The organism is Microbispora siamensis (assembly GCF_016863095.1).
GTDB lineage: Bacteria > Actinomycetota > Actinomycetes > Streptosporangiales > Streptosporangiaceae > Microbispora > Microbispora siamensis.
Map to the genome: position 1 here is coordinate 1 of NZ_BOOF01000067.1, position 45,044 is coordinate 45,044.

Sequence of the window (45,044 nt, forward strand, 5' to 3'; positions counted from 1 at the left end):
GAGAGCAGGGACACGAAGCTGTGGCGGAGCTCGCGAGGCGTCCACTCTTCAGGGTTCAAGGTCGTGCCCTTGAGCACCAGGCGGAATGGGAAGCAGACCAGTGAGCAAGACGAGTGATCTGCCCCGCCACTCTGTGAGCGTCACCGGAGTGGTAGTCAACGACGCCGGATGCGTCCTGGCGATCAAGCGAGCTGATGACGGCCGATGGGTGCCGCCCGGGGGTGTCCTGGAGCTAGACGAGACGCCCTACGAAGGGGTCGTCCGCGAGGTATACGAAGAGACCGGCGTCAAGGTAGCCCCAGATCACCTAGTCGGCGTGTACAAGAACATGAAGCTAGGCGTCGTGACCCTGGCGATCCGATGCCGGGTAGTCGAGGGGACTGCCCACACGTCTGACGAAGCGTCATCGGTTCGCTGGCTCACTCTGCAGGAGGTCTCAGCGCTCATGCCCGAGGCCCGAGCTGTTCGAGTAACCGACGCCATGCGCCACGACGGGCCTTTCGTACGGGTGCATGACGGAACCTCAGTCATACCCGGATGATCTAGCCTCCCAGCGCTGTTACGGATTCGCTTACGTCTTCAAGCCGCCTTCGGCGGGGAGCGGTGGGAGGGGGAGGGAAGGAACCGCGGGGAGGGTGCGCGAGGGGGCGGCAGGCTCGACGATCCGAAACAGAAGGCGGGCCACCAAGAGGAGGACCCGCCGGGGAAGGGATCGGCAGAGGAGAGGGGCTGTTTCCCGAGCTGTCTTCCAGTGACACCGTGAGGGGGTCGAACGACGGTGGGAGGCACAGCGCAGCCAGAAGCCATCACGGCCCGCACTCTCGGAGGGGAAGGCACGCGGACACAGATTGTGTCTACCGCTGGGCCGCGCGCCCGCCCCGCCGGCGGGCTGCGGCTCTCCGGCCGGTCCCGCCGGCAGGCGGCGCGCACCCTGCGCCGACAAGCGGCGCGGGTGTTCAACCGATGGCGGCAAAGCGGCCATGTGCGAAAAGTGATCTCTCTCCCCAAGAGGTGAACGGGGTCGTTGGCCACGAGCGGCACCACCAGAGCCGAAGAACCCGGAACCCACGTGGGCGACGCTGGCAGGCGAGAAAGAGGAAGAGAGAGGCAGGGAGGGGACAGAGCGGAAGGTGTAGGAGACAGGACCTTGGGGCGCTGCCCCAAACCCCGGCCCTCCTCAGAGATGAGAGTTACGTGCACAGGGTGCACGTCCGACGGTGGTTCACCTCCTCGCCGGTCACCACAAGGGATGCCAGACAAGCCGCCCGTAGGCAAGCCGTCCCGTGCACGTAGGGCAACCAGTGCAGGAGGAAGGTCGCCGGGCACATGGAACACGCGAAGGACGACTTGCCTACGGGCGTCCGGTCCGGCATGGCTGCGCCTGCCCGACGAGGAGATGAACCACCTAGCTAGGCGATCGCCTAGGTTTCCACCTAGGTTCCCGCCTAGGTTCCCGCGTAGGTGCTCCCCACTACCCTCGCGAAGTTGGCGAGCTAATCTTCCGCGAAGTTCCCCGGGATGTTATCTACGAAGAGTCCTGCGATGTTTTCTACGAAGAGTCTTACGAAGAGTCCTGCGATGTTTTCTACGAAGAGTCCTACGAAGTTTTCGACGAGAAGTCTTACGAAGAGTCCTACGAAGTTTTCGACGAGGAGTCTCGTCTAATTTTTTGGTCGCAGTCTCTGGGATTAGCGCAGATAGCTAATTCTCTATCTAGTGCGACCGTGTTTCCGCAGGTCAGGGACTTGATTAAACTGCGGGACCGGCGATCCAGGTGTTCGTTTGCGCCGTGCTCGACTTTACCCCTAAAATGCGATCACCGCTCGGGTGTCCTCGAAAACAGTCCCAAGCGGTGATCCCATCCACGTCCCCCTTAGGAGACAGAGCCAAATGATACCACCCGAGAGTCAATCGCTCGTTGCCGCAGCGATCGTCGCGGCTATGGTCGTAGTCCTCGTCGTCGCAGGTCGGCAGGCAGACGAGATTCAACAGATGGTGAGTGCTCTTACGGCAGTACTCGCTGTCTACGTAGTCCGCCAGAGCTCCAGCGCTCGCAGGCCGGGCCAGAAGTAGCAAGGCCCGGCGTAAGCCTCATTCGGGCTGGATGATCAGCGGAAGCCCCGAAGATTGTCCAGCCCGCCTCTCTTCAGGTGATAGACAACTGGCGCAGTATGTCGAGCGATCGTGCGCGTGACTAACTGCGTGACAACCTCTGCGGACGTTCGTGGACGTCCCTGGACGTTGGTGGACAGTTCTCGCAGGTGAAGCGGCCCTTTGGCAAGCTTGACCGTGGGTGGCGATTACCTGATAAGGAAGAGGTCCCAGGTTCAAGTCCTGGTAGCCCCACCACGAAGTACCAGCTCAGAGGCCAGTTCCCAAGATCCGGGATCTGGCCTTTTGATCGTTTGACCGTCATCTGGCCGTCGCTGTCGCCGCCAGCGCTGGGCACTGGTGAGTTCAAGTGAGTTTCTGGGGTGCTGTGATCGCGGTTGAGCCCGGCGACGACCAGCGTAAACCCCGACAGTAACGACCGATGATCAAGAGCGCGGAGGAGTCCTTCGTCGGCTTGCGGCTGTTAGCCGTGGCCGTCCGGGCGGTCGGCGGCGTCGAACATATCGCAGTTGTGCTGGATCAGGGCCATGTGCTGCTCAGCCCAGGCTCGCAGACTTCGCAGCGGCGCGACGAGCGTGGTGCCCAGGCCGGTCAGACGGTAGTACACCCGTGGAGGCTTGCTCGCCTCGACACGACGAGCGACAAGTCCGTCTCGTTCCAGCGCCCTGAGGGTCTGCGCCAGCATCTTCTGTGACACGCCGGTCATCTCGCGCTTCAACTCGGTGAACCGCAGCTCGCCCTCGGCGGCGGCAAGCGACAGCACCGCCATGGTCGTCCATCGCGACCCCACCCGGTCGAGCAGGAGCCTTGTCGGGCACAGAGGATCGAACAAGTTCCCCTGCCGTGAGGCGGTTACCACGAGGTCACCTGGTGTCGGAAAAGTGCCTTCTTCCCTGTTCATTGAAGGTCTTCTACGGTTACCACGTTCCTAAGCGTAACCAAGGAGGGCACCTGTGCGCCAGATGACTCTTTCTCCCCACCTTCCCGGCGCGACCGTGCACCGGATATCGATCGACGGGGTCGAACTCGCCGTGGAGACTCTCGGGCAGGGGCCGGCTGTGCTGCTGCTGCACGGCTTCCCGCACACCCGCGCGATCTGGCGCGATGTCGCACCCCGGCTGGCCGCCGCAGGTTTCCGGGCCCTCGCGCCGGACCTGCACGGGCTGGGCGACAGCACACCCGCCGTCCGCGGCTACCAGGCATCCGCGATCGCCACGGACCTGCTCCGAATGTTGGACGTCCTCGGTGACCGCGAGGCACACGTCGTTGGCACCGATCTAGGTGTCACTCCGGCATTCGCCCTGGCAGCATCGTCGCCCGAGCGTGTAACCAGCCTGACCCTGTCCGAAGGGTTGATCGGACTTCTGCCCGGCGCCGAGGCCTTCCTACGGCAGGGGCCGCCGTGGTGGTTCGGCTTCCACCAGGCGCCCGGTGGTCTGGCCGAGGACGTCCTGGAGAACTCGGCGGAGCGCTACGTCCGCTTCTTCCTCTCCGCCGGCAGTCGCCGAGGTCTGCCAGCAGACCTTACACGGGTGATCGTCGAGGCATATCGCGGCAAAACGAGTCTCGGCAATGCCTTCGACCACTACCGCGCAATGCCGGCCACTGCGGAATGGATCGGGAATTGGGCGCAGGACCAGCGACTGACGACGCCGACCCTCGCCATCGGCGGTGGCGTGATCGGCGCGGCCACCGCCCGCCAGCTCGAACCGATCACCGGCCGCCTCACCCAGCACCTGCTTGAGGACTGCGGTCACATCACCCCGATCGACCAGCCGGACGCCTTCGCCGACCTTCTCATCGAGCACGCCCGGGCCGTCTGAGCGTATGTCCTCGGGTCGGCGCTCGGCCTGCTGGCGGCTCTTTCCGCCGCCGACGAGCCGATGCCCGCCGCGGCGTTGCTGTTCTCGCCGTGGGTTGACCTCACGCTCAGCGGCGATTCGATGACGGTCAGAGCCGAGGCGGACTTCATCGTGAACCGCACCGCCCTCGAACGCCGCGTGCGTGACTACCTCGGCGACGCAACCGCGGCAGAACAGCACAGCCCGCTGTTCGCGGGCCTGCACGGTCTGCCGCCCACGTTGATCCAGGTCGGCCGAATCACCAAGACGATCACGCAGAGAAGAAGCATGACGGTCGCGTCCTGAGCCGTTCACTGCGGAGCTGGACGACAGGCTCCGCCTCGTCCGTCCAGCTCCGCCGGCAGCGCGTATCAGATCACGACCTTTTCTTCGGTGACCATGACCACCACCGAATCCAAATCGATGAACTTGCTTTCGTCCGGGTTCAGCAGCTCTTTGTAATTCTTCGATCCGAAGAAGGCGTCATGGTCCGCCCAGGTTTCGAACCATATCTCAGTGAGGCCGTCGTAGCCGGGGCTCGGGTAGCCGTCGGCGGGAACCGGGTGAGAGACGGTGTACTTCTTCACGTACCGTCGCGCCTCGGGGATGGAGGCGAACAATGGGGCGTGGTGGTTTCGGTGATAATCAACGAATTCCTCGAGGGTCATCCCCCCGACACGGTTGATCATGTAAGCGAACTTGATCATGATTTGCTTCCTTCGTCCTCGCGGCACGGGGGAGGCGACCGCCTGCCCCGGCGTCGGGTTGCGAGCTACGGGGTTACGCTAAACGCTCACATCGATGTCATGGGCAAGGCATTGTGACCCAATGCACACGAGGAGTTGAGATGCGGATCGGTGAGCTGTCCGCCCGGACGGGAGCAAGCCGTCGATCGCTGCGCTATTACGAGCAGCAGGGCCTGCTGGTCAGCACGAGATCGCCCAGTGGCCAGCGGTGCTACAACGACGATCACGTCCAGCGGGTGGCGCTGATTCAGACATTCCTAGCCGCCGGCATGTCCAGCATGAGCATCGCTCAGATGGTCCCCTGCATGTCGGAGCCCACCAAGGCCAAGGCCCTGCAGGCCTTGGCCGTCATGAATCATGAGCGAACCCGCCTTACATCGACGATCGACAGCCTCACCGCCGCCAGGGAAGCGCTTGATCACCTGATCGAGGTCAACCGGTCCTTCCTGGCGAATGCGACGGATGCTGGTGAGTGACGGTGGGCGGTAGCGGTGACGTGGCCTTCAGGAAGCCGGTCGATCCGTCCCGTCGAGGATCAGGCACCCTTTCCGTGATCGGACCCGGCTGAGCTGATCACGGTTCAGACGTTCCAACCGTAGGTCACCTCCCGGCGGCGACGATCTGCGGCGTGTTGATCAGTGAGATGGTCGCGGTCTTGTTCCCCCACTTGGCCCGTGTGTGCATTGACCAGGTGTTCGGTGCGGGAACGATGGTGCGGATCCGGGCCGGAACCGGCACCATGGAGGCCGCGTGCCCGGACTGCGGAATTCGGTCGCGGCGCAGGCACAGTCACTATGAACGGCGGTTGTCCGACACCGCAGTTGGTGGCCAGGAACTGCTCATCCACCTGCGGGTAAACCGATTCTCCTGCCGCAATGCCACCTGTGCGAGGGCGACGTTCGCCGAGCAAATGCCGTCAGGCGCGTTCCTCGCGCCCATGCCGAACGAGCTTCCATCGAGGCGGGGGGCAGCAAGTCGGGTCGGCCAGTGCCCAGCGGTGGCGGGAGTAGGGGACGCGGCCCTTGAGCCGGCGGTCGACCGGAACGTCGAGCGCCGTTGTTGACTGCGGGGGCCGTCGCCGGCCTGTGGCGGTACTGCCTCGATCTGCTCGACGCCGCCGCGGTTACGGGAACCTCCGCTCGCGCAGCCGCTCAGGTTTCAGGGTTCGCGAGCGGTGGCCGGAGTGACGGGGTGACCGGCGCACCAGACGGCGCGGATGTCGCGGGTGGCCGTGATGTCCCGGGTCGGGTCGCCGTTGACCAGCAACAGGTCGGCCCGCATGCCCGGCCGGACGGCGCCCCGGTCGGCCAGGCCGAAGGCGCGGGCGGGCAGCACGGTCGCCGAGCGCAGGATCTCCACCGGCGTCATTCCGGCCCGCGCCATCAGCTCGAACTCGTGATGCAGGCTCTCGCCGTGGGGCACGGGCAGCGGCGCGGACGGCTCGGCGTTCGCGTCCGTCCCGGCGAGGATCTCAACACCGGCTCGGTGTAGACGGCCGACGTCGCCCAGCACCTCCCCCAGGTGGTCGGCCCGCCCAGGCGGCGGGCCGGAGGTCATGAAGGCGGTGAGCAACGCCTCCATCATGGTGATCGTCGGGATGGACCTCTGGCCGGCGCTCCTCATCGCGGCCACGTCGTGCGTCCGGACCCCGCCGGCGATCGGCGTGTGCGTGACGAACTCCGCTCCCGACTCTACGGCCATCGTGTAGGCGCCCTGAGTGGCGGCGTGCACGATCGTCTTGAGCCCGTACTCGCGCGCCGCCTCCACCAGCGCGCGCAGCGCGTCAGCGGGCGGCCCGCCCTCGCCGGGGGCCTCGGCGACGCCCTTGATGTAGTCGACGCCCTCCGCCGCCCGCGCCTCGACGTGCCGCCGGGCATCGGCTGCCGTCAGGATGACGGCTTCCGGCGGCATTCCCGGCATACGGGCATGGTGGCCGCCCGGCCCGATCGCGGGCAGTCCGGCAGTACGGAAGTCGGCCGCTCCCCCGGTCTCGCGCAGCGAGGCCACCCGCTCGGCCGGCCAGCAGGCCATGTCGAGTCCGGTCGTCACTCCCCAGGCGGCCAGGGCGGCCAGGTTTCCGGGGGCGTGCAGGTGGACATGTGCGTCGATCAGCCCGGGCAGCAGCGCCGCCCCCGCCGCGTCGATCTCCTCCGCGCCTGCGGGATCGTCGCCGATCAGCGCACCGTCGATGACGACGGTACGGGGCTCGCCGAGCCGTTTGCCGTCGAAGACCCGCACATTGCGTAAGGCTGTCCTGCCGTCAGTGGACATGGGCCACCCACCTCAAATAAGGAACAATTTTGTTCACTAATTGAGGCTAGCACGGCGAAGTGCGTGATATATCGGTCCTCATGAGTCCCACCCGCCGCCGCGGAGACGCCCTCACCACCGCGATCTTCCAGGCCGTCCTGAGCGAACTGGCCGTGAGCAGCTTCGAGGAGCTGACGTTCGACAAGATCGCCTCCGCGGCCGGGACAGGGAAAGCGGCCTTGTACCGGCGCTGGTCCACCCCGGCCGAACTCGTCCTCGCCGCGCTGAGCGACTCCGCCACCGGCTTCGGCGACCCGCCGGCGCCGCCCGGCACGGGCGCACTGCGCGATGACCTGATCGCCCTGCTCGAGCACTTCGTACGGGCGCTCGATCAGCCGCGCGGCCGCGCGCTGCTCCCGCTCATCGCCCACCGCCACCGCCATCCCGAGCTGTTCGAGCAGGTCCACCGGCTGGTGATCCGCCCGCACCAGGAAGTACTGCTGTCCGTCCTGCGCCAGGCGGTCGAACGCGGCGAAGCCGCACCCGGCAGCCTCACCCCGCGCATTGTCTCGGTCGGGCCACGCCTGATCCTCCTCCAAGCATGGGAGGGCGGTCTCGTGGACTCCGGCGAGATCGCCTCCATCGTCGATGAGGTGCTCATTCCGCTGACCAGGCCATGACCCCCTGGCCGACATCCCACAGGGCGGCAGTGCGAGACGAAAGGTGCACGTTGTGAGTGGATCACCGGTCTTCTTGAGTCCTTCCGGATGGAACAGGCAGGGACCCCGGATAGGAGGACGCGTCACCAAGGAGCAGTCGACTACGAAGGCGTGGGGACCTCTGTCCTGCCACCAGCGGCAACACGCACTCGGTTGTCGACAGCGAGGAAATCCTGATGGCCCCACCCCGCCATCTGCCTACGGTGCGTCTTATGACGTTGTCGGCGCCTGAATCCGCTGACGCCCCCTGCTGAGCTCCTTCCGGGAGAACACACCGAGCTTCGGGTAGGCCTTGTTCAGGTGGTAGCCCACGCTGCGGGGGCTGAGGAACAGCCGCGCCGCGATCTCCTTGTTGGACAGGCCCTGCGCGGCCAGCCCGGCGATCTGACAGCGGTGACCTGGGCCCGTCCGGGCCCGTCATCCCCCATGACGGAGCGGATTCGGGGAAGGTAACAACATGTTCGAGACTGGCTCGACGGACCCGGTGGCCAAGGCGTTCGAGTCCCAGCGCGACCGGCTGCGCGCGGTCGCCTACCGCGTGCTCGGGTCGCATGCCGACGCCGAGGACGTGGTCCAGGAAGCCTGGCTGCGACTCTCCCGCCAGGACACGGGAACCATCGAAAACCTCGCCGGCTGGCTCACCACAGTGGTCGGCAGGATCAGCCTTGACCTCTTGCGTTCGCGCCAGGCCCACCCCGAGGCGTCCTACGACCACCGTCTGCCCGACCTCGTGGTGACGCTCGACGACGCTCCCGCCCCGGACGACGACGCGGTGCTCGCCGACTCGGTCGGGCTCGCGCTCATCGTCGTCCTCGATTCGCTCCGGCCGAGCGAGCGACTGGCGTTCGTGCTGCACGACCTGTTCGCGGTGCCGTTCGACGAGATCGGCCGCATCCTCGGCAAGTCCACCGACGCCACCAAGATGCTCGCCAGCCGCGCCCGCAGGAAGGTCCAGGCGACCGAGCGGCCGACCGGCGCAGGCCGGGAACAGCGGACCCCGCTCTCGGTCCTCGCGTTCACCATCACCGATGGCCGGATCACCGCCATCACGGCCGTGGTCGCCCCGGCCAAGCTCGCGCAGTTGAACCTGCCGGACCCGGCGTGAGCGGCCCCGTCACGCCGCCTGCTCGTCACCTTCCCCGTGGGGCCCAGGCTCATGATCCCTATGGAGATGCAATTGAGCGCGGCCTGCTCATCGGGGAAGTGGCCGCGGGCCTTGGCCGCCCGGCGGATGCGGGCATGGACCGACTCGATCGGTTCGTCGAGCAGACCATCAAGATCAAACGCAGGTCGGGTCACACCATCTCGCGGTGAAAGCGGTCCAGCAAGGCGAGTTCCTCGGCCGACAGGCGCAGCGCGCCCGTGGCCACGTTCGCGGCCACGTGGTCGGGATCGCTGGTGCCGGGTATGGCCAGAACGTGCGGCCCTTGGTGCAAGGTCCACGCGAGCCGGATCTGCGCCGCGCTCGCCCCGTGTGACCGCGCGACGGCCAGGATCTCCTTGCTGTAGGAGCCCTGTGCACCCCTTGTGCGCCCGGTGGCGGCGATCGAGTAGAACGGCACGAAGGCGATCCCCTGCTCCCCGCAGACGCGGACGAACCCCTCCTGGTCGGGGCGGACTCCGAGACCGTACATATTCTGCACACAGACCACCGGGGCGATGGCTTGGGCCTCGGCAAGGTGGCCGGGGGTGACGTTGGACAGGCCTAGATGCCGGATAAGTCCGGACTGGCGGAGCTCGGCCAGCACGCCGAACCGCTCAGCGATCGAGTCAGTGCCCACGATGCGCAGATTGACCAGGTCCAGGTGGTCGCGGCCGAGCTGACGCAGGTTCTCCTCGACCTGTCCGCGCAGCTCGCCGGCGGTGGCGTGAGGGAGCCAGTGGCCCGCCGGGTTGCGGCCCGGCCCGACCTTGGTGGCGATGACCAGGCCGTCCGGGTAGGGGGAGAGGGCCCGGTTGATCAGCTCGTTGGCCGAACGCGAGGGAGAGAAGTAGAACGCGGCGGTGTCGATGTGATTCACGCCCAGCTCAACCGCGCGGCGCAACACGGCGATCGCCCGGTCGCGGTCGAGCGGTACCGCGTCTGGCGCCAGCGCCTCGCCATGTTGTGGGAGTCGCATCGCGCCGAAGCCGATGCGGTTGATGTCAAGGTCGCCGAGTCTCCAGGTGCCCGCTGCCGCCGCTGTGATCGTCATGGCGGGAATGATGGGCACATCGTAGAGTGATCGCCATTGATTCAGACATAGGTGAATGGTCATGGCGGAGCTGCGGTTTTCGGTGGGCGACCTGGCACAGACGCGCTTCGCCGTCTCGCCCATGTGGGAGGTCGGGACCAGTTTCCGGCTCCTGGCCTCCGGCAGCGCCCATCCGGTGCATCGTTCCTGGATCGAGCAGGTACGGCCGCGGTTGGCGGCGGCCGGGCTGGAGACGGGCTGGCTCGCCGAGGTGGTCGGGCCCGCCGGGTACGTCCCCGACTTCCTCAACCCGGCGCCGACCGAGCCGGCCCCCACTCTGGCGGCCGAGCTGGTCCGCGTCCTGGCCACTCCCGCCGCCGAGGTCCGCCGCGATCTCGACCGCCTAGCCGGCGAGCGCGGTCTCGGCCCTCGGCTGCGCGCCCTGCGCGCCGAACCGCAGTCCCGCCTGCCGCGGCTGACGGAAGAGATCCATACTTACTGGGAGCTGGCCCTGGCTCCCTACTGGGTACGGATCCGAGCCGTGCTCGACGCCGAGGTGTTCCACCGCGCCCGCCAGGTCGCCGAGTACGGCGTGCCCACGTTCTCAACGACCTGCACACCTCGGTGAGGTGGGACGAGGACACGTTGCGGCTACTGCTGCGCCGCGCGCTGACCCGCGAGACGGCAGACGGAGGGCTCTTGCTGATCCCCTCGGCCTTCACCGGGCCGGGCCTGTTCACCCGGGTCACGCCGCCGGATCCGCCACAGCTGGCCTATCCGGCACGCGGCATCGGTGCGCTATGGGAGCCCCGCCCCACTGCCGGGACCGACGCCCTGACCGCCGTACTCGGCCGCTCGCGAACCCGGCTACTGAACGAGCTGGACGCACCCGCCTCCACCACCGAGCTGGCCGAGCGCACCGGGCTCTCTCCCGCAGGAGTGTCTCAGTACCTCACCGCGATGCGCGACGCGGGCCTGGTCAGCGCTCATCGGGCCGGCCGCTCAGTGCTCTACGCCCGCACCGCCGCTGCCGAAACTCTCCTCGCGGCACCTGGCGGCCGGCCACCGACACAGCTCCATGATCGCGTGAGGCTCGAAGACGGTCCCTGAGCGGGCGTTTGATCCTCATGGCGAAACATGCCATTTCTGCGGCGCCTCTACATCCGCGGAGCAGAGGTACCAGAACAGGCATGTGTCGCCCCTGTCGAATCAGACTCGCACGGGGCGGGTTATGTGCATGTTCTTCTGTTTGATTCAAAAACGCCCGCCTATTACATCGGCCGCCCACCCGAGCAAGACCTGCGCACCATCATGAACGCGATCCTGTACGTAGCCGCACCGGCCTCCCCTGGCGCTACCTCGCACACGACCACCCGCCGTGAGCCACCGTCTGACTGGTACTTCGCCGCCTGGCGCGATGCGGCCATATTCACCCGGCTGTCGGGCCTGCTGCACCGCCTCGTCGCGCCGTCCGTCACCAGCGGGCACCGACGGATCTAGAGGTCGATGACGACCTTGCCGTGCACGTGCCGGCCGGCCTGGAGTTCGGCCGCGCGGCGGATCTGCTCGACCGGGAAGCTCGCCGCGATAGGCACCCGGAGTCGGCCCGCCGCGACCAGGCGGGCGATCTCTTCCAGGGCGCCGGGGGCGGCGTTCGCGCCGTTGGCCGTCGGCACGCCGTCGACTTGCGCGGCGATGGTGCAGATGCGGCCGTCTGAGACGCCGAGTTCCCTTGCGGCGTGCACTGTCTCCGTCCCGTGCAGGTCGATGGCGGCGGTGACACCGCCGGGAGCGAGGGCTCGGACCCGGTCGGCCAGGCCGTCGCCGTAGGCGACCGGCTCGGCTCCGAGATCGCGCAGGAAATCGGATGATGTCGCCGATCCCGTCCCGATCACGCGCGCTCCTGCGATCCGGGCCAGCTGGACGGCGAACACCCCGACCCCGCCCGCCGCGCCGCCGATCAGCACTGTGTCGTCCGGGCCGGGGTCGACCACGGCGAGGGCGGCGGATGCCGTGCGGCCGGCGATCGTGAGGGTGGCGGCGGTGCGGTCGTCGACGCCGTCGGGAGTGTGATGGGCCTCGTTCGCCGCGATCCCCCCGGCCGGGTCGATCACCACGAAGTCGGCGACCGCGCGGGACAGGGCGCCCCCGAACACCCGGTCGCCGGGCGCGAAGCCGGTCACCCCGTCACCGACCTGGTCGACCAGTCCCGCGTAGTCGGTCCCGAACCCGGCCGGGAGGCTCAAGCCGAACCGGGCGGCGGTGTCCGCGTCGGCGGTCATGATCCAGTCCATCGGGTTCAGACCGGCCGCGGTGACCCGTACGCGGATCTGTCCCGGGCCGGCCTGCGGAGCGGGAACCTCACGGACGTCCAGGACTTCGGGGCCGCCGAATGAATCGAGCCGGACCGCCCTGCTCCTGCCCGTCGGCGGTTGATCGCTCTGTTCCTGCATGTACGCCTGTCTCCTTGGGGACCGAGGGAACGCCTTGAAACGGACTATGCTCCGTTTCGATGGATGACCCTAACACAACCGGAGCGTGATCCGTTTTGACTGAGGCGGAGATGCGCGCGCCACGGGCGGACGCAGCCCGTAACCGCGACCAGTTGCTCGCGGTGGCGACCCGCGTGTTCATGTCGGCTGACGCCGAGCCGTCGATGCGTGCGATCGCCCGCGAGGCCGGAGTCGGCATCGCCACGCTCTACCGGCACTTCCCGACCCGCGAGTCGCTGGTCGATGCGGTCTACCGGGACCAGGTCGTGCGGCTGACGACCGGCGCCCGCGAGCTGCTCGGCCGGCTGCCCCCGGCTGCGGCGATGCGGCGCTGGATGGACTTGTTCGGGGACTGGATCGCGACCAAGAACGGCATGCTCGACACGCTGCTTGCGATGATCGAGTCGGGCGAGATCGCCCATGCACAGACCCGGAGCGAGCTACTGGCGGCCATCACCACGATTCTCGACGCCGGTCGCGCGGCGGGCGACCTCCGCTCCGACGTCACCGCCGAAGACATCGCCGCCTCCCTCATCGGCATCTTCACCGTGGCCCCCCGGCGCGAACATGAAGCCAAGGCCGGTCGCCTGCTGAACCTCCTGATGGACGGCCTCCGGCCCGCCGCCCGGCCGGCCTGAGCCCGGATCGAGGCGGCTAGTGCACGGTCTCACGAAGCGGCCGCGCAGTATCGACCGTCGGCGGAGTTAGAACCGGAACCGGACGATGCGGGTGGACCGCTTCATGCCCGGCAGCAGGTTCATGAGGCGGTACATGCGGCGTACGTTCGCGGGCGCCTTGGCCATCAGCACCGGTGAGTCGTTCATCGGCGCCTCGTCGACGTATTCCAGCCGCGGGTGCCAACCGGCCAGCGCGGCCGGGTCGTTGAAGCCGCAATGGAACTGGGCGCCGTATCTGCGCAGCGAGGGGTCCCATCTCGAAGTGCGCCACGCCCAGACGGGCACCGTGTCGAACTGTGCCTGGCCGGAGGGGAAGGCGTCGACGACGCTGGTCAGCAGCCGCCGGACGTCGGTCTCGATCAGGTAGGGCACCAGCCCCTCTGCGATCATCAGCACCGGTCGGCCACGGGGGATGCGTGCCAGCCAGGTCAGGTCGGTGACGCTGGAGCCGATCAGGGTGTAGTGCTCTCGCGGCGGCAGGAATCGTCGCCGCAGTTCGACGACGGGAGGATAGTCCAGGTCGTACCAGTCGACGGTGGCGGGCGGGGCGATCCGGTACACCCGGGCGTCGAGGCCGCAGCCCAGGTGCAGCACCACCGCGTCGGGGTGATCGGCGAGGAAGCTTCGGGCCCAGTCGTCGTGGGCCTTGGCGCGCACCACGGCGGCGAGGCCCATCTGGCTGGTGCCGAATCTGCGCTTGTCGTAGTCCGGGTCGAGGCGGCGCATCACCCGCTCCGCGTATTCGTCGCCGAGGATCGGGTCCGGCAGCCGGTTGTCCAGTGCCTTGGCCCTGAGGACGGGGCTGAGGGTCTTCTGCACTCCGACGAGTTCGGTGTCCTTCACGACAGCGACACTACTCTTATTTCACGAATTTCGTGAAGTTACTGAATGACTTAAACTGTTCAGGCCACGAAGAGGAAGGGAGCGTCGGTGACGCGAGCGGACGAGGGCGCAGTCGCCGTCTTCCAGGAACGGTTCGCGCAGATCATGGTCGAATCCGGCATGCCCCGGATGGCCTCGCGCGTGTACGCCGCGCTGCTGGTCACCGACTCCGGCGAGTTGTCGGCCGCCGAACTCGCGGAGCGACTGGGCGTGGGCGCGTCGGCGATCTCGGGAGCGGTCAAGTACCTGGTGCAGGTGCGACTGGTCGAACGCGGCCGCGAACCCGGTACCCGGCACGACTTCTGCCGGATCCACGAGCACACCTGGAGCCACTTCGTCAGCCAGTCCGACCCGGTGCTGGTCCGGGTGCAGGACGGCGCCGACGAGGGCGTCGCGCTCCTGGGTCTCGACTCCCCCGCCGGGCAGCGGATGGACGAGACCCGCCGGTTCTTCGCGTTCCTACGCGAGGAGATCAAGCAGTCGATGGCGAAGTGGCGGCGGCTCCAGATGGCCGAACGCGAGAGCGACCAGACGGTCAGCACGATCTCGCCGAGGTAGCCGCCGGCCTCCAGCAGGTGGGCCTCGGCGGCAGCCGGCGCGCGATCACCGGTTTGGCCCGGCCTCGGCCCTGGGGCTGAAGCGGGGAGAACCTCCTGGATCGTGACGATCGTGGTCTTGCCGGTCTTGCTCGCGGCTTTCCTGCTCGGGCTGCTCGCCGCCGTCGAACACGGCCGGGACAACGATCTGGTCGACGTTGCGGAGTTCACCCATCGGCCGATGCTGCGGACAGTCGCGCGGATGCGTTCAAGCTTTCGTTGCGATCGGGTCGGTGACACGTATCCACGAGCGCGTCTTGCCCGGTGGAGATGACCCCGGTTCCTATCGTCTGCCCTGAAGTGATCACTGGTGCTGCCGCCCATGCGGTGGGCGTTGACATATTGCGGGGAGCAAGCATGCGACTCAGGCCGCTCGCGTTGATGTCGGGTATCGCGCTCGGGTTGGCGGTGCTCACCAGTCCGGCCGCCGATGCCGCGGACACGACGGTGACCTTCACGGTCACCTCGGGTGCGTTGACGATCACCGCGCCCGCCGGTCCGGTGAGCCTCGGTAGCGCGCCCGCGGGCGGCACCGTCAGCGGACCGATCGGCACGGTCACGGTGACCGACGCCCGGGGCGGTGTGCCCACCTCGGACTGGACCGCGCGGGTGTCGTCCACGGCCTTCGTCGGCGCGAGCGACACGATCCCGGCCTCCGCGGCGACCTATACGCCGGGCCCCGGCACGTTGCTCGTAGGCAACGGCGCCTTGACGCCTGGCCCGGGCGGGACCCTGGATGTGCAGCGGGTCGCCATGACTTACACCGGCGGCACGGGCAACAGCCAGGCGTCCTGGCATCCGACCATCTCGGTGACCATTCCGCTGTCGGCGGACCTTGGCGCCTATACCGGGACGGTGACGCACTCTGTTGCCTGATCGAATCATCGGCTGGGCCGCCGGCGTCCTGACGGCCGTGCTGTACGCAGGCGTGACAGGCGCGGCGCTCGTGCTCGATCCCGGCCCTGCCGCCGCGGCCGCCGCTCCGGCAGCGTCCCAGGATCGGGGGGACCCTGGAGTAGGGCTGGGAATCCGGCTGGTCGACGCGCCGGTCGCCCGCCGCACCGACCCCCGCGCGCTCAAGGGAGTGGTCGATCACCTCGATCCCGGCAGCACCATCAGGCGGCGGATCGAGGTGTCCAACACCAGCGGTCACCGGATGCAGGTCTCGCTGTATCCGGCGGCGGCCGACATCCGGGGCCACGCGTTCGTCTTCGCGCCCGATCGCACGCCGAACGAGCTGACGAGCTGGACCACCGTCACGCCCGCGGAGATCGACCTGGCCCCCGGCCAGTCCCGCAGGGCCTGGTTCACCGTCAAGGTGCCGTCCGACGCCTGGAAGGGCGAGCGGTACGGGGTGATCTGGGCGCAGACCACCGCGGAGCCGGACGAGACGCACAACATCGGCCTGGCCAGCCGGGTCGGCGTCCGGATGTACCTCGACATCGGCCCGGGCGGTGAGCCGCCGTCCGACATGAGCATCGACCGGCTCACTCCAGAGCGGGACGCCGCCGGTCGCCCGGTCCTGGCCGCGCAGGTGCACAACACCGGCGGCCGGGCCCTGGACCTGTCCGGCTCACTGTCGCTGTCGAACGGGCCGGGCGGGCTGCGCGCCGGACCGTACCCCGCGCAGTTGGGTGTCACGCTGCGTCCGGGCGAGGCCGGGCGGCTGGCCGTCGTCATGGACGCCCGGCTGCCTGAGGGACCCTGGAAGGCCGACCTGGTCGTCCGAAGCGGCCTGGTGAAACGCGAGGTGTCCGCGACCGTCGTCTTCCCCAAGGCCGGAGCGGGCAAGCCCGTCACCCTGTCCAGTACGTCGCGGCTGATCCTCCCCGCGGTCGTCGTCGCATCGGCTCTCGCGGCCGCCGGTCTTGTGGCCTGGCGTCGCCGAGCCCGCTCCCAGCCCCGAATCCCACGAAGGGCATAAATGCATAGACGCACCCAACCCCTCGTCACCGCGGCCGTCCTGGCCGTCACCGCCCTCCCCATCCCCTCGGCGTCCGCGGCTCCCTCGCCGGCCACCTACGTGCTGGCCAGGGAGGGGGTGCTGACCGTCACCGCTCCCGCCGCGATGTCGCTGGGCAGCGGACCGCCTGGGAGCCAGCGCAGCGCGCAGATGGGGACGGTGACGGTGACCGACCACCGCGATCCCGGCGCCGGGGCATGGACGGCCACCGTCTCCTCGACCGACTACACCCGCACCACTACACCGGTGGTCACGATCGGCCGGGCCAACATGAGCTACTGGTCCGGCCCCGCGACCGACACCCAGGGCGGCGGGACCTTCATCCCCGGCCAGCCGACCGCCGCGAGCAGGGTCACCCTCGCCGTCCCACGGACGGCGTTCTCCCACACCGCTATCGCAGGGGTCAACAACGCTAGCTGGACCCCCACCCTCGTCCTGTCGATCCCGTTCTCCGGTGTGGCCGCCGGCACCTACACCGGCGTCATCACCCACTCCGTCGCCTGACCACGGCCACCGTTGCGACGCTCAGGCGGAGGTGGGCGCCGACGGCCCGTCAACCGCCGTCGCCGTTGGGGCATCGGGGTAGGCGAAGGACGAGGCGCGCTCCGTGGGCGCTGTCCTCGACGGTCAGCGTGCCGCCGTGGCTTTCCGCGATCTGCCGCGCGATCGACAGGCCGAGGCCGGTGCCGCCCGCGGCTCGGCTGCGCGCGGTGTCAAGCCGGGCGAACCGCTGGAAGACCATCTCGCGCTTGTCCGGCGGGATACCGGGGCCGTCGTCCAGGACCTCCAGAACGGCGGACCCCGGTTCTGTATGGACGATCAGGGAAATCGTGGTGGCGGCGTGCCGTTCGGCGTTGTCCAGCAGGCTGGTCAGCAGGCGGGCGAGTCGGAGGTTGTCGCCGACGACGCACACATCTGTCTGCAGGCTTGTGACGATCTTCTTCGTCGAGGGGCGCCCTGCCAGTTTCTGGGAGACCAGGGCTGTCAGGTCGATGTGCCGCCGGCCGGACTGCGGCGTGGCGTCGAGCCGGGACAGTGTCAGCAGGTCCGTCGTGATCGCCTGCAGCCGATCGATGCTGGGGATCAGCGAATGGGCCAGGGTGAGCACCTCGTCATCGGTGGAGGCGAGGAGGGCGTCCTCCACCTGCGCGCGCATCGCCGCGATGGGCGTACGCAACTCATGGGACGCGTCGGTGGTGAACCGGCGCTGTTGTTCCATGGCCTGTTCGAGCCGCTCCAGGGTGCCGTTCACGGTCAGGGCCAGCATGTGAATCTCGTCCCGGTTGGGCGGGATGGGCACCCTGCCTGTCGGGTGCGTGGCCTGGATCTCGCGGAGCTTGGTGCAGATGGCGTAGACCGGGCTCAGCGTCTTGCCCAGCAGCCGGTAGCACAGGAAGGTCAGGGCGCAGGTCAAGGTGATCGCTCCGCCGAAGACCACTGCGGCGACGGCCGGGCGTACGTACAGGGGTACGGCGGGGGCGACGGCGAAGACCGTCAGGGGGGCGTGCCCGCTGCGGAAGGCCGGGACGGCCACGACGAGGTGACAGCCCCAGATGGCCGGGCCGTGGTGGCACACCGTCGTGGCGATCGATCCTCGCGTATTCGCCGCGGGGTGGAGGGAGACGATGGCCGGCTGGCCCCACAGGCTGCGCGTCGCCTCGATCACTCGTCCCTGCTGGTCCACCACCTGGAGATGCCGGGCAGGCGGGCGCGGTGCAAGAGAGTGCGTGGTTCCGGCGGAGACGGCGTAGGCGACACGGTCGGCCACCGCCACCAGTCCAGCCACCAGGTATTCCGTGGTCAGGCTCCGGATGGCCATGAGGACGCCTATCGCCGACAGCAGGGAGAGCAGCGCCGAGACGGCTCCCCCAGCGAGCGTCAAACGGGCTCTTATCGACCAAGAGTGTAAAAAGCTCACATATGCCCCCAGAACTTCCAAGTATCCAGCAGTGCGGGGGCCTGTTCGTTCCAAGCATGAATCCTTTTGACCATGCCGAGTATGGACGTTTGCCTGGTCACGCGGACCGGCTGAGCGGTCAGGGGAGTACGCGCACCTCTGGATAGGGGTGATCGCCTGCCAGCAGCGGGGAGGCGCGGTGGCGGGTGACCTGGTCGGCGAACTGGATGACGTAGGCGTCCTGGATACGCAGGCCGCGCGCTCCATCGATGGATTCCAGCGGGAACAAGGCGCGAATCGGGGCCGCCAGGTAGATCACGGCGTAGTCGGTGAAGTTGAAGTGGCCGGTGCCGGCGATCTCGTAGCGCCAGATGGGGCCGGTGCTCTTGGCGAGCAGTTGCCGGGTCCGGTCGCTCATGCCCTGGTCACCGGGGTCGGCGGCGCGGCAGGCGCCGGTGATGCACGAGTTCTCGCCGCCGACGATGAGCGCCGGGGCCCGTAGGCCGGTCCGGACGACGCTGCCGTGCACGGCACCGTCGAGGTCGACCGCGCCCGCGCAGGACGGATCGTCATGGCAGGCCTGGAGGGCGGTGGCACCGCCGAAGGAGTGCCCGGCGTAGACAGGGTGGCCGGCGTCGACGTACCCGGCCATGCGCGCGTCGTGAGCGATCTCGGCGGCGACGAAGCGGGCGTCGGCGGTCCAGACGTCGAGCAGCCGGTCTGCGGATTCCTCCTCGTCTATGTCGTCGGGTTTGCCTGCCGGTGTGCTGGTCACCGCGTGCCCGCGCAGGACCGTGAGGTTCGCGCTGTAGGTCGGGGTCAGACTGGCCACGACGTAGCCGTGGCTGGCCAGGTCCTGAGCGAGGGTGCTGAACACCGGCGCGTTCAGCCCCATCCCCGGCGCGAGCACGATCAGGGGGAACCGGCCGGGCGCCGGGCCGACGCCGTCGATCGCCCGGGTGCGTACGCTCGCGAAGCTGCCCTCGCCCAGGCCGGGAAGCGGGGTGGGGATGTGCTGCCGCGCCCACGCGCCGGGAGTGTAGGGGGCGCGCGGCCCCCGGGTGCCGCGCGAGGTGGGATACCAGATCCACACAGCGAGCTCCCGCGGCAGGCCGGGCCGCGGCGCGAGCGTGTCGGTGCGGTTTGTGTCCGTCCATTCCCGCATCGTGCGCCCGACTCCGTACTCGCCGGTCGGCGCGGGCAGGTCCTGCGGCAGCACCCGCCGTACGGTGACCACGCCCAGGTAGCCGGCGACGAGCACGACCAGCGCCAGCGGCAGCCCGACCAGGACGCGGGAGACGCGCCGCCGGCGCGTCCTGAAGGCCTGCACCAGCAGGGTGACCAGGAAGACGATGCCCGCGAAGCACGCCAGCAGCCGGGTCACGTCGCCCAAGGTCTCTTGCGGGTAGTCGAGCAGCCGGCCGATGCCGGCGCGGAAGGCCAAGGTGACGGGAACGCTGGCCGCCGCGCCGTACAGCGCGGCGCGCAGGACGAGCGGGCGGCGGCGAGGCCGGGCCGGGCCGAGCAGCCCCAGATGGGCATCGAGCGGTATGAGCAGCGCGACCAGCAGGACCGCGCCCACAACCACCCGGAAGGCGGCAGCCTGGAGGGGCCGCGGGCCGAGGCCGTCGCCGACGGCCTCGCCCAGCGCCAGGCAGCCGGACACGGCGGTGGCGAGCAGAACGGCCGCGACGAGCCGGTGCCGCCGCAGAACCTCCGCGAACCGGCGGGCCCAGACGATGGGGACGCCCACGCGTTCCGCGGCGGTCAGGAGGTCTTCGACCCAGTCGGTGTCCGCTCTGGTGGCGGGCCGCGCCCGGAGCAGGGCCACGGCCGGCGGCACGGCCGACAGGGTGACGACCGCCAGCGCCGCGACCAGCAGATGCTGCTGCCACCCCCGTACGCCGGGGACGACCGATGCCCAGCACGTCGCCGCGGTCGCCCCCACGGCGGCGAGCAGCACCCGGGCGCCCCGCAGCAGATCGCCGGACGGCGCCCGCCCTACCCAGGCCCGGACGGCGATCGCCAGGGCCAGCGCCGGGACGAGCAGCTCCGTGCAGGAGATCACGACGTCGTACGGATCCTGGTGCCACGGGCTGTATGCGCGCACCGCTCGGACCTGGGTCGTCAGGAGGATCACCGCGGTGAACAGGCCCGCGCAGGCCGTGCACCACCGCAGGGCCACGGCTTCGGCTCTCTCAACGGTCACACACAGGGACGCTAGTACGCGAGACGATATACCGTCAAACGTACTAGAGAAGAGGAAGGGTCCGTACGACGCTGATCGAGGAGCACAGCGCGGCCACCCCGCAGGCCGCGACGACCGACAGCGTCAACGCCGTGCGATCCGCCATCGCGGCGGCGACGCCGTCCACCAGCGCGACAGCGCCGAGCACGGCCGTCACGGCCACCGCCAGCCGCACCGGCCGCCGCATCGCCACGGCGGAAGGCCGGGCCCGGCACAACGTGACGACCGGCCCGGCGGCGGCCGCCAGCCCGGTGAGAGCCAGGCCGCCCACCCATGCCAGCACGCCGGCCAGGAAGCCCGCCGAGTGCCGGTGCGGCTGCGCGAGCATCAGACCGCCCACCGCCTCCACCCCCGCCAGCACGCCGCCCGGCAGCAGCGGCGCTACCAAGCGCCCGTCGCGAGCCGGGACCAGGACGCTCAGGGTGAGCAGCAGCGCCGCCGCCACCGCCACCAGGCACCCGGCCAGCACCAGCACCCAGGACACCGACATCAGGACGCCCACCACGTGCGGCGTCCCCGGCGGGGGCGGATCCAGCAGCAGCCGATCCAGCATCGGCACCGACGAGATCCCCGCGCACCAGGCAACCCAGGTCGTGGCCAGCGTCGCCTGCATGCGGCGACGTACGCGTGCGGCCGAGTCACCCGCCAGCGCAGGCCGCAACCAGGCTCGGGCGGCGCCCAGTGCGAGGTCCAGCGTCACCCGAGGGCCGCCATCGGTCTCCTCGACGAGTGCCGCGAGTTCCTCGCCGTACCGCTCGCGGAACCACGGTGGATAGCAGGCCAGCACGACGCCCGCCAGGCCGCTCATCGCGCGAGGCCCGCCGACAGGCGACGCAGGCCGACGGTGGCGAAGCGCGACATCTCCGCCAGCCGCTCGCTCAGCTCGGCCGCTCCCGCCGCGGTGATCCGATACGGCCGGCGACGCTCCTCCCCGGGGAGCGCCTCCACCAGCCCACGCTCCTCGAGCCGGGACAGCGCGCCGTACAGCGTCCCCGGGCCGAGCGTGACACCGGCCTGCTCCCGTACGTCCTTGACGATCGCGTAGCCGTGCTTCGGCCCCTCGGCGAGACTCCCCAGGATCAGCAACGGCGGATTGCCCCAGCTCAACGGATCGGCGCGGCGCGCCATGGCGGCTCCCTCTAGTACGTCAAACGCTACATCGCGCAACGATGCTATTCGAGTGACTCGCCAACCGGGGGAGCAGCAGGGCGATCAAGGTCCGGGCGCGCGGTTCAGCCCTGCTGCCGGTTCAAGGTCTTCTCAAGGGTCTGCAGCGCCGCGACACACTGTGCCCGGGTCGGGTTGCCGGCGCGCAGCGCGGTCAGCGCCCCGTCGATCGCGTCGTCCAAGGCGTGCCAGTCCTGCGGGGAGCGGGGCTTGAGGCCTGCCTCCGCGGCGTCCCAGGCCACCTCGAGGTCTTTGATCCGCGTTTTCGCGCCGGCGAGGTCGCCCTTGGCGGTCAGCGCGTTGACGTCGTCGATGATCACCGCGAAGGAGGACAGGTCCCCGAGCTTGGGCGACACCACCCGCCGTGCCTTCGCGGCCCCCGCCGCCGTCGAGTCCCCTGCTGCCCCGCCGATGGAGTCGGCGGATCCGGCCGCCGCCACCCTCGATCCGGGAGTCTGGCCGGTGGCTCCGGCCGACAGCCAGCCGCCGATCCCGACGACGGCGGCGATGCCGGCGGCAGCCCACACCAGGTCCGACGGCCGGCCCAGGCTCGCCCGGCCCGACTTGCCCCCGATATCCGCCGAGTGCGCGCCCGCGCGGCGGGCCCTGGTCGTGGCCACCTGCTCGCGCCCGACGAGCACGACGATAACGGCGAAGAACAACACGCTGGTCCGGGTGGCACCCAGACCCAGACCACCGAGCGAGTGGTCCTGGGTGAGCAGATCACCGACCGCGGCGCCCAGCGGGCGAGTCAGGATGTAGGCGGCCCAGAACGCGGCCACCTGCCAGGCCTCGATCCGCCACAGCACCAGCGTGACGAGGAAGGCGCCGCCGAAGATCAGCGCACCGTTGCGGAACCCGAGACTCAACGCCTCGGTGGACAGGTCGCCGGCCGCGGTGCCCAGCGCGAAGGTGGTCAGAATGGCGCCCCAATAGAACGCCTCCCGCCGGGGCGTGTTGATCGCCGTGATCGACAGAGTCATCTCCTGCCGGTACCAGACGGTGAAGACCACGGCGAGGAGCACCGCGAACAGCGCCGTGCTGACGTACAGACTGACCCCGAGGGTGTCGGTGAGGAAGTCGGTGATCTGCGTCCCCGAGATGCTCACCAGCACCACGGACAGCCAATAGATCCACGGGGTGTGGCGGCGGGTGGATGCCTGCAGCACCAGGGCCGCCGCCAGGACGACGAACACCAGACCATCGGTCACTACCGGGCCCAGCCCGACATTGACCGACAGGTAGTCCGCGAACGTCTCCCCCATCGTCGTCGAAAGGATCTTGATGACCCAGAAGGTCGCGGTGACCAGGGGCACCTTGTTCGTCATTCGCCGCAGCCGAGGGGGAGCAGAGATGGTTACCATGCGCACGCTCCAGACAGGAAAGTGGACGCGTCATCGGGGCAACGGTAGGAGGGCGATGATTAACGCCCGCTTAGCGCGAGATGAGCCGCGCTCTTACTCGAAGGGCGCCGTTCAGGCCGGCGTCAGCGGTCGCCTGCGGTTGAGAAGGGCCACTCCCAGGGCGCACCCGCATCCCAGCGCCACGAAGGCCGTCCACGGCAGCCATCTGTACGGGGACTCCCACATCAGACCGGTGAGCAGGTTGCCCACGGCGGTCGCGACGCCGGACACGGTCGAATAGAGGCCGTAGTGCGTGGCGACGAGACGCCCGCGCGACAGCCGTACGATGACGTCCATCTCGAACGGGCAGATCAGCATCGTGCCCACGGCCAGCAGGGCCGCGCCGGCCAGCATCGGCAGCATCGCGAGATGTTCGGCCACCTCCTCGTCGAGGACGGAGGGCACGACGGGCTGCGGAAACGCGGCCAGAGGCACGAACGCCAGCGCCATCACCACGAGACCGGCCGCCAGGCAGCGCGGCGGTGACCACCGCTTCGCCGCCCACGCACCCACCCGTCCCTGCAACGCGATCGCCAGCACCGCCGACAGCGCGAACAGCTCGCCCATCCCGAAGTTCTGTTCGGGCCCGAGCGTGCGGCCCATGACCAGCGGCACCGTGACGTAGATCTGGAACGGCAGCAGGTACGACCCGGCCATGGAGAGGGAGAAGACGAGGAAGCGGCGATCTCGCAGGACCCTCCGCCATCCGGCGCGGTCCTCCCTGGGGGCCGTGGCGGCGACGGCGGGAAGCGCGACCGCCTGGACCATGGTGAGGACGGCGAACACCGCGGCGGCGACGAGCGCGACCAGGCGGAAGTCCAGCGCGGCCAGCACCAGCCCGGCCAGCGGGCCGAGCAGCAGCCCGGCCTGCCCGGCCACGTTGAAACGGCCGAACAGGGTGGTCCTGCGGTCACCGGCGACCGTCGCCAGCATGGTGCGTATCCCCGGGTCGAACAGCGCGCCCGCGAAACCGGTCGCCGCCGAGGCCAGCACCAGCGCCGGCACCCTGTCGGCGAACGCGAGCAGTCCGAACCCCGCGGACCTCAGCGCGCAGCCGGTCACGACGGCGGCGCGGCACCCGAACCGGTCGGCCAGATGCCCGCCCACCAGCGCCAGCCCGCGCTGGCTCGCGTTGCGGATCCCGAGGATCAGTCCCACCGCCGACGCGGTCAGGCCGAGGCCGTGCGTGAGGTGCCCCGCGAGGTACGGCATCAGCAGGGTGAAGCCGAACTTGATGGAGAACTGGCTGGTCAGCAGGAGCCGGATGAGATTTCTGTCACTCATGGTGACGGGAAGGCTACTCATTGCTCGGTTAGCGCCCCGCTTACCTTGGCGAGGCCACCATGGGCGGATGAGGTCGTTGCGCAGCCGTCTGCTCACCACGATCACGGGGGTCGCCGTGCTGGCCGTCTCCCTGTTCGCGGTGCCGCTGGCCGTGGCCGTCGCCCGGCTCTACCACGACGGAGCGATCGAGTCACTGGAAATGGAGGCGACGTGGGTGGCCTCCACCTTCTCCAGCGCCGCCCCGGTTTCGCTCCCCACCGGTCTTCCCCGCGATATGACCGTCGGCGTCTACACGACGGACGGTCGGCGGCTCCTCGGCTCTGGCCCTGCCCGGTCGCCGCTCAGGGAGGGCGTCGAGGGTGGCGTCCTCATCGCCACCGCGCCCATCCCGTCCGACGAGACGCCGGGGGTGGTGAGGGTCGCCACCTCGTACGACACGGTGGCTGGCAAGACGCACATCGCGTGGCTCATCATGGCCGGGCTGGCCGTACTCGTGATCGGACTGGCCGCCGCGTTCGCACGGCGTCAGTCGGCGAGGCTCGCCGCGCCGCTGGAGGACCTGACCCGCTCCGCACAGGCCCTCGGCGACGGCGACTTCACGATCCGGGCGCCGCGATCCAATGTGCGGGAGGCCGACCAGGCCGGGCTCGCACTCGAAGCCACCGCCCGCAGGCTCGGTGACGTGCTCGATCGTGAGCGCGCCTTCAGCGCCAACGTCTCCCACCAGCTCCGCACCCAGCTCACCGGGATGATGCTCGGGCTGGAGGCGGCCCTGGCCCGGCCGGACGCCGCCCTCGCCGACGCCGTCCACACCGCTCTCACGCGAGGCGAGCGGCTGCAGACCGTGATCGACGACCTCGTACGGCTCACCCGTGACCACCGGACCGGATCGGCGCCGCTCGACGTACCCGCCGTGCTCGATGAAGTCAGGGAGTGCTGGCAGGGCCCGCTCGCCGCCCAGGGACGCCGGCTGACGGTCAGCGTGCCGGACGACCTGCCCCCCGTCGCCGCCTCCCCCGCGGCGGTGCGGCAGATCCTGCGCGTGCTGCTCGACAACGCCTTGGTCCACGGTGAGGGCGAGGTCACCGTCGAGGCGGCGGACCTCGCCGACGGCATCGCGATCGAGGTGGCCGACCGCGGACCGGGAGTCCCGGAGGATATGGACGTGTTCGCCCGGCGCGCGGCCGACGGGCACGGCATCGGCCTCGCGCTGGCCCGCTCGCTGGCCGAGGCCGAGGCGGGCCGCCTGGTCCTGCGCAGGACCGTTCCGCCGGTCTTCAGCCTTCTGCTGTCTCCGGCAGCTCGTAGCGATAGCCCCGTCCCCGTACCGTAGCGATCCGCTGCGGATCCTCGCCGTGGTCGATGAGCTTGCGGCGGAGCGCGAACACGTGCACGTCGAGCGTCTTGGTCGGCCCGAACCAGTTGACGTCCCACACCTCGTCCATCAGCTCCTCGCGGGAGACGACCTCACCGGCGCGGGACGCCAGCGCCGTCAGCAGGTCGAACTCCTTGGGCCGCAGCGCCACCTCGTCGCCCGCGACGTACGCCCTGCGAGCCGGCAGGTCGAGGCTGAGCCGCCCCACCTTCACGGTCCGATCGTCGTCCCGGGGCGCCACCTGGCGACGCAGATGGGCACGTAGCCTGGCCAGCAGCTCGGTCAGCCGGAACGGCTTGGTCAGATAGTCGTCCGCCCCCGCGTCGAGCGCCACGACCACCTCGAACTCCTCGGTGCGCGCCGTCAGCACCACGATCACCGCCTGCGGCAGAACCGCCCGCAACCGGCGGCACACGGTGACGCCGTCATCGTCCGGCAGCCCCAGGTCCAGCAGCACCAGATCGGGCATGACCGCCCCGCCCAGATCGAGCGCCCTCGCCCCCGTGGTCGCGAGGTCGGTCCGGTAGCCCGCGACGGTCAGCGCCGACTCCAGCTCCGGCCCGATCACCGGATCGTCCTCCACCACAAGCACCCGCGCCATGCACCAAGCCTTACACCAGTTCAGACACCGATGAGTTCCAACAGCAGGTGGAGGTCGTGGGTGGCTTCGGCGATGGAGCAGGTGGCGACGGCGAGGACCGCGCCTGCGGCGGCCGCGATTTCGGGACGGTGGCGCAGGGGCGGTGCGAGCAGGGCGGCGACCCGGCGGGGCACCGGCCCGGCGTCCCGCGGCAGGCCGCGATGGCCGAGGATGCCCAGGGCGTGGCCCGGAAGACGGTTCCCGGCGGTGCGGGGGGCGGCCAGGGCGGCTTTGCCGACGGTGCGGGCGACCCGGGCGCGGTCGCCGCTCGCGGCGGCGGCGCGTTCGTCGGCCCAGCGTTCGACGGTGTAGGTGACGGCGGCGGCGAGCGGGCGCAGAAGAGGGTTCACCGCGGCGCCCAGCCCCGCGAGCGCGACGAAGAGGTAGTGATGCGCCGCCAGATGGGCTCGCTCGTGGGCGAGCAGGATGTCGTGCTCGCCGTCGTCCAGCAGGTGCAGCATGCCGGTGGACACCACGATGCGTCCAGGCAGTCCCGGCACCGCGAACGCGTCGGGGGTCTCGTCCTCGATGACGACCAGGTCGTCATGGGCGGGCATACAGGCGGCCTGCTGGGCCGCGGCGGCCAGTGAGCGGGCGCGGGTCCACAGCATGCGGCCGGCGGCGAGTACGGCACCGCCGAGCAGAAGGCCTGCGACCACGGCGACCGACAACTGGGTGGGGTCGTCCCGCTGGACGGCGTTGACGGACCAGTGCCCGAGGTCGGCGAGCAGGGGGATGCGGATCAGTCCGGTGATGGCAAGCAGGCCCAGCGACAGGGTGCTCGCCGCGCCCAGCACCAGTGCCGAGACGGTGAGCAGCCAGGTGGCCACACGGGGTTCGCACCGTTCCGACAGGAGTCGCGCGCCGAGTGGGGCGAGCAACGACAGCAGCAGCGGAAGGTAGACGGCGATGCGCATCGGGTCCTCTACCGGTGTTGGTCGGGCCCGAGCAGCCGGCGCAGGAGGTCGGCGTCGGAGGGGGACAGGCCGTCGGCGAAGCGGGTGAGCACGGCCTGCCGGTCGGGCCGTTCCTCCAGAACGCTGCGCATGCGGCGGGCGGCGAACCCGTCCTCGTCGGTGACGGGGGCGTAGGCGTAGGCCCGGCCGCGCTGATGCCGGACGAGCAACTGCTTCGCGTACAGCCGGGTGAGGATGGTCACCACGGTGCTGTAGGCCGGCTCGCCGCCGAGACGCTCGGCGACCTCTCCAGGGGTCAGCGCTGTGTCCGCTCGCAGCAGCACGTCGAGGATCTCGGCCTCCCGCTCGCCGTTGGCGCGCTTGTGACCCCGCCCGGGGGGAGTGGCGCTCATGGGTTGTCGTTTCCCTCGCTCGTCTTCTACAGTCGTGTAGAACTTCTACGGCGGTGTAAAAGTTGCCGTGTTCCGAGTGTGCCACGTGCCCTGAGCCGACGGACAGGGGCAGCGTCCGCCCCGTGATGCGCCTGCGCTGCCCGGCTCCAGCGCCTCCCTGGAGAAAGAGTCAGACTGCCGATGAGTGACATCAGTGTCCTGCAGGCCGTGGTGCTGGGTGTCGTCGAGGGGGTGACCGAGTTCCTGCCGGTCTCCTCCACCGGCCACCTGAAGATCGCCGAGGGCCTGATGGGTGTCCCCGTGAGCGACGCCGCGGTGGTCGCCTTCACCGCGGTGATCCAGGTCGGGGCGATCGCCGCGGCGCTGGTCTACTTCTTCCCCGACATCGTCCGCATCGTCTCCGCCTGGTTCCGCGGCGTGTTCCGGCCCGCGGAGCGGCAGAACCACGACTACGCCTTCGCCTGGTGGGTCGTCTACGCCACGATCCCGATCGTCGTCGTGGGACTCGCCGCCAAACCGCTCATCGAGGGCCCGCTCGCCTCGCTGTGGGTGGTGGCCGGCTCGCTACTGGCCGGCAGCGCGGTGATGTGGCTCGCCGACCGGATGGGCCGCCACAAGCGCGGCGAGGCCGACACCGGTCTGAAGGACGCCATGCTGGTGGGCTCCTCGCAGATTCTCGCCCTGCTGTTCCCCGGCTTCTCCCGCTCCGGAGCGACGATGTCCACCGCTCTTCTCCTGGACCTGGACCGGGTCGCGGCCACCCGGCTGTCGTTCCTCCTCGGGATCCCCGCCCTGACAGGAGCCGGTCTGTACGAGCTCAAGGACGCCGTCGGCGCGGGGGTCGGCACCGCACCGCTCGTGGTGGGCACGGCGGTGTCCTTCGTCGTCGCCTACGCCTCCATCGCCTGGCTGCTCCGGTACGTCGCCCGGCACTCGTTCAACGCCTTCGTGGTCTACCGGATCGTCGTCGGGGCGCTGCTGTTCGCGCTGCTGGGCGCCGGAGTGATCAAGGCATGACCGCCCGGGCCGCCGCCCGGCCGAGCCGGCGGTTCCCGTGGCTGGCCCTGGTGTCCGCCGGCTACGCGGCGGCCCAGCTGGCTCTCGCCGCGCCTCACCTCGGGCTCGGCTGGGACGAGACGGTGTACCTGTCTCAGGTCGACCCGCGCAATCCGGCCGCCTACTTCAGCGCACCGCGTTCGCGGGGCATCAGCTTCCTGACGGCCCCCGTGCTGGCCGTCACCGGCTCCACCCCGGTGCTCAGGACCGTGCTGGCACTGCTGTCGGCCGCCGCGCTCTATGCCGCGTACCGTGTCTGGCGCCCGCTGCTCGGACCCCGCCGGACCGCGCTCGCCGCCCTGCTGTTCGCGGGTCTGTGGGTCACCGTGCTGTACGGGCCTCAGGCCATGCCCAACCTGTGGGTGGCGCTGTCGGCGGTGGCGGCGGTCGGCTGGTTCCTGCGCGGCCACCGGCCCGGCGCGTCCAGGGCCGCGTTTCTCGGCCTGGGCGGCGCCGTCGCGGCAGCCACGCTTTTCCGCTTCTCCGACGGCGTCTGGCTCGCGGCGCCGCTACTGGCCGCCTGCGCGGCAGTGCCCGCCTGGCGACGCCCGGCCCCCGCCCTCGCCGTCGTGGCCGGGCTCGCGCTGGGCGGCGCCCAGTGGATCGCCGAGGCGTACGTACGATGGGGCGGCATCGGTGCCCGTCTGCACGCCTCCAGTGCCACCGAAGGCGGCATGGGCCTGCACTGGGCCGGCGGTGACGCCTGGCGCAGCCTCAACGGGCCGGTGCTGTGCCGCCCCTGTACGGTTCCGCTGACCCACCCGGAATTCACGGTGTGGTGGCTGGCCCTTCCCGTGCTCGCGCTGACGGCATGCGCGGTGGCCCTGCGAGCCGGGCGGCCTGCGGAAACCGTGCTGCCCGTCGGCTGCGCCGCCGCGCTGAGCGTCCCCTACCTCGTCCTCATCGACTACTCCGCGCCGCGCTTCTTCCTGCCCGTCTACGCCTTGTTGGCCCTGCCGGTCGCCACCCTGGCGGCTCGTGCGGTGGGGACGGTCCGCCCTGCACCCGCTCGCGTCGCTGTCGCAGGCGGCCTCGCCGCGCTCCTCGTACTGCACCTGACGGTGCAGTACGAGGTCCTCCAGGAGAGGCACGCCGACGTGCGCGCCACCACCGACCGCTACCGGGCAGTCGCCGATGGCCTGCGCCGCCTCGGCCTGCACCCGCCCTGCCTGGTCACCGGCAGCCACTCCCAACCGATCGGCTACTACATCGGCTGTGCCTCCGCCGACGTCAGCGGCAACAACCGCAACACCACCGAAGCCGCCCTGCTGCGCCGCGCGGCAGCCGAACCCACCGCAGCCCTCGCCAGAACACGCTCCGGACCTCCCGGCTATGCCCGTGGCTGGGCCGCCCACCGGCTCCGGGGCACCGGCTACACCGCCTACCTGCCTCAATCCTGAACACGTGTCGGCCGATCTCCGCTCAAGGCACGCTCATCGGGCCTCGGAGGCCAGTCGCGGAGGGGTAGGTAAACGAGCCTCCAGATGATTGTGAATGGAAATACGAGGCCCCCGTACACGGGAATCAGGAAAATGAGGCAGTCCTACGCCTGTACGAAACCTTCGGTAATGCGAGGAACAGTAGCAGCATCGGCAATAACAGCTGACAACCGATGGCAGCGGCGTCTTGCGCGATTATCGATTCCCAATGGAACAGGTCATCGATGTGCGCTCCAATATAGTTCGGAAGTGCTACACATATGATCCACAGTGAGCCCCGCACCCTTGCCCGTCTGGCCGAACTCATCCGCGCCCACCGCACCGAACACCGCGGCCGGTGGCGGCGCCTGAACCCCGGGCAACAGGCCTTACTGGTGCCGGCCCACCTGCGCACGGCGACACTTACACCCGCCTGGTCTGGGCCTCTCCTGCTCTTCCCGGGGCGGTGCACGACCTGACGCAGCCCGCATCGTGGGCCTGATCGACGCGCTGACGGCCAACGGCGTGCTGACCTTCGCCGACAAGGGCTACCAAGGCGCAGGTGCCACGGTCCGCACCCCCTTCAAGCGCCACCGGCACCGGCCGCGGCTGTCACGCGGGCAGAAGGACGTCAACCGTGCCCACGCCCGCATCCGAGCCCTCGTCGAACGCGCCATCGCGACCCTGAAGACGTGGAAGGTCCTGGCCAAGCTCCGCTGCTGTCCTCGCCGGGCCACCGCGATCGTGCCGCCCATCATGGCGTCTGCTGGTCGCGGCGGGTCTGCTTCTTCTCGCGGATGACCGCGTGGGCGTCGGCGACGGGGCCTAGGTGAGCGAGCTTGTCGGGATTGACGATCGAGCGGATGGTCTGGATGCGTCCGTCCAGGATGTCGAGCGTCCAGACGTTGCAGATGTGACCGTCTCGGTCGCGGATGATCGCACCCGGCTGGCCGTTCACCTCGTGCGCCTCCAGCACCGCGCCGATCTGGGCGAACGGCGGGATGGCGACGGACAGCACCCGGGCTACCTTCGCGACGCCGAAGAGGGGAATCGTACTCCCGATCTTGCCGGCGCCGTCGTTGACCAGCTGGACGTCGGCGGCCAGCAGTTCCTGCAGCCCTGTGACGTCCCCCTCCCTCATCGCATGGAAGAACCGCCCGGCGAGCTGCTCGCGGGCCCGGCGATCCGCTTCGAAGCGGGGCCGGCCCGCGTCCATGTGACGGCGTGCCTGCACCGCGAGCTGGCGGCAGGCCGCCTCCGACCGCTCCACCGCGGCGGCGATCTCCCGGTAGCTGAAGGCGAACACCTCGCGGAGCACGAAGACCGCACGCTCGAGCGGGCTGAGCCGCTCCAGCAGGATCAGCGCCGCCATCGACAACGAATCGGACAGCTCCGCCGACCGCTCCGGGTCCTGGTAGGGGTCGGTCAGCAGCGGTTCGGGGAACCATGGCCCGACGTAAGCCTCGCGCCGGACGCGGGCCGAGCGCAGCACGTCGATCGAGATCCGCGTCACCGTGGCCGACAGGAAGGCCTTGGGTGACTCGGGCTGGGCCGGGGAACCTTCGTAGCGCAGCCAGGCCTCCTGAACGGCGTCCTCGGCCTCGCTCACACTGCCCAGGATGCGGTAGGCGATCGCGAAAAGCAGCGGCCTCAGTTCCTGGAAGTCCTCGACGCGAGTCACGCCGACCATTGATATCACCACTCAGGACAAAGGTGACATGGTGTCGCAGGTCACACTCGGGCGATCTCACATCTCCGTCGGGCTATCTCGTCCAGGGGGTTGTAACGGCTGAAAGCGGCAACAAGGAGCACACCATGCAGAAGGTTTGGTTCGTCACCGGCTCGTCCCGCGGCCTGGGCCGCAACTTCGTGGAGGCCGCCCTGGCACGCGGCGACAAGGTCGCTGCCACCGCCCGGAACACCGCGAGCCTGCAGGCGCTGGCCGACACCTATGGAGACGCGGTGCTTCCACTGGAGATGGACGTGACCGACAGGGCCACCGTCTTCGAGAGCGTGAAGCGCGCCAAGGAGCACTTCGGCCGGCTCGACGTCATCGTGAACAACGCCGGCTACGCCCAGATCGGCGCGGTCGAAGAACTTACAGAACAGGAACTGCGCGACCAGCTCGAGACCAATCTGTTCGGCGCGGTGTGGGTGGTCCAGGCCGCGCTGCCGTACCTGCGCGAGCAGCGCTCGGGGCACATCATCCAGCTTTCCTCGGCCGCCGGGGTCATCGCGATGCCGCTCGGCGGCGCGTACCACGCCTCTAAGTGGGCCCTGGAGGGCCTGAACGAGGCGCTCGCCGGCGAGGTCGCCGAGTTCGGCGTCAAGGTGACCATCATCGAGCCCGGCGGCTTCGCCACCCGGGACGGCAACAACCCCGACCCGCTCGCCAACGGCTACATGGCCAAGCCCGACCCGGCCTACGACGGTCTCCGTCAGCACCTCGGGTCGATGACAGGGAAGATGCCCGCAGGCGACCCGGCCGCCGCGGCACAGGCACTGCTGAAGCTCGTGGACTCCGCCAACCCGCCGGTGCGGGTGCTGTTCGGCAAGGGCTTCCACCCACTGATCGAGCGGGCCTACGCCGACCGGCTCAAGACCTGGGCCGACTGGCAGGACCTCTCAATCGAGGCACACGGCAACCTCGAAGCCCGCTGACTCAGGTGAGAGGCCGCGCAACCGGCGAGCGGCGCCCAGGTCGCCCAGGCCACCTGGGCGTCCGGGCGATCCGCTCGGCCGGTGAACCGGATCGTCCTGACGGAGTCGGGGCCTGCCCCCACGTGGGCGGGATTGGCCACCTTGTAGACCTGGAAGATCCTGACCCGGCTGCGCTGCCGCCCGCAGCGCGCCACCACGATCATGCAACCATCCTTGTCCTGCAGCTCATAGAAGAAGGCCGCTACTCAGGATGAAAAGCGCTCAGTGTCAGCGTGAGAACAAACCGAACGCTCTTGTGGCGCCGGAATCGTGGTCCCCCCTGCGCGTCGATGCCTCCTGGACCAACTTCATTCGTCATGTGAAGCTCGGCGCTTTCGGTGGGGGCAGGGCTGCCGTCGGTGCTGAACAGCCGGCTTGCGGCGCCCCTCGCAGTCCGCGGCAAGGGCCGGGGGCGGCGCGAGGTGCGGGACAGGGAGCGTCACCGGCGCCGCCGGCCATGCACAGAAACGGCTGGTGGAGCTCCTGTCACGATGCGGAGTCGGCGGTGACTTCGAGACCGCGGGCTGCCACCACCTGTGCGCTGCCGTCGGCCAGGCGATAGCACAGGCCCACAACGGCGGCCTCGCCCGCGCCGACCCGTTCGGCGAGCACCCGAGAGCGGTCCAACAGCAGGTCGACCGTGTGCCTCACATGCTCAGCCAGGATCTCGTCGGCCTCCACGCGGCCTGCGGCCCGCGCCGCGAGCACACTGGGGGTCACCCGCTCGACGACGTCCCGGACGTACCCGGACGGCACCATCCCGTCCTCCAGTGCGGCGCACGCGGCGGCGACCGCGCCGCACGAGTCATGGCCGAGGACCACCACCAGCGGGCAGTCCAGCACGTCCACCCCGTACTCGATGCTGCCCAGCACCTCCGTACCCGTCACGTGGCCGGCGGTGCGCACCACGAACAGGTCACCCAGGCCACGATCGAAGATGATCTCGGCGGCCAACCGGGAGTCGGAGCATCCGAACAGCACCGCGAACGGGCGCTGACCCGGTGCGATCTCGGCGCGGCGTGTCGCGTCCTGGTTCGGGTGCTCGGGGGCGCCGGCGACGAAGCGTCGGTTACCGGCGAGCAACAGCTCGAAGGCTTCCTTGGGAGTCGGAGACGTGATCTCGGCCATGACCGCAGCCTAAGCCACCCCCCGGCGCGGCCGTCGCGCTGCCCGGTCCTCGCACCGCCCGCTGCCTGTGGCGGCGTGGCCGCGGTGCCGGCACCCGGCTTCCACCGGCCCTGGTGCCGCGGAGCAGGTAACGATTCCAGCAAGGATCAAGGCGAAGTCCGGTCTGCGCTCTCATTCGCGTGTGTTTCCGGGCAAGGTGAAACACGTTCCCGAAAGGAGCAGGGCCGTGATCCCGCCCGCATCCCCCGCTTTCGACATCCGCTCGCGCCATGACCGTGACTGGGTCATCCTCACGGTCACGGGTGACCTCGACCGCAGCACCGCGGAGCGGCTCAAGGCCGCCGTCAGGACGGTCTGGAAGGTCGAGCCCGCCGGACTCGTGCTCGACCTCGCCGCGGTGTCGTTTTGCGACTCGGCCGGTCTGTCCGCCCTTGTGTACGTCCTGAGGGGCTGTCAGGCGCTCGACATCGGCATCGCCCTCGCGGCCGTCGAGCCCCGTGTCGAGCGCATTCTGTCCCTCACGCGCCTGCTGTCGGCCTTCGACCGGTACCAGTCCGTGGAGGAGGCCCTTGATGCCGGCGGAGACGGTCAGTCGTCCGGGTCTCCTTGATCGGCACGACGGACGCGAGGAGCGCGAGCTTGTCGGCACTGTCGGTGCCGGGGTCCGGGTGGAGGACGACGAGCGTCTGGCCGGTCACGCCGCTGACGCCCAATCTCTCCCGGTTCAGCCAGAGGTCACCGACCTGGGGGTGGTCGATGTGCTTGGGTGTGCCTTCGCACGTGTTCACGTCGTGGCGCGCCCAGAGCCTGCTGAAGCGGGGGCTGGCGAGGGAGAGTTCGCCGACGAGTTCGATGAATCGGGGGTCGTCCGTGTCGGTGCCGACGGACTCGCGGAAGCCGGCGACCATGCCCTGCGCGGCGTCCTCCCAGTCCGGATAGAGGGCCTGCTCGGCGGGGTCGAGGAAAACGTCCCGCAGGCGGTTGCCCCCCGCCACGAGTCGCGGCGACAGAGCGGTCGCCAGCGCGTTGGCGGCGAGGACGTCGAAGTAGCGGCCCTCCACGTACGCGGGGAGCGGGAGCGTGACGACGAGTTTGGCGATGCCAGGAGGGACGGTCTCCTTCCGGGGCCGCCGTCGCCGCCGCGGTTTTCCCGCCCCGAGACGTAGCAGGTAGGCCGTCGCGTCGTCGTCGAGCAGCAGCACGCGGGCGAGGGACTCGAGGACCTGCGGGGAGGGGTTGCGGTCGCGGCCCTGTTCCAGGCGCAGGTAGTAATCGGCGCTGATGCCGGCGAGCATCGCGACCTCCTCCCGGCGCAGGCCCGGCACGCGCCGTACGCCGACGGAGGGGATGCCGGCCTGTTCAGGAGTGACGAGCTCCCGTCGGGCGCGTACGTAATCGCCCAGAAGGTTCGATTCGTCGCTCATCGCCCCACTGTAATTCGCGCGCTTTCGTGCGTGCCTGGTCCTGTCACCCCCAGGATCGCGGGGGCTCTGGCTCTGTCGTCGGGTGAGCGGAAACCTCGCTTCCGGGACGAACGCCGGCGAAATCCGCTGGTGGTCCCTTCCGCGAACAAGGAGCTACACCATGTCGACGTTTCTGCTCGTACACGGGGCCTGGCACAGCGGGCAGTGCTGGGAGCGGGTGGTCCCGTTGCTGGCATCGGCCGGGCATCGGGTGGTCGCGCCGTCGCTGACCGGCTTCGGCGACAAGGCGCATCTGCTCGGCCCCGAGATAGGGCTGGACACGCACGTCGACGACATCGTCAGGCTGGTCACCGAGGAGGATCTCACCGACGTGATCCTGGTGGGCCACAGCTACGCCGGGCTGGTCATCTCGTCCGCCGCCAACCGGATCCCGGAGCGGATCGCCCATCTGGTCTATCTCGACGCGATGGTCCCGGAGGACGGCGAGACCGCGCTCGATGTGCATCCCGTGACCCAGGCCCTCATCGACCGTGCCGCGAAGTCCGAGGTCGGCTGGCGGATCCCGCCGATGCCCGAGTTGCCGCCGCCCTTCGGCCTGTTCGGGGTCACCGACCCGGACGACGCGGCGTGGCTGCGGACGATGCTGTCGGATCAGCCGGTGCTCTGCTTCCGGCAACCGGTCCGGCTGGACAACCCGGCCGTGCAGACGATTCCGCGGACGCACATCCACTGCGTCGCCGCCGTACCGGAGGGCATCGAGCGGCGGCCCGTCCCGGCGATACAGCCCAACGGCAGCCCGGCACAGGTGTGGGAACTGGAGACGGGCCACGACTGCATGATCACGATGCCGGCCGAGCTCTCCGAACTGCTGCTCAAGCTCGGCTGACCCGCCCACTCGAGCCGCGCGGGCCCTTGCCCGGACGCGCCACTGATCCTGGACCTGTGGTCACTCACCATGCGCTTGACGTGCGGCCTGCTCGGTGACGCGCTCGATGGCCTGGACGGCGACGTCGGGCTGGTCGACGTAGATGTAGTGGCCGCTGTTCTTGGCCGTGCTCAGCTTGCTGCCGCTGGACAGCGCGAGCCACTTGCGCTGGCCCGCGGCCCACGCCTGCTCCAGGCGCGGCCCGTACTTGGGGACGGCCGCGAGGTACGGCTTGCCGTGCTGGATCACCTCCACCGGGATGTTCCCGGCGGAACGGACCTTGCCGTCGGTGATGACGAGCTTCTCCGGGTTCTCGCCCTTGAACATCGCGAGGTTCTGTGCGCGCAGCTCGGCGGCCGGGCCGGTGGCGGACTCGGGGATCGCCTTCGTGATGTCGTCCATCATGGTGGGCGGGGTGGCGTCCATGAGGACCAGCCCCTTGACCCTGTCCTGGTGGTCGGGGGCGTACCTGGCGGCGATCAGCCCGCCCAGCGAGTGCCCGGCGAGGACGACCGGGCCGTCACCGGCGACGCGGTCGAGCACCCCGGTCAGGATCTTCCCGGTGCTGGAGAAGCTCTGCGGGCCGTCCGGCTGGTCGCTCGCGCCCGCGCCGAGCCGCTCGTAGGAACAGACCCGGTTCTGCTTGCTCAGCGTCTTCTGGATGGCGGCCAGCTTGTCCAGCCCGTCGCCGGCCCCGTGCAGCAGGATGATGACCGGCTTGTCCTTCTCCGGGGTGCCCGAACAGGACACGTTCACCGACCGGCCCGCGACATCGATTTTCTCGGTCCCGGAGATCGGGGCGGCATCGGCCGTCCGCGTGGCGGGGGCGAGGGGGTCCCAGTTCTCCAGCGAGTCGCCGTCGCAGCCGGCGACCCCCGCGCCGAGCACGGTGCAGCACAGCGCGGCCACAACGGGTGCCTTGATCTTGCGGAGCATGAGGTCCTCCAGTGAGCGAGTCGACGCCGGGGTGATGCGCACGGCGGTGTAGCGGGGAAGCGGACGGTGCGCCGTGGCTGCGATGTAACGCTACGGATCGGGCGGTCCGTGATCGTCCCCGCACGGTGGACATTCGCCGGTAGCTCGTGCGGGGGACAACCGTGGTCCGCCGGGGAGGGCCGCGATCGCCCTTCGGGCCGGGCGCACACAGGGTGCGTTACTCCTGTGACGCGACATGTTGGGTGTGACTTTTCCTCGCCCCCTATATATGGTGGTCGCTGCAGCTGGTTCGTCCGTCCGTCCAGGGCGGCCGAGGCAAGAGGGAACCCGGTGGAAGTCCGGGACTGCCCCGCAGCGGTGAGTGGGAACGACCGTTGTCACACGCACTGGATCCGGCCTACCGGCGGATCTGGGAAGCGACAACCAGTAGGCAATGCGGCAACCTGGCCGCGCCGCCCACGAGTCCGAAGACCTGCCAGCGCGCCGCGCACCGCGTGAACGGGTGTGCGGCTGGTCGGAGGCCGCGCGGGACGGCCGATGGCTCTGGCGCGCCGCTTTCGCGTGCTCGCCGGCATGCCTCCTGCGCGCTGCCTCGGGCTTTGGGGACCGAGCGCGAGGAGAGAGCTGTGACGGTCACAGGGGTGTCACCGGACCGGGTGTCGTCGGTGGACGCCGAGCGGCAGGGGTCCATGCCGCGACGAGCGCAGATGCACGTACGCAAGCGCAACGGGGCGAGCGAGCCGGTCGACGTCAACAAGATCGTCCGAGCGGTGGAGCGCTGGGCGGACGATCTCACCGACGTCGATCCGCTCCGCGTGGCGACCAAGACGATCAGCGGCCTGTACGACGGGGCCACCACCGCCGAGCTGGATCGGCTGTCGATCCAGACCGCGGCGGAGATGATCGGCGAGGAGCCGCAGTACTCGCGGCTGGCCGCCAGGCTGCTGGCCGGGTACATCGACAAGGAGGTCCGCGGCCAGGGAGTGGCCTCCTTCAGCCAGGCGATCCGGCTGGGACACGCGCAGGGGCTGATCGGCGACGCCACGGCCGACTTCGTGGCCGCGAACGCCCGCAAGCTCGACGACGCGATCGACCCCAGGGGCGACCTCCGGTTCGAGTACTTCGGCCTGCGCACGGTGTACGACCGTTACCTGCTGCGCCATCCCTCCACTCGGCTGGTGCTGGAGACCCCGCAGTACTGGCTGCTGCGCGTGGCGTGCGGCCTCGCGACCACACCGGCCGAGGCGATCGGGTTCTACCGGCTGATGTCGTCGCTGGCCTACCTGCCCAGCTCGCCGACGCTGTTCAACTCCGGGACCCGGCACACCCAGATGTCCTCCTGCTACCTGGTCGACTCCCCCCGCGACGAACTGGGCTCGATCTACGAGCGGTACGCGCAGGTGGCGCACCTGTCGAAGTTCGCCGGAGGGATCGGCATCTCCTGGTCGCGGGTGCGTTCGCGGGGTGCGCTCATCCGGGGCACCAACGGGCACTCCAACGGCATCGTGCCGTGGCTGCGCACCCTCGACGCGTCGGTGGCCGCCGTCAACCAGGGCGGCCGCCGCAAGGGCGCGGCCTGCGTCTACCTGGAGACCTGGCACCCCGACATCGAGGAGTTCCTCGAACTGCGCGACAACACCGGTGAGGACGCCCGGCGCACCCACAACCTCAACCTCGCCAACTGGATCCCTGACGAGTTCATGCGCCGGGTCGAAGCCGACGCGATGTGGTCGCTGTTCGACCCGGACGAGGTCCCGGAGCTGCCCGACCTGTGGGGAGAGGACTTCGACGCCGCCTACCGCGCGGCCGAGGCCGCCGGCCGGTACGTCCGTCAGGTCAAGGCCAGGGACCTGTACGGCAAGATGATGCGCACGCTGGCCCAGACCGGCAACGGCTGGATGGCCTTCAAAGACGCGTCCAACCGGCTGTGCAACCAGACCGCCGAGCCCGGCAACGTGGTGCACCTGTCCAACCTGTGCACGGAGATCCTCGAGGTGTCCAGCGACACGGAGACCGCCGTGTGCAACCTCGGCTCGGTCAACCTCGCCGCGCACCTCGCCACGCACCCGGCCGGAACCGAGATGGACTGGGAGCGGTTGCGCGCCACCGTGCGCACCGCGGTCACCTTCCTCGACCGCGTCATCGACATCAACTACTACCCGAGCCCGCAGGCCGCGGCGAGCAACCCCCGCTGGCGCCCCGTCGGCCTCGGCGTGATGGGCCTCCAGGACGTCTTCTTCGCGCTTCGGATGCCGTTCGACTCTCCCCAGGCGAAGGACCTGTCCACCCGCATCGCCGAGGAGATCTATCTGACGGCGTTGGAGACCTCGGCCGACCTGGCCGCGAAGGCGGGTCCTCATCCGGCCTTCCAGCAGACCTGGGCCGCCCGCGGGCTCCTGCAGCCCGACCTGTGGAAGGTCACCGGCGCTCAGGACGAGCGCTGGACGGCGCTTCGCGAGCGGATCGCCGAGCACGGGCTGCGCAACTCGCTGCTCATCGCGATCGCGCCCACCGCGACCATCGCGTCCATCGCCGGATGCTACGAGTGCATCGAGCCGCAGGTGTCCAACCTCTTCAAGCGCGAGACCCTCAGCGGCGAGTTCCTCCAGATCAACAGCGCGCTCGTGGCGGAGCTGAAGGCGCGCGGCCTGTGGAACGAGGAGATCAGGACCGCCATCAAGCGGGCCGACGGCTCGGTCCAGGGGATCGAGGCACTCCCCGCGGAGCTGCGTGAGCTGTTCCGCACGGCCTGGGAGCTGCCGCAGCGAGCGCTCATCGACATGGCCGCCGCGCGGGCGCCGTACATCGACCAGAGCCAGTCGCTCAACCTGTTCATGAGCGCGCCGACCATCGACAAGCTCTCCTCGATGTACCTGTACGCCTGGAAGAGCGGCCTGAAGACCACCTACTACCTGCGGTCGCGTCCCGCTACGCGGATCCAGCAGGCGACGGTGTCCCTGGCGTCGCAGAAGGCGCAGCCGGAGGAGCGAACGGTCTCCGAGAAGGCGGCGATGACCGCCGAGGCGCTCGCCTGCTCGCTGGAGAACCCGGAGTCGTGCGAAGCGTGCCAATGAGCACGCCCCCCGGAAACATCACTCGAAAGGCGAGAGCCATGACCACCGACCCCGAGACTTCGATGCTGCTCGACCCGGGAATGAGCCTCACCCTGAGGCCGATGCGCTACCCGCGCTTCTTCGACCGCTACCGGGACGCGATCAAGAACACCTGGACGGTGGAGGAGGTGGACCTGCACTCCGACCTCAAGGACCTGGACCGGCTCTCCCCCGCCGAGCGGCACCTGGTCAGCCGCCTGGTCGCCTTCTTCGCCACCGGCGACACGATCGTGGCCAACAACCTGGTGCTCAACCTCTACCAGCACGTCAACGCCCCCGAGGCCCGCCTCTACCTGTCCCGGCAGCTGTTCGAGGAGGCCGTCCACGTCCAGTTCTACCTGAACCTGCTGGACACGTACGTGCCCGACGAGGACGAGCGGTTCGCGGCGTTCGCGGCGGTCGAGAACATCCCGTCCATCCGGCGCAAGGCCGACTTCTGCTTCCGCTGGATCGACTCGATCTTCGAGCTGCGCGAGCTGCGTACCCGGGAGGACCGGCGGGCCTTCCTGCTCAACCTGATCTGCTTCGCCGCGTGCATCGAGGGTCTGTTCTTCTACGGGGCCTTCGCCTACGTGTACTTCCTGCGCTCGCGCGGCCTGCTCAACGGTCTCGCCTCGGGCACCAACTGGGTGTTCCGCGACGAGTCCATGCACATGGCCTTCGCCTTCGACGTGGTGGAGACGGTCCGGCAGGAGGAGCCGGGGCTGTTCGACGAGGAGATGGCGAACCAGGTCCGCGAGATGCTCGCCGAGGCGGTGGAGTGCGAGGTCCAGTTCGCGGAGGACCTGCTCGGCGGCGGAGTGCCCGGCATGTCGATCGCCGACATGCGGGCCTACCTGGAGCACGTCGCCGATCGCCGGCTGGCCCAGCTGGACATCCCACCGCTGTACGGGGCGAAGAACCCGTTCGCCTTCATGGAGTTGCAGGACGTCCAGGAGCTCTCGAACTTCTTCGAGCGGCGGGTGTCGGCGTATCAGGTGGGCGTGACCGGCACGGTCAGCTTCGACGCCGACTTCTGATCCCGGCTCGCGAGGAGATCGGCAGGGTGAGGACCATGGTGAGGCCGCCGCCCGGGGTCTCCTCGGGTATGAGGCTGCCTCCCATGGCTTCCGCCAGGCCGCGCGAGAGAGCGAGGCCGAGGCCGATGCCGGTGTGGTTGTCCCGGTCGCCGAGGCGTTGGAAGGGCAGGAAGACGCGGTCGTACGCCTCGGACGGGATGCCGGGGCCACGATCGACGACCCGGATCTCCACGCTGTCGCCGTGCCAGCTCGCGGTGATCAGAACCTTTGTGCCGGCCGGGCTGTAGCGGACGGCGTTGGTCATCAGGTTGACCAGAATGCGCTCGACCAGTGCGGGATCGGCGACGATCTCGGGAAGCTCAAGCGCGACGTCCCCTTTCACCTGGTCGCTCAGCGGCCCGAGGTCGTCGATCGATCGGGGCACGATCTCCTCGAGTGCCACCGGCTGGAGCGACAGCCCCAGCACTCCGGCCTGCAGCCGGCTCATGTCGAGCAGGTTCGCGACGAGGCGGCTGAGCTTGGCCAGCGACTCGTCCGCCGTGGCGAGCAACTCCTCGCGATCGTCCGGAGACCAGTCGACGTCGGTGGCGCGCAGGCTCTCCACGGCCGCGCACGCCGATGCGAGCGGGGTGCGCAGGTCGTGGCTGACCGCGGCCAGCAGCGCGGTGCGCATCTTGTCCGCCTCCGCCAGTGGCTTGGCCTTCTCGGCCTCCTCACGCAGACGCTCCTGCCCGAGGGCCACGGCGGCCTCCGCGGCGAAGGCCTGGAGCACGCGGCGGTCGGCGGCGTCGAGCAGTCGCCCGCGCAGGGCCAGGACGAGGTGGTCGTCGACCGCCACATCCGTGTCCGCGGCCCCCGGACAGGTGCAGGGCGCGCCCCCGGCGGTGGCGACGATGCGCCACGCCTCGGGCTCTGACTGCGCGTCGGGACTCGTCGCCGCCTCGGGGCGGCGTTCGAGCAGCGTGACCGAGGTGAGCGCGAAGGACTCCCGCAGCCTGGCGAGCAGCGAGGGCAGCGCGTGCTCGCCTCGCAGGACGTGTCCTGCCAGGGCGGACAGGACCTCGGCCTCGGCCTGGGCCCGTGCGGCCTCTCGCCTGCGCCGGGCGGCCAGGTCGACGACGGTGCTCACCATGATCGCAACCAGTACGTAGATCGCCAGGGCGAGCAGGTTCTCCGGGTCGGCGATGGTGAACCGGTTGACGGGCGGGGTGAAGAAGTAGTTCAGCAGGAGGGATCCGCCCACCGCGGCGGTCACCGCGGGCCACATTCCGCCGATCAGGGCGACGCCCACGACGGCCAGTAGGAACAGCAGGATCTCGCTGGGCAGCGAGAGGTCGTGGCGGAACGGCAGCAGCGCCAGCGTCAGGAGGGGAAGGCCGAGGATCGCCGTGGCCCAGCCTGCGATCCGCCGGTCGCGGGCGAGCGCGGCACCCGGCCGTGCGGGACGCCTGCCCTTGCTTACCTGCTCGTGTGTGATCATGTGGACGTCGATCGAGCCGGAGCGGGCGGTCGTCTCGACGCCCACCCCTCTGCTGAAGATCTGGGCGACCCGGCCGCGCCGGGAGGCGCCGAGCACGAGCTGGGTGGCGTTGACGCCGCGGGCGAAGTCGAGCAGCGCCCGGGGCACGTCGTCGCCCACCACCTGGTGGTAGGTGCCGCCCATGCTCTCCACGAGTGCGCGCTGGCGTGCCAGCAGCGCCGGGTCGCCTCCGGCGAGCCCGTCCGCCCGGGTGACGTGGACGGCCAGCAGATCGGCGCCCTTGCTCCTGGCGGCGACGCGGGCGGCGCGCCTGATGAGGGTGTCGCCCTCCGGTCCCCCCGTCAGCGCGACGACGACCCGCTCGCGCGCCTCCCAGGTGCCCGCGATGCCGTGCTCGGCGCGGTAGCGGTCGAGCTGCTCGTCCACCTTGTCCGCCACCCACAGCAGGGCCAGCTCACGCAGTGCCGTCAGGTTGCCGACCCGGAAGTAGTTCGACAAGGCGGCGTCCACCTTCTCGGGTGGATAGACGTTGCCGTGGGCCATCCGGCGGCGCAGCGCCTCGGGGGACATGTCGACCAGCTCGACCTGGTCGGCCCGCCGTACGACCTCGTCCGGGACGGTCTCCCGCTGCGGCACACCCGTGATCTCCTGGACGACGTCGTTGACCGACTCCAGGTGCTGGATGTTCACCGTCGAGACGACGTCGATCCCGGCGTCGAGGAGCTCGTCGATGTCCTGCCAGCGCTTGGCGTTGCGCGAGCCCGGCACGTTGGTGTGCGCCAGCTCGTCGACCAGGACGATCTTCGGTGCGCCGGCGATGACCGCCTCGACGTCCAGCTCGGTGAAGGTCGCACCCCTGTAGACGACATGCCGCCGTGGGAGGACCTCCATACCCTCCATGAGTTCGGCGGTGCGGGGGCGGTCGTGGGTCTCGACGATGCCCACGACCACGTCCTTCCCTCGTTCCAGCGCCCTGTGACCTTCGCTGAGCATCGCGTAGGTCTTGCCGACCCCCGGGGCCGCGCCGAGGTAGATCCGCAGCCGCCCGCGCGCCATCTACCTCACCTCTTCAGCCTGTCCAGATCCAGGTTGAGCTCCAGCACGTTCACGCCGGGCTCTCCCATGAAGCCGAGCGCCCTGCCGGTGGTGTGCCGCCCGATGAGGGCCCGCACCGCGTCCAGGCCGAGGCCGCGCTCCCTGGCGACCCGGGGGGCCTGCAGCTCGGCGTACGCGACGGAGATGTGCGGGTCGAGGCCGCTGCCGCTCGCGGTGACCGCGTCGGCGGGCACCGGCACGTCCGTCACGTTTCCCCGGACAGGGACGGTGCGGCCGGTCGCGTAGTCCTGTCCGGGCTTGCCGCATTCGACCTTCACGCCTTGGTAGACCGGGATGAACGGCGTGGCCGGGCAGGCCTGGTTGACGCTGACCACCCTCGTGGGGGTGCCGACGGCGGGGAAGACCTTGAGCACCGCGCCGACCCCGTCCGCCGTGCAGTACGGCCTGGCTCCGCTGACGCCCTCCAGTTCGCCGACCGCCTTGGATCGCGCGCACACCTGGGTGAGCAGGCTCTGCTTGCCGGTGTCGGGGTTGCCCTCGTCGTCCGTGGCTCCCGGCACCGGGAGGGTGTCGAGGACGTCCTCCGGGCCGAGGTTGCTCGCGGCGGTGGAGGTCGGGTCGTACCCGTCGCCCGCGGCCGAGGGCCGGCTCTGGAAGTACTTCTCGACCGGGTTGCCGTCCTTGTCCGTGAAGCCCTGGCCGATGAGGGCGCTGCCCACGTCCTTGCCGTCCTTCCGCAGCGGGGAGCCGTTGGCGTTGCCGTTGAACACGGCCTGGGCGACGCCGGTGACCAGCAGTGGGTAAATCGCGCCGGTCACCAGGGTGAGCACGAGAAGCGCGCGCAGCGCCGCGAGGTGCTGACGGATCCAGCTTGGCAGGCGTTCCATCTATGACATCCCCGGGAGGAGTTGGACGAGCAGGTCGATGAGCTTGATGCCGAGGAACGGGACGGCGATCCCGCCGAGGCCGTAGATGGTCAGGTTGCGGCGCAGCAGCCTGGACGCACTCGAAGGG

At 69.7% G+C, this 45,044-nt stretch carries 46 protein-coding genes, 2 pseudogenes and 1 riboswitch; of the genes and pseudogenes, 25 read left to right on the forward strand and 23 right to left on the reverse strand.

All coding sequences use genetic code 11. The annotated features are described in order from the left end of the window. The first annotated feature begins 100 nt into the window (after window positions 1-100). Window positions 101-541 (forward strand): NUDIX hydrolase, encoded by a 441-nt coding sequence (locus Msi02_RS39310; RefSeq protein WP_239109195.1) that lies wholly within the window; start codon window positions 101-103, stop codon window positions 539-541. Window positions 542-2,575: 2,034 nt separating this feature from the next. On the opposite strand, the gene Msi02_RS39315 is transcribed toward Msi02_RS39310, so the two are convergent. Beyond that, a complete protein-coding gene (locus tag Msi02_RS39315; RefSeq protein WP_204052830.1) occupies window positions 2,576-3,013 on the reverse strand; it encodes a winged helix-turn-helix transcriptional regulator in 438 nt (145 codons plus the stop codon). Window positions 3,014-3,074: 61 nt separating this feature from the next. On the opposite strand from Msi02_RS39315, the gene Msi02_RS39320 reads away from it, so the two are divergent. Next, complete coding sequence (locus Msi02_RS39320; RefSeq protein ID WP_239109205.1) at window positions 3,075-3,935, forward strand: alpha/beta fold hydrolase; 861 nt, start codon at window positions 3,075-3,077, stop codon at window positions 3,933-3,935. Window positions 3,936-3,965: 30 nt separating this feature from the next. Further along, window positions 3,966-4,259 carry an alpha/beta hydrolase fold domain-containing protein gene (locus Msi02_RS39325; RefSeq protein WP_275414222.1) on the forward strand — a complete coding sequence of 98 codons (294 nt, stop codon included), beginning with the start codon at window positions 3,966-3,968 and terminating at the stop codon, window positions 4,257-4,259. A gap of 65 nt (window positions 4,260-4,324) precedes the next feature. On the opposite strand, the gene Msi02_RS39330 is transcribed toward Msi02_RS39325, so the two are convergent. Continuing rightward, entirely contained in the window at window positions 4,325-4,660 is a 336-nt protein-coding gene (locus tag Msi02_RS39330) for an EthD domain-containing protein (protein ID WP_204052833.1), read from the reverse strand. Between the two features lie 140 nt (window positions 4,661-4,800). Between Msi02_RS39330 and Msi02_RS39335 the strand changes: the two genes are divergently transcribed. Together Msi02_RS39335 and Msi02_RS44695 are read left to right on the forward strand one after the other, a co-directional pair. Next, window positions 4,801-5,175 (forward strand): MerR family transcriptional regulator, encoded by a 375-nt coding sequence (locus Msi02_RS39335; RefSeq protein WP_204052834.1) that lies wholly within the window; start codon window positions 4,801-4,803, stop codon window positions 5,173-5,175. A gap of 263 nt (window positions 5,176-5,438) precedes the next feature. Next, window positions 5,439-5,762, forward strand: a complete 324-nt coding sequence (locus Msi02_RS44695) for a transposase family protein (protein WP_373308353.1) — start codon at window positions 5,439-5,441, stop codon at window positions 5,760-5,762. Window positions 5,763-5,857: 95 nt separating this feature from the next. Here Msi02_RS44695 and Msi02_RS39345 read toward each other — a convergent pair whose 3' ends face one another. After that, window positions 5,858-6,970 (reverse strand): amidohydrolase family protein, encoded by a 1,113-nt coding sequence (locus Msi02_RS39345; protein WP_204052836.1) that lies wholly within the window; start codon window positions 6,968-6,970, stop codon window positions 5,858-5,860. An 80-nt stretch (window positions 6,971-7,050) separates the two neighbouring features. Here Msi02_RS39345 and Msi02_RS39350 point away from each other — a divergent pair, with 80 nt between their 5' ends. Next, window positions 7,051-7,629 (forward strand): TetR/AcrR family transcriptional regulator, encoded by a 579-nt coding sequence (locus Msi02_RS39350; protein ID WP_204052837.1) that lies wholly within the window; start codon window positions 7,051-7,053, stop codon window positions 7,627-7,629. A gap of 249 nt (window positions 7,630-7,878) precedes the next feature. Here the strand turns inward: Msi02_RS39350 and Msi02_RS39355 are convergent, their stop codons facing one another. Next, on the reverse strand, window positions 7,879-8,052 hold the full coding sequence (locus Msi02_RS39355) for a response regulator transcription factor (RefSeq protein WP_204052866.1): 174 nt from the start codon (window positions 8,050-8,052) through the stop codon (window positions 7,879-7,881). A 73-nt stretch (window positions 8,053-8,125) separates the two neighbouring features. Here Msi02_RS39355 and Msi02_RS39360 point away from each other — a divergent pair, with 73 nt between their 5' ends. After that, on the forward strand, window positions 8,126-8,773 hold the full coding sequence (locus Msi02_RS39360) for a sigma-70 family RNA polymerase sigma factor (protein ID WP_204052838.1): 648 nt from the start codon (window positions 8,126-8,128) through the stop codon (window positions 8,771-8,773). Window positions 8,774-8,805: 32 nt separating this feature from the next. Here the strand turns inward: Msi02_RS39360 and Msi02_RS44860 are convergent. Together Msi02_RS44860 and Msi02_RS39365 are read right to left on the reverse strand one after the other, a co-directional pair. Beyond that, window positions 8,806-8,939, reverse strand: a pseudogene (locus Msi02_RS44860) (transposase); the annotation flags it as partial. Window positions 8,940-8,963: 24 nt separating this feature from the next. Next, window positions 8,964-9,863 carry an aldo/keto reductase gene (locus Msi02_RS39365; RefSeq protein ID WP_204052839.1) on the reverse strand — a complete coding sequence of 300 codons (900 nt, stop codon included), beginning with the start codon at window positions 9,861-9,863 and terminating at the stop codon, window positions 8,964-8,966. A 61-nt stretch (window positions 9,864-9,924) separates the two neighbouring features. Between Msi02_RS39365 and Msi02_RS43710 the strand changes: the two genes are divergently transcribed. The 3 genes from Msi02_RS43710 (at window position 9,925) to Msi02_RS39375 (ending at window position 11,342) form a co-directional block, all read left to right on the forward strand. Further along, window positions 9,925-10,470, forward strand: coding sequence for a hypothetical protein (locus Msi02_RS43710; RefSeq protein WP_239109198.1), 546 nt, complete (start codon window positions 9,925-9,927; stop codon window positions 10,468-10,470). Between the two features lie 17 nt (window positions 10,471-10,487). Then, window positions 10,488-10,952 carry an ArsR/SmtB family transcription factor gene (locus Msi02_RS43715; protein WP_239109199.1) on the forward strand — a complete coding sequence of 155 codons (465 nt, stop codon included), beginning with the start codon at window positions 10,488-10,490 and terminating at the stop codon, window positions 10,950-10,952. Between the two features lie 123 nt (window positions 10,953-11,075). Further along, window positions 11,076-11,342, forward strand: coding sequence for a hypothetical protein (locus Msi02_RS39375; RefSeq protein ID WP_204052840.1), 267 nt, complete (start codon window positions 11,076-11,078; stop codon window positions 11,340-11,342). Here the strand turns inward: Msi02_RS39375 and Msi02_RS39380 are convergent. After that, complete coding sequence (locus Msi02_RS39380) at window positions 11,339-12,295, reverse strand: NADP-dependent oxidoreductase (RefSeq protein WP_204052841.1); 957 nt, start codon at window positions 12,293-12,295, stop codon at window positions 11,339-11,341. The genes Msi02_RS39375 and Msi02_RS39380 overlap by 4 nt on opposite strands. Before the next feature lie 161 nt (window positions 12,296-12,456). Here Msi02_RS39380 and Msi02_RS39385 point away from each other — a divergent pair, with 161 nt between their 5' ends. Beyond that, on the forward strand, window positions 12,457-12,972 hold the full coding sequence (locus Msi02_RS39385; protein ID WP_239109206.1) for a TetR/AcrR family transcriptional regulator: 516 nt from the start codon (window positions 12,457-12,459) through the stop codon (window positions 12,970-12,972). A gap of 66 nt (window positions 12,973-13,038) precedes the next feature. Here the strand turns inward: Msi02_RS39385 and Msi02_RS39390 are convergent, their stop codons facing one another. Next, a complete protein-coding gene (locus Msi02_RS39390) occupies window positions 13,039-13,854 on the reverse strand; it encodes a class I SAM-dependent methyltransferase (RefSeq protein ID WP_204052843.1) in 816 nt (271 codons plus the stop codon). Window positions 13,855-13,941: 87 nt separating this feature from the next. Here Msi02_RS39390 and Msi02_RS39395 point away from each other — a divergent pair, with 87 nt between their 5' ends. From Msi02_RS39395 to Msi02_RS39415, 5 genes are all read left to right on the forward strand, one after another. Beyond that, window positions 13,942-14,451, forward strand: a complete 510-nt coding sequence (locus Msi02_RS39395; protein ID WP_204052844.1) for a GbsR/MarR family transcriptional regulator — start codon at window positions 13,942-13,944, stop codon at window positions 14,449-14,451. Between the two features lie 102 nt (window positions 14,452-14,553). After that, window positions 14,554-14,763 carry a hypothetical protein gene (locus tag Msi02_RS39400; protein ID WP_204052845.1) on the forward strand — a complete coding sequence of 70 codons (210 nt, stop codon included), beginning with the start codon at window positions 14,554-14,556 and terminating at the stop codon, window positions 14,761-14,763. An 83-nt stretch (window positions 14,764-14,846) separates the two neighbouring features. Beyond that, window positions 14,847-15,365, forward strand: coding sequence for a hypothetical protein (locus Msi02_RS39405; RefSeq protein WP_204052846.1), 519 nt, complete (start codon window positions 14,847-14,849; stop codon window positions 15,363-15,365). After that, the gene (locus Msi02_RS39410) at window positions 15,358-16,413 is read left to right on the forward strand and encodes a hypothetical protein (RefSeq protein WP_239109201.1); all 1,056 of its coding nucleotides are present in this window, start codon (window positions 15,358-15,360) and stop codon (window positions 16,411-16,413) included. The genes Msi02_RS39405 and Msi02_RS39410 overlap by 8 nt, the downstream gene beginning before the upstream one ends. Then, window positions 16,414-16,956 (forward strand): hypothetical protein, encoded by a 543-nt coding sequence (locus Msi02_RS39415; protein ID WP_204052847.1) that lies wholly within the window; start codon window positions 16,414-16,416, stop codon window positions 16,954-16,956. It begins immediately after the preceding gene. A gap of 49 nt (window positions 16,957-17,005) precedes the next feature. Here the strand turns inward: Msi02_RS39415 and Msi02_RS39420 are convergent, their stop codons facing one another. From Msi02_RS39420 to Msi02_RS39445, 6 genes are all read right to left on the reverse strand, one after another. Next, window positions 17,006-18,334 (reverse strand): sensor histidine kinase, encoded by a 1,329-nt coding sequence (locus Msi02_RS39420; RefSeq protein ID WP_204052848.1) that lies wholly within the window; start codon window positions 18,332-18,334, stop codon window positions 17,006-17,008. A 154-nt stretch (window positions 18,335-18,488) separates the two neighbouring features. Then, window positions 18,489-20,558, reverse strand: coding sequence for an alpha/beta hydrolase family protein (locus Msi02_RS39425; RefSeq protein WP_204052849.1), 2,070 nt, complete (start codon window positions 20,556-20,558; stop codon window positions 18,489-18,491). A 43-nt stretch (window positions 20,559-20,601) separates the two neighbouring features. Beyond that, window positions 20,602-21,405: a hypothetical protein gene (locus Msi02_RS39430; RefSeq protein ID WP_204052850.1), complete on the reverse strand. Its 804-nt coding sequence runs from the start codon at window positions 21,403-21,405 to the stop codon at window positions 20,602-20,604. Beyond that, the gene (locus tag Msi02_RS39435; protein WP_204052851.1) at window positions 21,402-21,725 is read right to left on the reverse strand and encodes a PadR family transcriptional regulator; all 324 of its coding nucleotides are present in this window, start codon (window positions 21,723-21,725) and stop codon (window positions 21,402-21,404) included. Before Msi02_RS39435 ends, Msi02_RS39430 begins: the two co-directional genes overlap by 4 nt. A 104-nt stretch (window positions 21,726-21,829) precedes the next feature. Further along, complete coding sequence (locus Msi02_RS39440) at window positions 21,830-23,092, reverse strand: COG4705 family protein (RefSeq protein ID WP_204052852.1); 1,263 nt, start codon at window positions 23,090-23,092, stop codon at window positions 21,830-21,832. A gap of 147 nt (window positions 23,093-23,239) precedes the next feature. Continuing rightward, window positions 23,240-24,451 carry an MFS transporter gene (locus Msi02_RS39445; protein ID WP_239109202.1) on the reverse strand — a complete coding sequence of 404 codons (1,212 nt, stop codon included), beginning with the start codon at window positions 24,449-24,451 and terminating at the stop codon, window positions 23,240-23,242. Window positions 24,452-24,518: 67 nt separating this feature from the next. Between Msi02_RS39445 and Msi02_RS39450 the strand changes: the two genes are divergently transcribed. Next, window positions 24,519-25,784, forward strand: a complete 1,266-nt coding sequence (locus tag Msi02_RS39450) for a HAMP domain-containing sensor histidine kinase (RefSeq protein ID WP_204052854.1) — start codon at window positions 24,519-24,521, stop codon at window positions 25,782-25,784. Here the strand turns inward: Msi02_RS39450 and Msi02_RS39455 are convergent. From Msi02_RS39455 to Msi02_RS39465, 3 genes are read right to left on the reverse strand one after another with little or no spacing between them, the layout of a single operon-like run. Next, a complete protein-coding gene (locus Msi02_RS39455) occupies window positions 25,729-26,427 on the reverse strand; it encodes a response regulator transcription factor (RefSeq protein ID WP_204052855.1) in 699 nt (232 codons plus the stop codon). The two genes, Msi02_RS39450 and Msi02_RS39455, sit on opposite strands and share 56 nt — an antisense overlap. Window positions 26,428-26,447: 20 nt before the next feature. Next, entirely contained in the window at window positions 26,448-27,383 is a 936-nt protein-coding gene (locus Msi02_RS39460) for a M56 family metallopeptidase (protein WP_204052856.1), read from the reverse strand. An 8-nt stretch (window positions 27,384-27,391) separates the two neighbouring features. Then, on the reverse strand, window positions 27,392-27,775 hold the full coding sequence (locus Msi02_RS39465; protein ID WP_204052857.1) for a BlaI/MecI/CopY family transcriptional regulator: 384 nt from the start codon (window positions 27,773-27,775) through the stop codon (window positions 27,392-27,394). Between the two features lie 180 nt (window positions 27,776-27,955). On the opposite strand from Msi02_RS39465, the gene Msi02_RS39470 reads away from it, so the two are divergent. The 3 genes and pseudogenes from Msi02_RS39470 to Msi02_RS39480 all read left to right on the forward strand — a co-directional run bounded on the left by Msi02_RS39470 (window position 27,956) and on the right by Msi02_RS39480 (window position 31,050). Next, entirely contained in the window at window positions 27,956-28,792 is an 837-nt protein-coding gene (locus Msi02_RS39470; protein WP_204052858.1) for an undecaprenyl-diphosphate phosphatase, read from the forward strand. Next, a complete protein-coding gene (locus tag Msi02_RS39475; RefSeq protein ID WP_204052859.1) occupies window positions 28,789-30,231 on the forward strand; it encodes a hypothetical protein in 1,443 nt (480 codons plus the stop codon). The genes Msi02_RS39470 and Msi02_RS39475 overlap by 4 nt, the downstream gene beginning before the upstream one ends. A 299-nt stretch (window positions 30,232-30,530) precedes the next feature. Further along, window positions 30,531-31,050 (forward strand): annotated as a pseudogene (locus Msi02_RS39480) (transposase family protein). Here the strand turns inward: Msi02_RS39480 and Msi02_RS39485 are convergent. Then, window positions 31,004-31,939, reverse strand: coding sequence for an RNA polymerase sigma-70 factor (locus Msi02_RS39485; RefSeq protein WP_308441854.1), 936 nt, complete (start codon window positions 31,937-31,939; stop codon window positions 31,004-31,006). The pseudogene Msi02_RS39480 and the gene Msi02_RS39485 sit on opposite strands and share 47 nt — an antisense overlap. Window positions 31,940-32,064: 125 nt before the next feature. Here Msi02_RS39485 and Msi02_RS39490 point away from each other — a divergent pair, with 125 nt between their 5' ends. Next, on the forward strand, window positions 32,065-32,910 hold the full coding sequence (locus Msi02_RS39490) for an SDR family NAD(P)-dependent oxidoreductase (protein ID WP_204052861.1): 846 nt from the start codon (window positions 32,065-32,067) through the stop codon (window positions 32,908-32,910). Between the two features lie 525 nt (window positions 32,911-33,435). Here the strand turns inward: Msi02_RS39490 and Msi02_RS39495 are convergent. Continuing rightward, window positions 33,436-34,077 carry a carbonic anhydrase gene (locus Msi02_RS39495; protein WP_079320615.1) on the reverse strand — a complete coding sequence of 214 codons (642 nt, stop codon included), beginning with the start codon at window positions 34,075-34,077 and terminating at the stop codon, window positions 33,436-33,438. A gap of 226 nt (window positions 34,078-34,303) precedes the next feature. On the opposite strand from Msi02_RS39495, the gene Msi02_RS39500 reads away from it, so the two are divergent. Continuing rightward, window positions 34,304-34,687: an STAS domain-containing protein gene (locus Msi02_RS39500; protein WP_179155555.1), complete on the forward strand. Its 384-nt coding sequence runs from the start codon at window positions 34,304-34,306 to the stop codon at window positions 34,685-34,687. On the opposite strand, the gene Msi02_RS39505 is transcribed toward Msi02_RS39500, so the two are convergent. Continuing rightward, window positions 34,596-35,501, reverse strand: coding sequence for a helix-turn-helix domain-containing protein (locus Msi02_RS39505; protein ID WP_079320617.1), 906 nt, complete (start codon window positions 35,499-35,501; stop codon window positions 34,596-34,598). The genes Msi02_RS39500 and Msi02_RS39505 overlap by 92 nt on opposite strands. A 160-nt stretch (window positions 35,502-35,661) precedes the next feature. Here Msi02_RS39505 and Msi02_RS39510 point away from each other — a divergent pair, with 160 nt between their 5' ends. Beyond that, window positions 35,662-36,387 carry an alpha/beta fold hydrolase gene (locus Msi02_RS39510; protein ID WP_204052862.1) on the forward strand — a complete coding sequence of 242 codons (726 nt, stop codon included), beginning with the start codon at window positions 35,662-35,664 and terminating at the stop codon, window positions 36,385-36,387. A 60-nt stretch (window positions 36,388-36,447) separates the two neighbouring features. On the opposite strand, the gene Msi02_RS39515 is transcribed toward Msi02_RS39510, so the two are convergent. Then, the gene (locus Msi02_RS39515; protein ID WP_204052863.1) at window positions 36,448-37,362 is read right to left on the reverse strand and encodes an alpha/beta fold hydrolase; all 915 of its coding nucleotides are present in this window, start codon (window positions 37,360-37,362) and stop codon (window positions 36,448-36,450) included. A gap of 267 nt (window positions 37,363-37,629) precedes the next feature. Next, window positions 37,630-37,856, forward strand: a riboswitch (cobalamin riboswitch). A gap of 132 nt (window positions 37,857-37,988) precedes the next feature. Between Msi02_RS39515 and Msi02_RS39520 the strand changes: the two genes are divergently transcribed. Beyond that, window positions 37,989-40,436, forward strand: a complete 2,448-nt coding sequence (locus tag Msi02_RS39520) for a ribonucleoside-diphosphate reductase subunit alpha (protein WP_239109204.1) — start codon at window positions 37,989-37,991, stop codon at window positions 40,434-40,436. Between the two features lie 38 nt (window positions 40,437-40,474). Further along, complete coding sequence (locus Msi02_RS39525; protein ID WP_143737913.1) at window positions 40,475-41,494, forward strand: ribonucleotide-diphosphate reductase subunit beta; 1,020 nt, start codon at window positions 40,475-40,477, stop codon at window positions 41,492-41,494. Here Msi02_RS39525 and Msi02_RS39530 read toward each other — a convergent pair. Continuing rightward, window positions 41,472-44,030, reverse strand: a complete 2,559-nt coding sequence (locus Msi02_RS39530; RefSeq protein ID WP_204052864.1) for a DUF4118 domain-containing protein — start codon at window positions 44,028-44,030, stop codon at window positions 41,472-41,474. The genes Msi02_RS39525 and Msi02_RS39530 overlap by 23 nt on opposite strands. Window positions 44,031-44,035: 5 nt before the next feature. Continuing rightward, window positions 44,036-44,917, reverse strand: coding sequence for a potassium-transporting ATPase subunit C (locus Msi02_RS44340; RefSeq protein ID WP_204052865.1), 882 nt, complete (start codon window positions 44,915-44,917; stop codon window positions 44,036-44,038). Between the last annotated feature and the right edge of the window lie 127 nt (window positions 44,918-45,044).

Bases quoted from the DNA above. Each gene is read 5' to 3' on its own strand.
- Msi02_RS39315 (WP_204052830.1), bottom strand. From the start codon at position 3,013: ATGAACAGGGAAGAAGGCACTTTTCCGACACCAGGTGACCTCGTGGTA.
- Msi02_RS39320 (WP_239109205.1), top strand. From the start codon at position 3,075: ATGACTCTTTCTCCCCACCTTCCCGGCGCGACCGTGCACCGGATATCG.
- Msi02_RS39330 (WP_204052833.1), bottom strand. From the start codon at position 4,660: ATGATCAAGTTCGCTTACATGATCAACCGTGTCGGGGGGATGACCCTC.
- Msi02_RS39335 (WP_204052834.1), top strand. From the start codon at position 4,801: ATGCGGATCGGTGAGCTGTCCGCCCGGACGGGAGCAAGCCGTCGATCG.
- Msi02_RS44695 (WP_373308353.1), top strand. From the start codon at position 5,439: ATGGAGGCCGCGTGCCCGGACTGCGGAATTCGGTCGCGGCGCAGGCAC.
- Msi02_RS39345 (WP_204052836.1), bottom strand. From the start codon at position 6,970: ATGTCCACTGACGGCAGGACAGCCTTACGCAATGTGCGGGTCTTCGAC.
- Msi02_RS39350 (WP_204052837.1), top strand. From the start codon at position 7,051: ATGAGTCCCACCCGCCGCCGCGGAGACGCCCTCACCACCGCGATCTTC.
- Msi02_RS39360 (WP_204052838.1), top strand. From the start codon at position 8,126: ATGTTCGAGACTGGCTCGACGGACCCGGTGGCCAAGGCGTTCGAGTCC.
- Msi02_RS39365 (WP_204052839.1), bottom strand. From the start codon at position 9,863: ATGACGATCACAGCGGCGGCAGCGGGCACCTGGAGACTCGGCGACCTT.
- Msi02_RS43710 (WP_239109198.1), top strand. From the start codon at position 9,925: ATGGCGGAGCTGCGGTTTTCGGTGGGCGACCTGGCACAGACGCGCTTC.
- Msi02_RS39380 (WP_204052841.1), bottom strand. From the start codon at position 12,295: ATGCAGGAACAGAGCGATCAACCGCCGACGGGCAGGAGCAGGGCGGTC.
- Msi02_RS39405 (WP_204052846.1), top strand. From the start codon at position 14,847: ATGCGACTCAGGCCGCTCGCGTTGATGTCGGGTATCGCGCTCGGGTTG.
- Msi02_RS39415 (WP_204052847.1), top strand. From the start codon at position 16,414: ATGCATAGACGCACCCAACCCCTCGTCACCGCGGCCGTCCTGGCCGTC.
- Msi02_RS39430 (WP_204052850.1), bottom strand. From the start codon at position 21,405: ATGAGCGGCCTGGCGGGCGTCGTGCTGGCCTGCTATCCACCGTGGTTC.
- Msi02_RS39435 (WP_204052851.1), bottom strand. From the start codon at position 21,725: ATGGCGCGCCGCGCCGATCCGTTGAGCTGGGGCAATCCGCCGTTGCTG.
- Msi02_RS39440 (WP_204052852.1), bottom strand. From the start codon at position 23,092: ATGACGAACAAGGTGCCCCTGGTCACCGCGACCTTCTGGGTCATCAAG.
- Msi02_RS39445 (WP_239109202.1), bottom strand. From the start codon at position 24,451: ATGAGTGACAGAAATCTCATCCGGCTCCTGCTGACCAGCCAGTTCTCC.
- Msi02_RS39450 (WP_204052854.1), top strand. From the start codon at position 24,519: ATGAGGTCGTTGCGCAGCCGTCTGCTCACCACGATCACGGGGGTCGCC.
- Msi02_RS39455 (WP_204052855.1), bottom strand. From the start codon at position 26,427: ATGGCGCGGGTGCTTGTGGTGGAGGACGATCCGGTGATCGGGCCGGAG.
- Msi02_RS39460 (WP_204052856.1), bottom strand. From the start codon at position 27,383: ATGCGCATCGCCGTCTACCTTCCGCTGCTGCTGTCGTTGCTCGCCCCA.
- Msi02_RS39465 (WP_204052857.1), bottom strand. From the start codon at position 27,775: ATGAGCGCCACTCCCCCCGGGCGGGGTCACAAGCGCGCCAACGGCGAG.
- Msi02_RS39470 (WP_204052858.1), top strand. From the start codon at position 27,956: ATGAGTGACATCAGTGTCCTGCAGGCCGTGGTGCTGGGTGTCGTCGAG.
- Msi02_RS39475 (WP_204052859.1), top strand. From the start codon at position 28,789: ATGACCGCCCGGGCCGCCGCCCGGCCGAGCCGGCGGTTCCCGTGGCTG.
- Msi02_RS39485 (WP_308441854.1), bottom strand. From the start codon at position 31,939: ATGGTCGGCGTGACTCGCGTCGAGGACTTCCAGGAACTGAGGCCGCTG.
- Msi02_RS39490 (WP_204052861.1), top strand. From the start codon at position 32,065: ATGCAGAAGGTTTGGTTCGTCACCGGCTCGTCCCGCGGCCTGGGCCGC.
- Msi02_RS39495 (WP_079320615.1), bottom strand. From the start codon at position 34,077: ATGGCCGAGATCACGTCTCCGACTCCCAAGGAAGCCTTCGAGCTGTTG.
- Msi02_RS39505 (WP_079320617.1), bottom strand. From the start codon at position 35,501: ATGAGCGACGAATCGAACCTTCTGGGCGATTACGTACGCGCCCGACGG.
- Msi02_RS39510 (WP_204052862.1), top strand. From the start codon at position 35,662: ATGTCGACGTTTCTGCTCGTACACGGGGCCTGGCACAGCGGGCAGTGC.
- Msi02_RS39515 (WP_204052863.1), bottom strand. From the start codon at position 37,362: ATGCTCCGCAAGATCAAGGCACCCGTTGTGGCCGCGCTGTGCTGCACC.
- Msi02_RS39525 (WP_143737913.1), top strand. From the start codon at position 40,475: ATGACCACCGACCCCGAGACTTCGATGCTGCTCGACCCGGGAATGAGC.
- Msi02_RS39530 (WP_204052864.1), bottom strand. From the start codon at position 44,030: ATGGCGCGCGGGCGGCTGCGGATCTACCTCGGCGCGGCCCCGGGGGTC.
- Msi02_RS44340 (WP_204052865.1), bottom strand. From the start codon at position 44,917: ATGGAACGCCTGCCAAGCTGGATCCGTCAGCACCTCGCGGCGCTGCGC.